Genomic DNA, 57671 nt, shown 5'->3' with positions numbered 1-57671 from the left:
GAAGCGGACCTCGCCCCGGTCGTCGTGCGCGGTGAGGTCGGTCCGTACGGCGGCCAGCACGCCGTTCTGGTCGGTGAGCTCGGCGTACCCGTCGGCCGTGGCCTCGGTGCCGTACAGCCGGGCGGTCACCTCCAGACGTCCGTCGCCGACGTGCAGTGCGCCGGCCTCGGCGTGCGGGGAGCGCTCCCAGCTGCGGATGCTGAGGTTGCCGTGCTTGGTGCCGTACGGGATGCGGACGACGATCCCCTCCGCCGAGGCGGCCGGTGCGCGGTCGACGAGGGAGCGCAGGTCGTTGACGCCCGGGGCCAGGCGCCGGGGCTCGCCCTCGGCCGCCTCCAGGTAGACGTCCCAGAAGCCCTCGGGGACGTCCACGCTGCTCGGCAGCGCGGCCCTCAGGCGGCCGTCGCCGGCCGGGGTGAGGGGCAGCCGTACCCGCTGGTCGTCGTCGCGGCGGACGAGGAGCAGCTGGGCGGGGCCGGACGCAGTGTGGTCGGGGACCTCGAAGGTCAGGCCGCCCGCGAAGTCGGCCACGCAGTCGGTGCGGCGGGTCGTGGCCCTGTCCTCCTGGTCGTCGCTGTGCGTGGGCGGCTGCGGAGCCAGCGTCATCATGCGGTGCGCCCCTTCTTGAGGGCGGCACGTCCGGCATCCCGAACGGCGTACGCCCCACCGAGCAGAGCGCCACGGGTGCGGTGCAGTGAGCCGCGCATCCGGCCCACCGAGGAGGCGCCGCCGCGGGCGACGAGGTCGCCGAAGAGCGTCTCGTAGCGCTCGGCGATACGGGACGGGTCGAAGCGCTCGGAGTCCTTGAGCGCGGCGTGCGCCATCTGCTGACGCCGGTCGTCGTCGTTGATGAGCTCCAGGAGACCGTCGGCGATGGCCTTGACGCTGCCGACCTTGACCAGGCGGCCGTCGACACCGTCGTCGATGATCTCGCCGGGGCCGTGCGGGCAGTTGGTGGAGACCACCGGGAGCCCGCAGCGCATGGCCTCGACGATCGTCATGCCGAACGACTCCAGGCTGGAGGTGACGGCGGCGACGGAGCCCTTGGCCCACTCGGGCTCGATGGGGTTGGCGGGACCCATCAGGTAGACGTGGTTGTAGAGGCCCAACTTGTCGACGAGGGCGCGTAGTTTGTCCTTCTGCTTGCCGCCGCCGTAGATCCTGAGGCGCCAGTCGGGCCGCTCCACGCGCACCTTGTCGAAGGCCTTGATCAGCAGGTCGTACCGCTTGACCGGGGCGAGCCGTCCGGCGGCGACGACCCACTTGCCGGTGCCGTCCGCCGGGTCGATGCCGGGTGCGGGCACCGGGTTGGGCACGGCCTGGACGCGGACGCCGGGCAGCCGCATCTTCGAGCCGTAGGCGCGCGCGTCGGCCTCGGTGGTCGTGGTGAGGGCGTCGAGCCTCGGGTAGACACCGCGCAGGGTGGCGCGCAGGGCCGGTGAGTGACTGTCGAGCGTGAGGTGTTCCTGGCCGACGCGGATCGGGCCGCGGCGGGCCTGCTTCGCCATGTGCACGTTCAGTCCGGGCCGGGTGCCGACCAGGACGTCGGCGTCGACCGAGGCGAGGTGCTCGGCGATGCGCCGGTCGGTCATGACGCTGTACTGCCCGTAGCGGCCCTCGGCGCGCGGGAAGGCCTTGGCGGGGCGGTCCAGGTCGGCGTGGCCCTTGTCGGCGCCGCCCTCCCGGATGTCGACGAGCCCGCGCAGCCGCACCCGCGGATCGACGTCGAACACCGGCTCGTCACGGTGGCGGAAGACGGAGACGATCTCCACGTCGTGCTGTTCGGCCAGGGTGTTCGCCAGGTTGTACGTCGTGCGGATCGTTCCCCCGATCCCGTACGCGTTGTGTATCAGGAAAGAAATGTGCATGCGCCCCCCGAACCCCCTGCTTTACCTGGTCATCCGTCAATGGTGCTGCTGGTCCAGCGCCGTACGGTTAGACCCGGCCTCCACGGGAATGGTTGGACGTCATCATCAACTTGTTTTTGAACGGTTGTCCGATCGATAGCCGGGAGAGGCAACCCGTTCGCCTCATCACGCATCAGGGGCTGTAGGGAAGTTGGGGTACGTCGAAGCAGGTCTCGTTCATGTCGCCCTGGCTCACCCACCCCTCGCCGTCCCGCCAGCGGGCCACCGACACACAGGTCCGGCGCGTCGTCGGCGGCTCGGCGAGCCGCTCGAAACGGACGGGGACGAGCAGCCCGTCGGCGCTGTAGGGCTCGTCGCGGTTCATGAACCGGTCGACGCAACGGCGGGTGACGCCCTCCGCGCTCCCCGCGCACGATCTCGCCGCGTCCGTGAACCACATCGCGGCAGCCCAGCCCTCCAACTGCCACTGGGAGTGCGGCTTCAGGTCCTTCGTCGCGTCCTGGAACTCCCGTACGGCCGGGTCGCCGACGTCCGCGTGGTTGCGGCTGGAGCCGGTGGCCCACAGGGCGTTGCGGCAGCGCGGGGCGCCCTTGTACTCCTCGGCGACCGCGGAGGTCCAGTTCTGGACGTTGGTGACCTTGGCGGTGACCTCGGCCCCCACCCCGTCCATCGCCTGGCAGAGTCGGGCGTTGCCGTGACCGTCGATGGCGTCGAAGACCAGGTCGGCGCCCCGCTCCTTGATGTCGGCGGCGGCCGCCCGGAAGTTGGGCAGCGCGAAGTCGACCTGCTCGGTGACCACTTGGTACCCCTCGGCCTTCAACCCCTGGACGATCAGACGGGCGTAGGCGGCCGACGCCGACTGGTTGTAGGAGACGACGGCGGCGGTGCGGGCGCCGTGCTCACGCTTGAAATAGCGGTAGACCTCGGTGCCGCCGTACTGCTTCCCGTCCCAGCCGGTCGTGCCGTCCCGGGGCGCGAGGCTGCCGTAGACGCTGTACAGATACGGGTACGTGTCGTACGCCGGTCCGATGGGCTGGCCCCCGATGTCCGGCACGCGCGCGCGTGCGACCCGGGCGGCGCCCGCGTAGTCGAGGGCGGTGGTGGCGACCAGCGCCACCACTCCGTCCTCCTCGACGAGCCGGTGCACGCACTCGTTGTTGCCGACACCGCTGCCCCCGTCGTCGCACTCCCGCACCTCGACGCGGCGGCCGTCGATGCCGCCGCGCGCGTTGAGCGCGGCGAACCAGGCCTTCGCGCCGTCGCGCGGCCCGGTGAACGCCGTGCCGCCGACCGGGCTGGTGACGCTGGTGATGATCCCGACGCGCAGCGGCTCACGGCTCGACGGGGCGGACGTGGCGCTCCCCCGCTCGAAGTCGCTCTCCGGGAGCCGACTGCCGCAGGCCGTGGCCAGCAGGAGCAGCAGGCCGGCGGCGGCCGTCTCAGCAGCCCGGGCCCGGTGTCGCATTGCCGCTCAGCGCGACCAGCCCGCACAGGGTCTTGACGGACACCTTCCAGGTGCCGTCCTGCTCGACGGCCGTGCCTGCCGCGTCCGGCAGCGCCGTGGCGCCCTCCAGCAGCAGGGTGTACGTCACATCGGCGCCGGTCGCGGAGGTGAACTCGACCTTCTTGACCTCCGCCTCGACCTGACCGCCGCGCTCGTCACCGCTGAACGCCGCGAGGACGGGACCCATCCTCTCGCCGTTCTCCAGAACGGCCTGCTTCTCCTCGGTCGAGGTGCCCGGGTCGAAGAACGCCTTCCAGTTCTCCTTGATCTCCTTCTCGGCCCCCGCCGTGTCCGCGGGCCCGCTCGCGCTCGTGGTCTCCTCGGCGGGTTCGCTCGCCGTCCGTTCCACCGTGGGGGTCGGCGGGGCGCTGTCGCCACCGCCACCGCTGTCGTCGCTGCACGCCGCGAGGGCCGGGGCGAGGAGGAGGACCAGGGCGGCCGCCAGGGCCGTTCCCCGTCCCGCCGCCCCGGATCCACGTCCGTTCGCCCGCCTGAGGTCGCTCCCGAGAACCATCTGGCTCACCACCGGGTGTCGGTCCGGGCGGCATGCGCCCGGTTCTTTCAGGGTCAGCTTGCAGAAGGCATAGTGCAAGTCCATCGGCAGTGATTGCTAGACCGTCAGACACACGACGTGTGGGAGCCCCGATGCCCCGTATGCGCACAGGCCGACTACGGACAGCCCGACCACGGACCGCCCACCCCGTCCTCTGGGCCGGCTGGGCCGCGCTCGCCGGCGGCGCGGTGCTGTGCGTCGTCGGCTGGTACGGCGTCTCCGGTGAACGCTTCGCCGAACGGCAGCTCCCCTATGTGGCGTCCTGCACGGTCCCCGGCGCCGCGCTGATCGTCGCGGGCGCGGTCCTCCTCGCGCACGGCGGCAACGCCCAGGCAGCCTCGCGGGTCGAGGAGTTGTACGGCCTCCTGGTCGCCGCCGAGCCCGACGACGACGTGTCCGCGCGGGCTCCGGCCGGCCCCCTCGCCACCAGCGGCACCCTGCTGATGGTGCCGGGCGGCACGCTCTGGCACCGCGCCGACTGCCCGCTGGTGGCCGGGAAGGCGGAGGCGGTCCCGGCCGACTCCCGGGTGCTGACGAGCGGCGCCCTGCGACCGTGCCCGATCTGCGAGGCACCCTCCCGGGGCGACTCCGCGGAGGGCTGATGGCGTCGCTGACGTACGACCTCACGCTGGCGGGGCTGTCGGTCGGCAGCGCGGCGGCCCTCACCGGGATCGGCCTGATCGTGACCTACCGGGCGACCGGCGTGCTCAACTTCGCGCACGGGGCGATCGCCGTGGTGTGCGCGTATCTGCTGCGCCAGTTCACCGTGGAGTGGGGATGGCCCCTGTGGCCGGCCGCGGTGGTGACCCTGCTGGTCGTGGCCCCCTCGATCGGTCTGGTCCTGGAACGCCTCGTCTTCCGTCCGCTCGCCGTGCTCGGCGGCGACCCGGCGCGCACCCTCGTCGCGTCCATCGGCGTCTTCGTCCTCCTCGTCGGCGTGACCGCGCTGCTGTGGGGGCAGGGCGCACGGGACGACGCGCCGACGCTGATCTCCGCCGACCCGTGGGGCCAGCTGGCGGCGGCCCTCGCCGTCGCGGCGGCCGTGGGCGCGCTCACCCGCTGGACGCGGTTCGGCCGGGAGCTGCGGGCCGTCGTCGACGACCGCTCCCTCGCCGTGCTCGGCGGCATCGACGCGGACCGGGTCGCCGCCGCCGGCTGGGCGTTCGGCTCCTTCACGGCGGGCCTGACGGGCGTCCTGCTGGCCCCGTACGTACGCCTCGACCCGTACGGCATGCCGCTGCTGGTGATGGAGGTGGTGGCCGTGGCGGTCGCCGCCCGGATGCGGAGCCTGCCGGTGGCCGTGCTGGTCGCGCTGGGCGTCGCGGTCGCGCAGGCCCAGCTGACCCGGTTCCATCCCTCGGGCTGGACGGAACCGTTGCTCCAGGCCGTGGGCGCCAACCTCTTCGTGGTCGCCCTCCTCGTGGCGGCCCTGGTCCTGCCGGGGGTGGGCGACCGCGACGCGCTGCCGCGAACGGCTACCGCGCGGGCCGGCCCGCCCCCCGCCGCGTGGCTCGTGGCGCTCCTGCTGTTCCTGATCCCGCTGGGCTTCGCGGGCCAGGACCTGCACACGGCCGTCCAGGTGCCGGCGCTGGGCGTGGTCCTGCTCTCCCTGGTGGTGGTGACGGGCCGAGGCGGCCAGATCTCCCTGGGCCAGGCGGCCTACGCGGGCCTGGGCGCCCTGTCACCCAGCCGTACGCGACCTCGGGCCTCACGGTCTCCCGGCCCTCGGGCTTCGAGGGAGACCGCGCCTACTACGCCTTGGAGTTGGGCCTCCTCTGCCTCGCCCTCCTCGCCGCCCACGGCCTGCGCCGGGGCCGCACGGGCAGAGCGCTCGCCGCCGTGCGGGACCACGAGCCGGGCGCGTCGGCGGCGGGCGTGCGCGTCCCGTCGCTGAAACTCACGGCGTTCGTCGCGGGCGCCGCCCTCGCCGCGCTCGGCGGCGGCATGCTCGCGATGGGGGTCCGCGCCTTCGACCCCGTCGCCTACGACCCCGTCCGCAGCCTCCTCTGGTTCGCCGCGGTCGTCGTCCTCGGGGCCGACAGTTCCCTCGGCGCACTCGCGGCGGCCGCCCTGCTGGTCGGCCTGGACGCGGGCACCGAGGGCGGCGTGGCCGTCGCGGTCATCGGCGTCCTGGCCGTCCTGGTCGGCCGCTTCCCCGGCGGCCCGTACGAGGCTGTGCGGGACGGTTTCGCACGACTGCGGCCGGGGCGACGCACGCTCACCCGACGGGCTGCGCGCTCGGGATCGGGTGCGCGTGGGGGCGGCGGCCGGGGTACGGCGGAGGGGCTGGTGGTTGGCACGCCCCCGTGGGCCGCGCGGGAGCCGTCCGGTGCCGCGGACCAGCCGCCAGGGCCGACGCAGACACCGCCGACACCACGAGAACCGGCGCAGGCACCGCCGACACCCGCACGGGCACCGGCCACACGCCCGGCGGTCGCGCGGGCGCCCCTCCCTCCCTGCTGCCCTCGGTCGGCGCGGTCCCGCCCAGGCCGCCCGCACCCCATCGGTCACGCCCGCGTCCCTGCCCTCCCCCCGCCTCCCCGCTCCTCCCTCCGAGCCCTGCCGGCTCCGGCTCCGCTACGGCGAGTTCACCGCGCTCGACGACGTCGACCTCGACGTCCTGCCGGGGCGGGTCAGCGCGGTCGTGGGTCCCAACGGTGCCGGGAAGAGCACCCTCTTCCACTGTCTCGCCGGCACGCTGCGGCCGGACAGCGGGCGGGTGAGACTCGGCGAGCGGGACATCACCCGGCTGCCCGCGCACGCCCGTACCCGCCTCGGCATCGCTCGGACGTTCCAACAGCTCGCGGTCTTCCCGTCGTTGAGCGTGGCGGACAACGTACGCGTGGGCGCCGAGCAGGGGATGGTCGCCGATCCCGGGGCCGTGGAGCGGGCGTTGCGGCTGTTCGGGCTGGACGGGGCGGTGCGGACGGCACCGGCGGCCGGGCTGCCGACCGGCACGCTGCGACGGGTCGAGCTGGCGCGTGCGCTCGCCGGCAGCCCCCGCGTGCTGCTGCTCGACGAGCCCGCCGCCGGCCTCGACTCGGCCGAGGTGGCCTCCCTCGCCCGCGTCCTGCGCGCCCTCGCCGACGACGGCACGGCCCTGCTCGTCGTCGAGCACGACGTCGACCTCGTCATGGAACTCGCGGACGTCGTCCACGTCATGGCGGCGGGCCGGATCGTCACCTCCGGCCCGGCCGACCACGTCCTCGCCCCGGAGGCCGGACGATGACCCTCGTCTCCCTCCGCCGCGCCCGCGTCCGCTACGGCCCGCTGGAGGCCCTGCACGGGCTCACCCTCGCCGCCCCGGGCCCCGGCCTCACCGTGCTGCTCGGCCGCAACGGCTCCGGTCGTACGACCGCGTTGCGGGCGCTCGCCGGGACGGTCCCGCTCTCCGCGGGTGCCGTGGTGTGGGACGGTGCCGACATCACCAGGACACCCGCGTACGAGCGGGCCCGGCGGGGCCTGGTCCTCGTACCGGAACGACGGGCCGTCTTCGGCTCGCTCACCGTGCGCGAGAACCTCGAACTCACCGCGCCCGACCTCTCCGACGCCCTGCGCGCCTACCCGGAGCTCGAAGCCCTGCTCCCCCGTCGCGTGGGCACCCTCTCCGGCGGCGAGCAGCGGATGCTCGCCCTCTCCCGGGTCCTGCCGGCCCGGGCGCGCGTGGTGCTCGTCGACGAACCCGCCCAGGGCATGTCACCCGCGGTCGCGGCCCGCACGTACGAGCTGCTGGGCGGCCTCGACGCCTGCGTGATCGTGGCCGAGCAGCGCCTGCCGCCGGGGCTGCGCGCGGTACCGGGCGTCCTCGTGTACGAACTCCGGCGCGGCGCACTGGCGTTCGGCGGGGAGGCGACCGAACTGCCCTGACGCCGCACGGCGGTCAGCCGACGGCGCTCAGCCGACAGGACTCGGCCGACAGGACTCGGCCGACAGGGCAGGCTCGGCCGACAGGGCAGCGGTCACAGATCGAGGCGCTGCCCGGGGACGATGAGGTCTGGGTCGCCGCCGATCACGTCCCTGTTGGCGGCGTAGACCTGCCGCCAGGTGGTCCCGTGCCGGGCGGCGATGCCGCTCAGGGAGTCGCCCTGCCGGACGGTGTAGTCACCGCGCGACGCGCTGCGGTCCGGGTGGCCGACGGAGCGCGACGGCGTCGTCGCGGGAGCCGACTTGGCGGACTTCCCGGCCCCGGAGGAGGCGGCCTTGCCGGACGACCCGGTGGCGGCCGACCCGGTGGAGGGGGCGGCGGGCGCGCTGCCGGAGGCCCCGGCGCGGCCGGAACAGGTGGGCCACGCTCCCCAGCCCTGGGCGCGCTGGACCTTGGTCGCGATCGCGATCTGCTGAGCCTTGGAGGCCTTGTCGGCGGTGGCCGCGTAGGCGGTGCCGCCGTAGGCACGCCACGTGGAGGCGGCGAACTGCAGACCTCCGTAGTAGCCGTTGCCGGTGTTGATGTGCCAGTTGCCGCCGCTCTCGCACGTGGCGATGCGGTCCCACACGCCGCTGTCGGCCGCCGAGGCGCTGCCGGTGACGGCCAGAAGCCCGAGCGGGGCGAGCAGTGCCGCCCCGGCGAGAACCGCCGTCGTACGGGTCTTGCGGGCGCTGCCGCGCGTGGTATCAGCACATTCGGACATGAAGATCCCTCTCCACGGACCCGGGGTCCCCCCGAGCGGGGCGCTTCCCGCGCATGGACGCGGGTGTCGCGCTCCGCCCCGTCCGCCGGAGGTGGTGCTGCGCGCTGTCTGGCTCTGCGCGGCCGGCGGACGTACCCGAGCGGTGCTCGCTGCACACGGCCGGGAATGTAGGGAGGTTGACGGGTTGTCAGCAAGGGATGACCTGTCGTGCGAGGCCAGTTCGCCGTTACCCGAAGTAGCCGCCATTTCCGGCCACCCATTTCATTCCCTGATTTCCTGACATGTCGGCCAGTGACCTCGACGAGCTGTGACCCACTTCACCGGATCAACTTGGCCGGACCCTCGGGAAGTTGGCGCGGAGTAACCGATTCCGCCCAGGGATTCACCCTGCGCTCCGGTTGGTTCGATTCCGTTCGTCCTCGGGCGTGACCCCCGCCACAGATCGCCCGTTGTCTTCTGCATGAGCCGGAACCTCCGTGCTCATGGGCCGGGCGCCACCCGGCACCGACACCGCACCGCATCCCGAGGAGCCACCGTGCCGCGCATGCTCGACGTCAGCGACGAGGTACGCGCCGAGATCGGCGACGTAGAAGCCGACCGGCTGCTCGCCGGAGAGAACGCCCCCGGCGGCTACGACTGCACGTCGTGCCGCACCCCCGGCGACTCCGAGCAGGAGCGCACCAACACCGTCCTCTTCGTCGGCGACGAGACAGCCGTGCTCGCCTTCGCCCACGCCACCTGTCTGCCCTCCCAGGTCGTCCAGGTCACCGAGGAGCAGCTGCAGGGCGCCGCCCGTTCCATCGCCGGGGACAACCCGGTCCAGGCCGCGCCCGAGCAGGCCGTGCTCGGTGTCACCAGCGGACTGATCCTGCTCAGCGGCGAGTTGCACCCGGCGCTCGTCGTCGAGCCGACCGCCCCCATCGCACGCCCGGGCACGACCGGCGCGGGCGACGACTTCCTGCCGCTGCTCATCGAGCAGGGCTTCATGCCGCTCCCCCAGATCGACTCCGTGCCCCCCGTGCTGCACGGCTGGTCCGTGCTGCTCGCCATGGGACAGCTGCACGCCATCCTGCAGCCGGGTACCGCCGGTGGTTCGCCGGTCGCGTGGTGGCAGGCCCATCAGGCGCTGCAGGTCGCCGACGCCTGGCGGGCAGCCGCGAACAAGCACCAGCAGGTGCTGATGTTCGCGGCGCCGGTGGGGTCCATCGGGCGGCAGCCGCGGGAGGACCTGCTGCGGGACGCGCTCGACAAGGCCGCGGCGAACGGGAAGTTGGTGGCCGCGACGCTGCCGCTGGCCGGTACGTGATCGCTCCGCTCGGCGAGCCGTGAGACAACCCGCCGTAGCAATGCGGCTGGTCAGTCGGCTGCGAGTCGGGGGGCCTGTCGCGCAGTTCCCCGCGCCCCTTCAGGGCGCTTCCCTGACCGGAGGCTGAATGGTTGAGGGGGCGCATCTCTTCCCCCGTGGGGTCGTTGGCACAGACGTGCACGCATACGACGTACCTCGCCGCCAGTCCTATCAGTCGATCCCGTCCATGCGGCCGACTCAGGATCCGTCGGGCGGGCCATCGGCCACGCCCATCTACGACTCGCTCTACGCGGAGTGGGTCAGGACCTACCGGACCCTGCCGGGCGACCGGCACGGGGAGGAGGAGCTGGGGTTCACGGGTTTCGGGAGCCTGACGCACGGCTCCGGCGGCCAGCGCGCCACCGGGTCGTACGCCTCCGGCTCGTACGGGGCCCGGCACTCCGCGGGCCAGCTCGCCACCCAGCGCGAGCACCAGCCCGGTCACACGACCACGACGACCGCCGTGTGGCAGCCCGTGGGGCGGATCCCCACCGGACACACCGGGATGCACCACATCCCGTCGCCGCTGCCCCCGGGCCCACGCCGAGGTCTTTGAGGCGGAGCGCAGCACACGAGGAGGCGGCCACCCGGACATCGGGGTGGCCGCCTCCTCGTGTCGTGGGACCGCTGCCCACTTCTTCGTGCCGCTGCCTACTTCCTCGGCCGCTGCCTACTTCTTCGTGCCGCTGCCTATTCCCTCGGCCGCTGCCTACTTCTTCTTGCCGCGCTTCTCGCGCACCCGCACCGAGATGTGGATCGGGGTGCCCTCGAAGCCGAACTCCTCGCGCAGGCGCCGCTCGATGAAGCGGCGGTAGCCCGCCTCGATGAACCCGGAGGCGAAGAGGACGAAGCGCGGGGGCTTGGTACCGGCCTGGGTGCCGAAGAGGATGCGGGGCTGCTTGCCGCCCCGGATCGGGTGCGGGTGGGCGGCGACCAGCTCGCCGAGGAAGGCGTTCAGCCGGCCCGTGGGGACACGGGTCTCCCAGCCGGCGAGGGCCGTCTCGATCGCGGGGACCAGCTTCTCCATGTGCCGACCGGTCCGCGCCGAGACGTTGACTCGGGGCGCCCAGGCGACCTGACCGAACTCGGTCTCGATCTCCCGCTCCAGGTAGTAGCGGCGCTCCTCGTCGAGGGTGTCCCACTTGTTGTAGGCGATGACCATCGCGCGGCCGGCCTCGACGGCCATCGTGACGATGCGCTGGTCCTGCACGGAGATGGACTCGGAGGCGTCGATGAGGATGACCGCCACCTCCGCCTTCTCCACGGCGGCCGCGGTGCGCAGCGAGGCGTAGTAGTCGGCGCCCTGCTGGAGGTGGACGCGCTTGCGGATGCCGGCGGTGTCGACGAACTTCCAGGTGACGCCGCCGAGTTCGATCAGCTCGTCGACCGGGTCACGGGTGGTGCCCGCGAGCTCGTTGACGACGACGCGCTCCTCGTTCGCCACCTTGTTGAGGAGCGAGGACTTGCCGACGTTCGGACGGCCGATCAGGGCGATACGGCGCGGACCGCCGACGGCCGTGCCGAAGCTCTGCGCGGGTGCCTCCGGCAGGGCCTCCAGGACGGCGTCCAGCATGTCGCCGGTGCCACGGCCGTGCAGCGAGGAGACCGGGTGCGGCTCGCCGATGCCGAGGGACCACAGAGCGGTCGCGTCGGCCTCGCCGCTCGGGCCGTCGACCTTGTTGGCGCAGAGGACCACGGGCTTCTTGGCCTTGCGGAGCAGCCGGACGACGGCCTCGTCGGTGTCGGTGACGCCGACCTTGGCGTCGACGACGAAGACGACCGCGTCGGCGGCCTCGATGGCGTACTCGGCCTGGGCGGCGACGGAGGCGTCGATGCCGAGGACGTCCTGCTCCCAGCCGCCGGTGTCGACGACCTTGAAGCGGCGGCCCGCCCACTCGGCCTCGTAGGTGACACGGTCGCGGGTGACGCCGGGCTTGTCCTCGACGACCGCCTCACGGCGGCCGATGATGCGGTTCACCAGGGTCGACTTGCCCACGTTCGGGCGGCCGACGACGGCGAGGACGGGCAGCGGGCCGTGGCCCGCCTCCTCGATCGCGCCCTCGACGTCCTCGACGTCGAAGCCCTCTTCCGCGGCGAGCTCCATGAACTCCGCGTACTCGGCGTCGCCAAGCTCTCCGTGCTCGTGCTCGGAGGGAAAGTGGTCGTTCATGAAGTCCGTACCTCGTAGTTCATCGTGGTGATCGGTGGAGCACCCGGCCTTCGACCGGCTGATCCACTACTCAGTGTCGCCCAGCGCCCGATCGGACGCCCGGCGTTTTACCGGCGGCCGGTGAGCCGCCGGGCGTTGTCCAGGTGCGCGCCCAGTTGCTTCTGGATGCGCACGGTCGCCTCGTCCAGTGCCTTGCGGGTCCGCCGCCCGGTGCCGTCGCCCGCCTCGAACGGGTCGCCGAAGACGACATCGACGCGCGAGCGCAGCGGGGGCAGCCCCTTGACCAACCGTCCGCGCCGCTCGGTGCTTCCCAGGACGGCTACCGGGACGACCGGCGCTCCGCTGCGCACGGCGAAGTAGGAGAGCCCGGCGCGCAGCGAGGCGAAGTCGCCCTCGCCCCGGGTGCCCTCCGGGAAGATGCCCAGCACACCGCCGCCCGCCAGGACGGCGAGCGCCTGGGTGATGGCGGTGCGGTCGGCGGTCGACCGGTCCACCTTGACCTGCCCGATGCCGAGCAGGAAGGGGTCGAGGGGACCGATGAACGCCTCCTTCTTGATCAGGAAGTGCGTCGGGCGGGGCGCCACACCCATGACCATCGGGCCGTCGATGTTGTGGGAGTGGTTGACCGCGAGGATGACCGGGCCGGCCGTGGGGACCCGCCAGGCGCCCAGCACCCGCGGCTTCCACAAGCCGTACATCAGGCCGACGCCGATGCGCCGACCGACCTCGGCACCGCGCAAGGAGGGCGCCGCGGCCGCGGGGTTCCCGGCGGAGGCAGCCCCGGCCGAGGCCCCCCGGTCCGTCGACGCCCCGCTCACTTCCCGGCCCGCTTCTCCTCGACGAGGGTCACCACGCACTCGATGACCTGCTGGAGGGTGAGGTCGGAGGTGTCCACCTCGACCGCGTCGTCGGCCTTGGCGAGCGGGGAGGTCTTGCGGCTGGAGTCGGCCGCGTCCCGCTTGAGGAGCGCCTCGCGGGTCGCCTGCACGTCGGAGCCCTTCAGCTCGCCGCTGCGGCGGGCCGCGCGGGCCTCCGGGGAAGCGGTGAGGAAGATCTTCAGGTCGGCGTCCGGCAGGACGGTCGTGCCGATGTCCCGGCCCTCGACGACGATGCCGTTCTCGGCGCCCGACGCGATGGAGCGCTGCAGCTCGGTGATCCGGGCCCGCACCTCGGGGACGGCGCTCACCGCGCTGACCTTGGAGGTGACCTCCTGGGTGCGGATCGGCCCGGCGACGTCCGTGCCGTCGACGGTGATGGTCGGCCCGGACGGGTCGGTCCCCGAGACGATCTCCGGCTTGCCCGCCACGGCGGCGATCGCCGAGGGGTCGTCTATGTCGATGCCGTTGGTGACCATCCACCACGTGATCGCCCGGTACTGGGCGCCCGTGTCCAGGTAGCTCAGCCCGAGCTGCGCGGCCACGGCCTTCGAGGTGCTCGACTTGCCCGTGCCGGAGGGGCCGTCGATGGCAACGATCACTGTGGCGCGTTCCACTGGGGAGCACCTTTCCTGGTCCGAGATGGTGGGGCGGGACGGAAAGCGCCCCGGACAAGGGTACTGGTTGCCCGTACTCCATCCGGCCGCCCCTTCGACGGCGCTCCCACCGCCCCTGCGGCCACCGTCACGCAACACCCTCTCCCACCGTCCCGCCGTCCCACCGCACTCCCGGCCCGCCCGCTGTCCCTCCAGCCCGTCCGGCGCTGGAGGACTAGGCCGTTCAGGCCGAAGCGGGGCCGGGGGCGCGGCCCCGACGGGGATCCGGGGCGCAGCCCCGGGATGGGACGGGTAGGGGCGGCGGGGGCGAAAACCGCACCAGGCCCTACTGCCGGATCGCCCAACCCCGCTCCCGCAACGCCCCCGTCAACACCACCGCCGCCTTCGGCTCCACCATGAGCTGCACCAGACCCGCCTGCTGCCCGGTCGCGTGTTCGATGCGGACGACCCTCCCCGACGCCGCCCTCACACCACTCGGCGCCAAGGCGCCTCCCGGGCATCGGGACGGCTGCGGCGGCCTCCGACCACCGACCCCACGCACCCCGCTACTGCCGGATCGCCCAACCCCGCTCCCGCAACGCCCCCGTCAGCACCACCGCCGCCTTCGGCTCCACCATGAGCTGCACCAGACCCGCCTGCTGCCCGGTCGCGTGTTCGATGCGGACGTCCTCGATGTTGACGCCGGCGGCGCCCGCGTCGGCGAAGATGCGGGCCAGCTGGCCCGGCTGGTCGTCGATCAGGACCGCCACCACCTCGTAGCGCCGCGGAGCGGACCCGTGCTTGCCGGGGACGCGGATCTGGCCGGCGTTGCCGCGGCGCAGGACGTCCTCGATGCCGGTGACGCCCTCGCGGCGCTTGGCCTCGTCGGAGGCCTGGAGGGCGCGCAGTGCCTGGACGGTCTCGTCGAGGTCGGCGGAGACATCGGCGAGGAGGTCGGCCACCGGGCCGGGGTTGGCGGAGAGGATGTCGATCCACATGCCGGGGTCCGAGGCGGCGATCCGGGTCACGTCCCGGATGCCCTGCCCGCACAGCCGTACGGCCGACTCCTCGGCGTGCTCCAGTCGCGCGGCGACCAGGCTCGACACCAGGTGCGGCATGTGCGAGACCAGGGCCACGGCCCGGTCGTGGGCGTCCGCGTCCATGACGACCGGGACGGCCCGGCAGTGCGAGACCAGCTCCAGGGCGAGGTTCAGGACCTCGGTGTCGGTGTCCCGGGTCGGGGTGAGCACCCAGGGCCGGCCCTCGAAGAGGTCACCGGTGGCGGCCAGCGGCCCCGACTTCTCCCGGCCCGACATGGGGTGGGTGCCGATGTAGCAGGAGAGGTCGAGGCCCAGCGCCTCCAGCTCCCGGCGGGGGCCGCCCTTCACGGAGGCCACGTCGAGGTAGCCGCGCGCGGCCCCTCGCCGCATGGCGTCGGCGAGGGTCGCGGCCACGTGCGCGGGCGGGGCGGCGACGATCGCGAGATCGACCGGACCGCCGGGCGCCTCGTCGCTGCCGGCGCCGAGCGCGGCGGCCGTACGGGCCTGCTCCGGGTCGTGGTCGGCGAGGTGGACGACCACCCCGCGCTGGGCGAGGGCGAGGGCGGCGGAGGTGCCGATCAGCCCGGTGCCGATGACGAGTGCGGTTCTCACTGGGCGATGTCCTTGCGGAGCGCGGCCGCGGCGCCCAGGTAGACGTGCGCGATCTCGGAGCGCGGCCGGTCGGACTCGATGTGCGCGAGGATCCGTACGACCCGGGGCATGGCGCCCTCGATGTCCAGTTCCTGTGCGCAGATGAGGGGGACGTCGACGATGCCGAGCTTGCGCGCCGCGGCGGCCGGGAAGTCGCTGTGCAGGTCGGGGGTGGCCGTGAACCAGATGCTGATCAGGTCGTCCGGACCGAGCCCGTTGCGCTCCAGGACCGCGGTGAGCAGCTCGCCCACCTGCTCGTCCATGTGCCCCGCCTCGTCCCGTTCGAGCTGGACGGCGCCCCGGACCGCTCGTACCGCCACGACTCTGCTCCTCGCTGATGTACATGCCGACTCGTTGGCCGGCTCGTTGTACGACCAGCCTAGTCAGCCCACCCCCGGCCGGTGCGCGGCGCCCGCCTGCCGAGACGCCCGCGGGGGGGGCGGCGGCGGAGCGACTGTCCCGAATGCAGTGGGCCACCGGACATGCGAATCGCACGTTTTGTGGCACTCTCTCCTCGGTTGGGTTCTTCCGCACGTTCGGAGTGACGACATGGCTATGGGTTCGACGCGGCGCACGGTGCTCACGACCGGCGCGGCAGGCACGGCGGCGCTCCTGGTGGGGTGCGGCGGCGACAGCGACGGCGGTTCCCAGGAGGAGACCTCACCCGGGGACGCCGGCACGGGCGGTGGCGGTGAGGAGCTGGCCACCACGGCCGACATCCCGGTGGGCGGTGGCAGGATCTTCAAGGATCGGAAGATCGTCGTGACGCAGCCGCAGGAGGGCGAGTTCAAGGCCTTCTCGGCGGTCTGCACGCACCAGGGCTGCATCGTCAGCAGCGTCTCGGACGGGACGATCGACTGCGCCTGCCACGGCAGCAAGTTCAAGATCACGGACGGCGCGGTGGTGCGGGGCCCTGCCACCCAGCCCCTGCCCGCTGAGGAGATCGAGGTCTCGGGAAATTCGATTCAGTCGGTCTGAGCCACCACGTACGCTCCCGGGCATGCAGCCCCCGCACCCGCACCCGCACCCGCACCCGCACAGCCTGGTCCGTGATCACACGATCTACGCCTGTGTGATGGGGTCGCGGGCCTTCGGTCTCGCGACGGACGACAGCGACACCGACCGGCGGGGCGTCTTCCTGGCCCCGACCGAGCTGTTCTGGCGCTTCGAGAAGCCGCCGACCCATGTGGAGGGTCCGGCGGAGGAGCAGTTCGGCTGGGAGCTGGAGCGCTTCTGCAATCTGGCCCTGCGCGCCAACCCGAACATCCTGGAGTGCCTGCACTCCCCTCTGGTGGAGCACGTCGACGCCACCGGCCAGGAACTGCTCGCGCTGCGCGGGGCGTTCCTGTCCCGGCAGGTTCACGAGACCTTCGCCCGCTACGCCCTCGGCCAGCGCAAGAAGCTCGACGCCGACATCCGCACGCACGGCGCCCCGCGCTGGAAGCACGCCATGCATCTCCTCCGCCTCCTGATGAGCTGCCGTGATCTGCTGCGCACGGGCACGCTCACCGTCGACGTGGGCGATCAGCGCGAGCCCCTGCTGGCGGTGAAGCACGGCGAGGTGGCGTGGACCCGGGTCGAGTCCTGGATGGCCCGGCTGGCGGCGGAGGCCGAGGAGGCGGTGCACCACAGCCCGCTGCCTGCGGAGCCGGACCGGGCCCGGGTCGAGGACTTCGTCGTACGCACCCGGCACGCGTCGGCCCTGCGCGCCCGCCCGACCTCGGCGCCGGTCAAAACCTGGGGAACGGCCCGGGCGTAGCGACCGGCCCGGCCCTGGAATCGACACAGACCCCCGGAACGGGCTCGGCCCGCGGAACCGGCCCGGACCCCGCAGCCGGCTCAGCCCTCCACACCGTCCACGCGGACCCGGACGACGAAATCGTGCAGGGCGTCGTACGCGGACGGGCTCTCCGGGAGCGCCGACAGCGCCTGCTCCTGTTCCAGCACCTCTTGGAGACGCTCCACGTCCTCCGCCACGCGCTCCCGGTCGAGGGCGGTCTTGCCGTGCTCCAGGTCCGCCTTCGCCGCGACGAGGTCCGGCAGATAGCGGGGCGCCTCGTCCACCTGCGGCACCAGGGTGGGCAGATGGGCCTGCACCTCGCCGCTGCGCATGAGGTGGATGCCGGTGAGCAGCACACGGAACGTGTAGAGCAGCGGCTTGAGTTCGCCGGTCTTCTCGAAGAGCCGCCACTGGGTGATGCCGAAACCCCGGTAGTGGTGGGCGTGGTGCCGGGTGAGGACCCCGGGGGCGAGCGCGATCAGTTCGCGGTGCGCCTCGCCGGTGTGCACGACGAGCGGGGAGAGCAGCTGCTCCAGCACATAGCCGTTGCGGCGCAGCATCAGCCGGGCGAACTTGCGCAGGTCGTGTGTGACGAGGTCCATCTCGACGCCGTCCCGGTCCCACATCCGCGACCGGGTCTCCTCCGGCTCCCGCAGCCCGACCAGTTCGGCCGTGGGCAGCAGGTGCACACCGCGCAGGTCCACGTCCGAGTCGCGCGACGGGAAGCCGTACAGGTGGGCTCCGGAGACGGTCGCGAACAGTAGGGGGTCGGGCTGTTCGGCGACCACGGGTGCCAGGTCGATGTCGAGGGCGTCGGTGAGCGCGTCGGTCATCCCTCAAGCGTCCCAGAGGGCTCCCAGCGAGACGAGGTCGCCCTGGTACTCGATCCGGTCGGCCCACTCGGCGGGCCAGACGTCCGGGCCGTGGTAGGCGCCCGCGAAGGCACCGGCGAGGCAGGCGATGGAGTCGGAGTCGCCCGAGGTGCAGGCGGCCCGGCGCAGCGCGGTGACGGGCTCGTCGACGAAGAGCAGGAAGCACAGCAGCCCGGTCGCGAGGGCCTCCTCGGCGATCCAGCCCTCGCCCGTGGCCAGGCAGGGGTCGGTCTCGGGCGACGGCAGCCGCAGGGCCGCCTGCACCCGGTCCAGGGCCTCCAGGCAGTCGTCCCAGCCCCGCGCGATGTAGTGCTCGGGCGAGGGGTCCTGGCTGTAGGTCCACAGGTCGCCGAGCCAGCGGGCGTGGTAGCGGGAGCGGTTCTCGTACGCGTACGAGCGCAGCCGACCGATCAGGCCCATCGGTTCGGCGCCCTGGGAGAGCAGCCGTATCGCGTGGGCGGTGAGGTCGGAGGCGGCGAGCGCGGTGGGGTGGCCGTGAGTGAGGGCGGCCTGCAACTGGGCGGCGCCCGCGCGCTGTTCGTCGCTGAGCGGGCCGATCAGGCCGAGCGGGGCGACCCGCATGTTGGCGCCGCAGCCCTTGGAGTGGATCTGGCTGGCGAACTGCCAGGGGTGGCGCTCGACGGCGAGGAGGTCGCAGGCGACCAGGCAGGTGTTGCCGGGGGCGCGGTTGTTCTCCGGGGAGCGGGACCAGTCCACGAACTCCTTGCGGACGGCGCGCACCAGGGCGTCGGGGCCGAGCGATCCCCGGTCCATGGCGGCCCGCAGCCCGTGTCCCAGGGCCAGTGTCATCTGGGTGTCGTCGGTGACGATCGCCGGCTTCGGCAGCCCCATCTTCCGCCAGGGGCCGCACTTGGCGAGGATCGACGGGACGTCGTTGAACTCCGTCGGGAAGCCGAGGGCGTCTCCGAGGGCGAGTCCGATCAGGGAGCCGGTGGCGGAGCGCTTCGTGCGGAGCGTCATGGTCATCAGGACCGTCCTTCCGTGGTGGGTCGCAGCAGCGGCGGGTGCAGGGCGGTGGCCCCACCCGCGCGGTACAGCGCGGCGGGCTTGCCGCGACCGCCGGTCAGGCGGGCGGCGCCGGGCACCTGTTCGACGAAGCCCGGCGTGGCCAGCACCTTGCGCCGGAAGTTGGGCCGGTCGAGCGGTGTGCCCCACACGGTCTCGTAGACCTGCCGCAGCTCGCCGAGGGTGAACTCGGGCGGGCAGAAGGAGGTGGCGAGACAGGTGTATTCGAGCTTGGCGCCGACGCGTTCGTGAGCGTCGGCGAGGATGCGGTCGTGGTCGAAGGCGAGCGGCCCGATGGCGTTGAAGCGCAGCCACTGGGCCTGTGCGGCGTCGCCTCCGCCGTGCGGGACGGGCGGGTCCGGGAGCAGCGCGGCGAACGCGACGGTGACGATCCGCATCCTGGGATCCCTGCCGGGCTCGCTGTACGTCCGCAACTGCTCCAGGTGGAGCCCGGAGTCGTCCTTGAGGCCGGTCTCCTCGGCGAGTTCCCGCCAGGCGGCCTCCTCCGCGGACTCGTCCGGCAGCACGAACCCGCCGGGCAGCGCCCAGCGGCCCGCGTACGGCTCCTGGCCGCGCTCTACGAGCAGCACCTGGAGGGTGCCCGCGCGGACGGTGAAGACGGCCAGGTCGACGGTGACGGCGAAGGGTTCGAAGGCGTATTTGTCGTAGCCCTCGGGTGAGGTCATGCCGGCCGCCCCCTTAATGGTCACTGTGACTAATAGTCATGACGACTATAAAGCCGTGCGCGCCGGGCGCACAACCCCTTTACGAGGAAAGGAACGCCAAGAACGGCGTCAAGGGCGGCGCCGGGAACGGCAAAGAGCCGGCCCCGACGGCAAACCCGGGACCGGCTCATGCTCGAACGCGCCGCGCGCACGCGGCTGAGCCCGAAGGCTCCATGACCTACAGCCCGAAGGCTCCACGACCTACAGGTCGACCTCCTGCATCAGCATCCCGACCTCGGTGTTCGACAGCCGGCGCAGCCAGCCGGACTTCTGGTCGCCGAGGGAGATCGGCCCGAAGGCGGTGCGGACGAGCTTGTCGACGGGGAAGCCGGCCTCGGCCAGCATCCGGCGCACGATGTGCTTGCGCCCCTCGTGGAGGGTGACCTCCACGAGGTAGTTCTTGCCGGTCTGCTGCACCACGCGGAAGTGGTCCGCGCGCGCGTACCCGTCCTCCAGCTGGATGCCGTCCTTGAGCTGCTTGCCCAGGTCGCGCGGGATCGGGCCCACGATGTGCGCGACGTACGTCTTCTTGACGCCGTACTTGGGGTGGGTCAGCCGGTGCGCCAGCTCGCCGTGGTTGGTGAGCAGGATGACGCCCTCGGTCTCGGTGTCGAGCCGGCCGACGTGGAACAGCCGCGTCTCACGGTTGGTCACGTAGTCGCCGAGGCACTGCCGACCCTCGGGGTCCTCCATGGTGGAGACGACTCCGGCGGGCTTGTTCAGCGCGAAGAACTGGTACGACTGCGTGGCCACGGTCAGACCGTCGACCTTGACCTCGTCCTTCTCCGGGTCGACGCGCTTGCCCTGCTCCAGGACGATCTCGCCGTTGACCTCGACCCGCGCCTGCTCGATCAGCTCCTCGCAGGCCCGCCGCGAGCCGTAGCCCGCGCGCGCGAGGACCTTCTGCAGCCGCTCGCCCTCCTGCTCGGCGCCCGGGAAGGTCTTGGGCAGCTTGACGTCCTTCTTGCCCGCGTAGCGCTCCCGGTTGCGCTCCTCGGCGCGCGCGTCGTACTCGCGCGAGGTCGCCGGGGCCCACCGCCCGCGCTGCTGCTGGGACTGCTTCGGTCCGCCCTTGGCCCCGCCGCGCGCCGAGGCGCCGCGCCCGGACTTGGGACCGTCCGGGGAGCCGCCGGGGCCCACGTCGTAACGGCGCTCCTCGGGGCGGGGCTTCTTCGGCCGGCCGCCCTGCCTGTCGTCGCGGTCGTTCCCCGCACCGCGGTAGTTGCCGCGGCCCCGCCGCCACCCCCGCTCCCGCCGCGTGCACCACCGCTTCCGCCGCGGCCGCCGCTGTTGCCACCACGGCTCCCGCCGTTGTTTCCGCTGCTGTTCCTGCCGCTGCTGCTTCGCATCAAAGTTCCGTCTTGTCGTCTGTGTCCTCGGAATCCGGAGCATCCGGATCGAACGACGGTACGGCTTCCTGGGTCTCGGCCTCGATCGCCTCCGCCTCCGGGAGGAAGGGCGCGAGCTCCGGGAGCTCGTCCAGACCGCGCAGGCCCATCCGCTCCAGGAAGTAGTTCGTCGTCCTGTACAGGATCGCACCTGTTTCGGGTTCCGCGCCCGCCTCCTCGACCAGACCCCGCTGCAGCAGGGTGCGCATGACCCCGTCGCAGTTGACCCCTCGTACGGCCGAGACCCTGCTCCGGCTCACCGGCTGCCGGTACGCGACCACGGCCAGCGTCTCCAGCGCGGCCTGGGTCAGCCGGGCCTGCTGCCCGTCGAGCACGAACCGCTCGACGGCGGCGGCGTACTCGGGCCGGGTGTAGAACCGCCAGCCCCCGGCGATCAGCCGCAGCTCGAAGCCGCGCCCCTGGAGCGCGTACTCGTCGGCCAGCTCCCGCAGCGCCTTGGAGATCTGCCGCTTCGGCCGCTCCAGGATCTTGCTCAGGTGCTCGGCCGTCGCGGGCTCGTCCACGACCATCAGGACGGCCTCCAGGGCGGGCTTGAGATCGAGGTCGGCGACGGTACGCGACTCCGCGGGCGCCCCGGTCGCCCCTGCGGGCGTCTCCTCGCTCATGCCTTGGTCTCCTCCTTCGGCGGTTCGGGCGGCCGGTCGAACTCGTCCGTGACCACGGGCTCGGCGTCCCCCTCCCCGCCGGTCCAGCGCACCATCAGGTCCCCGAGGGCGGTCTCCTGGTCCAGCGCCACGGCCTTCTCCCGGTAGAGCTCCAGCAGGGCCAGGAAGCGGGCGACGACGGTCAGGGTGTCGTCGGTGTCCTCGACGAGCGCGCGGAAGGACACCTCCCCCAGCTCGCGCAGCCGAGCGACGACGATCCCGGCCTGCTCCTGCACGCTCACCAGCGGCGCGTGGATGTGATCGACGTACACCTGAGGCTTCGGCTTCGGCTGCATCGCCTTGACCGCGAGCCTGGCGAATCCTTCCGCCCCGATGCTGATGACCACCTCGGGCAGCAGCTCGGCGTGGTGCGGCTCCAGACCGACGGTCCGGGGGTAGCGCCGGGCCTCCTCGTCCAGCCGGCGGTTGAAGATGTCCGCGATCTGTTTGTACGCGCGGTACTGGAGCAGCCGGGCGAACAGCAGGTCCCGGGCTTCGAGGAGCGCGAGGTCGGCCTCGTCCTCGACCTCGGCGGCGGGCAGCAGCCGCGCGGCCTTCAGGTCCAGCAGCGTCGCGGCGACGACGAGGAACTCGGTCGTCTCGTCGAGGTCCCAGTCCGACCCCATGGCCCGGATGTGCGCCATGAACTCGTCGGTGACCTTGGACAGCGCCACCTCGGTGACGTCCATCTTGTGCTTCGAGATCAACTGAAGCAGCAGATCGAACGGCCCCTCGAAGTTCGCGAGCCGAACCTTGAACCCCCCACCGGCACCGGCTTCGGCCTCGCCTGCGGCACCGGGCCTGGGCTCGCGCTCGGGGCGCGGCTCTGGCTCTGGAGCCTCGGGCTGCGGCTCTGGCTCGGGTTGAGGTTCGCGCTCGGGGCGCGGCTCTGGCTCTGGAGCCTCGGGCTGCGGCTCTGGCTCGGGTTGAGGTTCGCGCTCGGGGCGCGGCTCTGGCTCTGGCTCTGGCTGAGGCTGGGGCTCGGGTCGAGGTTCCGGCTCGGCCTCGGCACCGGCGCCGGTTCCGGGCTCGACTGGGGCGCCGGACTCGGCTCCGACTCCGGGCTCGGCTCCGGCCTCAGCCATGACCCCGACCACAGCTCTCGGGTCGACCTCGACCGGCACTCCGGCTTCGACCCTCGCTCCGAACGCCACATCGGCTGCGGCTTCGGCTACAGGCTCGGCCCCGTCGGCTGCGGCTTCCGAAGCGGGATCGGCCCCGGCCAGGGCGGCAGCCAACGGCTTCTCGTCACCGCCGCCCGCGGACTCACCCTCGGCCCGCGCCACCGGCTCGGCCGACGGAGCCAGCGGCCCCCTCCCCAGCGCACGGCGACGGCCCCCGGAACCACCGGAAGCCGAGCCAGAGGAGTCGTACGAGGTCATAGCCCTGGCAGGCTACCCCTACCGCCCCCGCAGCCGACGTACGAGGATGCTCGCGTCTCCACGGGACTCCAGATCCGCCAGCACCACGGCGACGGCCTCCCGCACGATCCGCCCCCGGTCGACGGCCAGCCCATGCTCCCCACGCAGCACCAGCCGCGCGTGTTCGAGGTCCATGAGCTCCTCGGCGGAGACATACACGGTGATCTTCTCGTCGTGCCGCTCCCGCCCGCTGGGCCGGCGCCCGGAGGCCCGCCCCCGCTTGCGGGGCGCCGCGGCAGAACCTTCCTGCGGCTTCGGCTGCCGCCCGGCGGCGGCCCGCTCGGCCCCCGCCGCGGCGCCACGGCTGCGCGGCTGTTCGCCGTCGGACTCGGCGTCGGCGGCCACATGCTCGGACCCCTCGCCGTCACCGCCCTGCACGGGCACGGACGTCGGCGCGTCCTCCGCGCCGGCGGCCCCGTCGCTCTCCCCGGCGGGAGCGGGCACACGGACTTCTCCGTTGGCCCCCCGCCGGGGAGTGGACGGCTGCAGCGCCATTCCCCCTGTCGTACGGAAGAGTTCGTCGGCCCCCGGCAGACTCACTCGGCGTGACACCGGGCGAGCACCTCCCTGGCGAGCTGACGGTAGGCGGCGGCGCCGACGGAGTTGGAGGCGTACGTGGTGATCGGCTCACCGGCGACCGTGGTCTCCGGGAAGCGGACCGTGCGCCCGATGACCGTGTGGTAGACGTGGTCGTCGAACGCCTCGACGACCCGCGCGAGAACCTCACGGCTGTGCACGGTGCGCGAGTCGTACATCGTGGCGAGGATGCCGTCGAGCTCCAGCTCGGGGTTGAGCCGCTCCTGGACCTTCTCGATGGTCTCCGTCAGCAGCGCGACACCACGGAGAGCGAAGAACTCACACTCCAGAGGCACTATCACCTTGTGCGCGGCGGTCAGCGCGTTGACCGTGAGCAGGCCGAGCGAGGGCTGACAGTCGATCACGATGTAGTCGTAGTCGGCCATGAGCGGCTTCAGGGCGCGCTGGAGCGTCGACTCGCGCGCGACCTCGGAGACGAGCTGGACCTCGGCCGCGGACAGGTCGATGTTGCTCGGCAGCAGGTCCATGTTGGGGACCGCCGTCTTCAGCAGCACCTCGTCGGCCGACATGCCCCGCTCCATGAGCAGGTTGTAGACCGTGAGGTCGAGCTCCATCGGGTTCACCCCGAGGCCCACCGAGAGGGCGCCCTGCGGGTCGAAGTCGACGAGCAGGACCCGGCGGCCGTACTCCGCGAGCGCGGCACCCAGGTTGATGGTCGACGTCGTCTTGCCGACGCCGCCCTTCTGGTTGCACATCGCGATGATCTTCGCGGGACCATGGTCGGTCAGCGGGCCCGGGATCGGGAAGTAGGGCAGCGGGCGACCGGTGGGACCGATCCGCTCGCGGCGCTGACGGGCCGCGTCGGGCGCGAGCGTCGCCGCGTACTCCGGATCGGGCTCGTACTCGGCGTCGGGGTCGTAGAAGTGCCCGTCGGGCAGCTCGTCGTAGTCGGCGAAGTGGTTGTGGACCCCGCCACTTCCGTCGCCGGCCATGGCGTTCACGTGTTGGCCATCCATGCTCTGGTGTGCTGGCGGAGTTAGCCCGGCTGGCTGCTGGCTCTGGTGGGCTGCGAAGGTGCGGACAGCGACGGAGCCGACAGCCGCGAACCCCGTGGGGCCCGAGACCGGCGCAGGCATTCCTGGTTGACCACCCCCGGGAGTAAATGTCGACTCATTCACAAGTCGTCTTACCTCCTTGGTGACCAGGAAACTTCTAGATAGGTCAGCGTGGCACCATGCCGACGGTTGGCGACTCTATGGCGTGTCGGCGGTCCGCAGCAACACAATCCGCCGGACCCGGCCCGATGTGTCGGCAATGAAACATGCGGCTGTCAAGGGCGTAGGGCCGTCGCACGGCAGGTTTCACCGGTGCGCGAAACATCCGAACGGTTACGTTCGAGGCGAGTTACGCGAGTGTCACAAAGTGACCATACACACATCCGGCCGGACCTTGTCGGGCAAGATCCGGCCGGGAAGGTGCTGTTGACGACCCGTGTTGACGTATCGCCTTTTACCGAAAGGTGACTTAAAAACAGCCGGTCAGCCGAGCAGTGACGCCAACTCGACGTGCTCCAGGCCGTGCGCCTCGGCCACCTCGCGGTAAACGACCCTGCCGTCATGGGTGTTGAGCCCCCGGGCCAGCGCCGGGTCGCGGCGCGAGGCCTCGGCCCAGCCGTGGTCGGCGAGTTCCACGATGTACGGCAGCGTGGCGTTGGTCAGCGCGTAGGTCGAGGTGTTGGGCACCGCGCCGGGCATGTTGGCGACGCAGTAGAAGACCGACGCGTGGACCGGGAAGGTCGGCTCCGCGTGAGTGGTGGGCCGGGAGTCCTCGAAGCAGCCGCCCTGGTCGATCGCGATGTCGACAAGAACACTTCCCGGCTTCATCCGCGACACCAGCTCGTTGGTGACCAGCTTCGGGGCCTTCGCGCCCGGGATGAGGACGGCGCCGATGACGAGGTCGGCCTCCAGGCAGGCCTTCTCCAGCTCGAAGGCGTTGGAGACGACGGTCTGGATCCTCGTGCCGAAGATCTTGTCGGCTTCCTTGAGCTTGTTGATGTCCTTGTCGAGCAGGGTCACGTGGAAGCCCATGCCGATGGCGATCTGCGCCGCGTTCCAGCCCGAGACGCCACCGCCGATGACGACGGCCCGCCCGGCCAGCACGCCCGGCACACCGCCGGGCAGAACCCCGCGCCCACCGTTGGCCCGCATCAGGTGGTACGCGCCGACCTGGGGGGCGAGCCGGCCCGCGACCTCGGACATGGGCGCGAGCAGCGGCAGCGCGCGGTTCGGCAGCTCGACGGTCTCGTACGCGATCGCGGTCGTGCCCGACTCGACGAGGGCGTCCGTGCACTCCTTGGAGGCGGCCAGGTGCAGGTAGGTGAAGAGCGTCTGGTCCTTGCGCAGGCGGTGGTACTCCTCGGCGATCGGCTCCTTGACCTTGAGCAGCAGGTCGGCCGCGGCCCACACCTCGTCGGCCGTGGCCAGGATCTCGGCGCCGGCGGCGACGTACTCGGCGTCCGGGATCGACGAGCCGACTCCGGCGCCCTGCTCGATGACGACCTGGTGGCCGTGGCGCACGAGCTCGTGCACACCGGCGGGGGTGATCGCCACCCGGAACTCGTTGTTCTTGACCTCGCGGGGGATGCCGACCTTCACGTCGATCACGGTCCTTGGCTCGGAGGGGTGTGGGGCTCGCACACACAGGCGGAACATGCCCACGCAATGCAGGACATACCCGTACGCATCTGAGCGCACTGGGAGACACCGCAGGAGAACCGGCGGCGCAGCCAGTCTAATGAAGGTATCCCCGCTGTCTAGCCTTTCAATGCATCAATCTTTCGCGGATGCACTACGGATTTCGCAGGCGTTAGCACCTTGTTCCGGCTCGATCTCGTGGGTTTGGGGGGCCGGGGCCCCGTCGTCGAGGTCGTCGAGCAGTCGCTCGGCGGCTCCCCGGTGCAGCCGGGCCGCCGCGGGGTCGCCGAGCCTCTCCAGGGTGTCGGCGATCCGCAGCTGGATCGCGGCCTGCAGCCGGACGTCGTCGGCCCGCCGCGCCCACTCCGCCGCCTCCTGGCAGGTGCGCAGCGCCTCCTCGGGCCGGCCCGCGTACTCCTGGACACGTGCCATCTCGCTCAACGCCCTTGCCTGACCGGCCACATCGCCCAGCCGGCGGTGGCCGGTGAGCGCCGAGCTCCAGTTGCGCAGCGCCTCGCCGTACCGGCCCGCGAAGGTGTGCACGGCGGCGATCCGGCCGTACAGCCGGGCGGCGTCCTCGCGCTCGTCGCGGGCGAGCCGCTGGGCGAGCGCCCTGCCGTACCAGTCCGCGGCCCGGTCGTAGTCCTCCAGCTCCTGGTGGGCGGCGCCTACGGATTCCGTCGCGCGGCCGGTCGCGTACGGGTCGTTCGCCCGGCGTCCGGCGTCGAGCGCGGCCCGGTAGCGGGCCAGTGCCGCCGTCGTACGGCCGGTCCGGGCGTCCAGGTCGCCGAGGTTCAGCAGCGCGGCCGCCTGCTCCCGAGGCAGGGCACGGCGCTCGGCGACATCGAGGACCAGTCCGTGCAGGTCGTACAGGTCGGGGGCCGCGGCCTGTGTACCGAAGTGCGCCACCAGGGCCCGCACGAGCTGGGACATCAGACGCCGGGCGAGGGTGTCCAGCTCGCCGTCGGCGACCGCGAGCCGGGCCGCGGCGAGCAGCGCGGGCCGGCGCACGCGCAGCCACTCCTCGGCGGCCCGGGGCGTCGGGAACCGCAGCGCCTTGGGCATCGCGAGGAGCTTCTCGCGGGCCAGTGGGCTGTCGGTCTCGGTGATGGCACGGCAGGACTGCAGCAGCCGTACCGTCCGCTCCAGCATCCGCGCGCGGGCCAGCTGCAGCTCGCCCGGCCGTTCCTGGCTCTCGGCGAGGGTCCGCAGCAGCGGCTGCAGACAGCCGGGGACCTCGTACTGCGGCAGCGGCGAGTCGACCTCGTGCAGGAAACCCAGGGCCACCAGATCGTCCAGGGTGCTGCGTGCCGTGTCGACCGAGCAGCCGGCGAGACCGGAGGCGACGTGCGGGTCGACCAGGCCGGCGGGGGCCAAGGCGAGGAGGGGCAGTATCCGGGCGGCGGTGGTCGGCAACGAGACGTACGACAGCTTGAAGATCCTGGTGAGCGGCGGGCCGTCGTCCTCGTCGGCGCGCAGCTGTTTGGCCAGGTCGGAGACGGCGGCGGAGGGCCGGGCGGCCAGCCAGCCCCCGGCGAGCCGCAGCGCGGCGGGCTGGGCCCCGCACACCTCGGCGAGCCCCTCGGCAGAGCGCGGGTCCACGGTGATGCGCACCGAGCCGCTGAAGCGTTCCAGCAGTTCCACGGCGGACTTGCTGTCCAGCCCGCCCAGGGTGCACGGGCGGACGTCGGAGATGCCGGTCAGCGGCCCTCCGGAGACCGCGACGACCAGGGAGTCGGGGGTGTCCGGCAGCAGCGCGTCGACCTGCTCGGCGTCGGCGGCGTCGTCGAGCAGGAGCACCACCCGGCGGTCGGCCAGCGCCTCGCGCAATGTCTCGCTGAGGTCGTCCTCGTCGGCCCCGGCCGGCGCCGGCAGCCCCAGCTCCCCGAGCAGTTCCCGCGCCGCGCGCTCGACCGGGACCCGGGTGCCGTCGGGCTCGGTGAGCCGGGTCCGCAGCACCCCGTCGGGGTAACCATCGGTAACCTGCCGTACGAGTTCCTCGGCGAGCGCGGTGCGGCCGTAGCCGGGGCGGCCGGCGACGAGCAGCACGCGCGCGTGGGGGGCCTTGCGGCCCGCGAGGGTGTTGAGCCCGGCCCGGTCGATGTCGGCCCGCAGCTCCTTCAACTCTCTTGTACGGCCCAGGAACTGACTGTCCGTGGGGGCGGCCTCGACAGCCGGGGGCCGCCCCGTTCCGGACACCCGGGCACCCCCGAGGTCCACCGCCTGATCCGCCACGGGCCACACTCCCGTCCCACCGCACGAGCAAGCCCGCCGGGACTCCGGTTCGGGCGTTTCCCGAGCCTAGTTCACGCTCTGCGACGATCTGGGCGGAGCGGGGCGGTGAGATCGCTCGATCGGATCAGCAGATCGTACGACTGGTGTCGTCAAGGTGGAGTGAAGAGGGCTCACGCTCCGTCAGAGGGCGCGACAACCGCGCCCGTAAGGGGCGCGGGGAACTGCGCGACCAGCCACCAACGGCCCGCGGCTCATCCACGTTCCTCAGGCACCCCTAGATCTCGAACGGCCGCGCAGGCCACGGCGCCTCAGCCGCACGCAGCGACTCCACCCCGTCACCACTGCGCGCGGCCACCAGCGAAAGCACCCCCACCACAAGGCAGTTGTTGTGCAGCTCCCCGGCGAGCACCCCCCGCACCAGCTCGTCCAGCGGCACCCGGGCCAACTCCATGTCGGCCTCCTCGTCCTCCACCTCGAACCGGTGCCCCTCGGCCTCGGAGAGATCCCGGGCCAGGAAGATCCGCACCGCCTCGTCGCAACCGCCGGGCGTGGTGTAGACGTCGGTGAGCACCCGCCACGCCTCCGCCTTGACGTGCGCCTCCTCGTACAGCTCGCGCTGGGCGGCGTGCAGCGGGTTCTCGCCGGGCACGTCGAGGAGGCCCGCCGGGATCTCCCAGAGCCGCTCGCGGACCGGGTGGCGGTACTGGCGGATGACCAGCACCCGGTCCTGGTCGTCGACGGCGAGGACGGCGACGGAGCCGGGGTGGACCTGGTAGTCGCGGTGGACGACCGACCCGTCGGGCATGACCACGTCGTCCGTGCGCACGGAGGTCTTCTTGCCGACGAACGGGGTCTCGCTCGCCCGGACCTCCCACTCCTCGGCGGTGTCCTTGATCGTCATGTCGACTCGTCCTCCCACACATGCCAAAAGAAACCGGGGCACACATCCCGAAAGACGCGCACCCCGGTCACCGTACAGCTCTCGTGCCGCTCGGAATTACTTGCCGGTCTTCCGCTCCACGGCGGCCTTCACCAGCCCCGCGAACAGCGGGTGCGGGCGGGTCGGACGGGAGCGCAGCTCGGGGTGCGCCTGGGTCGCGACCAGGTACGGGTGGACCTCGCGCGGGTACTCGACGTACTCGACGAGCTTGCCGTCGGGCGAGGTGCCGGTGAACTGCAGACCGGCCTTCTTCTCCAGTTCCGCGCGGTAGGCGTTGTTCACCTCATAGCGGTGACGGTGGCGCTCCTCGACGTACTCCTTGCCGTCGTACACCTCGCGCACGATCGATCCCTCGGCGAGCTTGGCCGGGTACATGCCCAGCCGCATGGTGCCGCCCATGTCGCCCTCACCGGCGACGATGTCCAGCTGCTCGGCCATGGTGGAGACGACCGGGTGCGCGGTGGCGGAGTCGAACTCCGTGGAGTTGGCGTCCGGGATGTCGGCCAGATTGCGCGCGGCCTCGATCACGATGCACTGCAGGCCCAGGCAGAGCCCGAGCAGCGGGATCCGGTTCTCGCGGGCGTACCGGATGGCGCCGACCTTGCCGGAGACGCCCCGGTCGCCGAAGCCGCCGGGGATGCAGATGGCGTCGACGTCGGCGAGCTGGGCCGCGGCGCCGGCCGGGGTCCTGCAGTCGTCGGAGGTGACCCACTTGATCTTCACCCGGGCCTTGTTGGCGAAGCCGCCCGCGCGCAGCGCCTCGGTGACCGAGAGGTAGGCGTCGGGCAGGTCGATGTACTTGCCGACGAGCGCCAGGTTGATCTCGTGGAGCGGGTTGTGGACGCGGTCGAGCAGGTCGTCCCAGGTCGTCCAGTCCACGTCACGGAACGGCAGGTCCAGCTTGCGGACCACGTAGGCGTCCAGGCCCTCGCGGTGCACGGTCTTCGGGATGTCGTAGATCGAGCGCGCGTCGGGACACGCGACCACGGCGGCCTCGTCGACGTCGCACATCAGGGAGATCTTGCGCTTGATCGCGGCGGGAACTTCACGATCACAGCGCAGAACGATCGCATCTGGCTGAATACCGATGTTGCGCAGAGCCGCAACCGAGTGCTGCGTCGGCTTCGTCTTCAGCTCCCCCGAGGGCCCGATGTACGGCAGGAGCGAGATGTGGACGACGAAGACGTTGTCGCGGCCGACCTCGTGACGGACCTGGCGGACGGTCTCCAGGAAGGGCAGCGACTCGATGTCGCCGACGGTGCCGCCGACCTCGGTGATGACGACGTCGACCTCGTCGGAGGCCATGCGCCGGATGCGGTGCTTGATCTCGTTGGTGATGTGCGGGATGACCTGGACGGTGTCGCCCAGGTACTCGCCGCGCCGCTCCTTGGCGATGACCGTGTTGTAGACCTGGCCTGTAGTGACATTGGCGGAGCCGTCCAAGTCACGGTCGAGGAAGCGCTCGTAGTGTCCGATGTCCAGGTCGGTCTCGGCTCCGTCGTTGGTGACGAACACCTCACCGTGCTGGAAGGGGTTCATCGTGCCGGGGTCGACGTTCAAGTAGGGGTCGAGCTTCTGCATCACGACGCGCAGGCCGCGGGCCTTGAGCAGCATGCCGAGGCTGGAGGCGGTCAGACCCTTGCCGAGAGAGGAGGCGACACCCCCGGTGACGAAGATGTGCTTTGTCGTCGAGTTTCGAAATGCAGCGGGCGGCATGGCCAAGAGGGGGCTCCCGTGGTCGCGGTTCGGTGTGCGGGTCGGCCGCCGCCCGAACTCATCCGTCGGGGGTGCCTTCGCTGCGGTTCGGGGGTCCCTCTTGCGAGTTTTCGACTGGGGCGCCCACCGGTCCACGGGCTACCAGGGTATCAGCGACAGGACACGATCGCTTCCGGCCACGCTCCGCGCACGGGCCGACACGGACCTCGTACGACTGTCGGCGAATCCCGCCCGACCTTCACCATTAGCTCACCCGTTCGGCCCACCCGTGTTGTCCGGAGCGGCACGCGGAGCCCTCCGGTGCGTCGTATCCTCTTCGGACACTCGCTGCCGAGCGCGGCCGGCGCGACGGCACCACCCCCGCCCGTCTCCGGTAATCATGAGAGCTCGTCAGTGCGTTGAGCAACGATCGCCTCATTTGCGTTGAGGATCGTTGAGCGACATCGCATGACACCGTCCCTTGGATCACTCTGGAAACATGGTTCCTTTGTCGATCCCTTGGGTCCCTTGACCGCACACCGCACAGCGACCGCCCCTCGGGGGGCGACGACGTGGCCGTTCGACTGGAGTTGCACGTGGCCGGGCGCATCGAAGACTACGCACTCATCGGAGACATGCAGACCGCCGCGTTGGTCTGCCGGGACGGCACGGTCGATTGGCTGTGCCTGCCCCGCTTCGACTCCCACGCCGTCTTCGCGGGACTGCTCGGCACCGAGGAACACGGGTTCTGGAGACTGGGTCCCGCGCACGCGGCGGACGCCGAGCCGCCCACGGCCTCCCGCCGCCGGTACCGCGGCGATTCGCTGATCCTGGAATCCGAGTGGGACACCCCGCGCGGCACGGTCCGTGTGACGGACTTCATGCCGCCGCGTGACGGCGCCCCGCAGCTGATCCGGATCGTGGAGGGCGTCAGCGGCCGGGTGCCGATGCGCTCGGCCCTGCGGATGCGGTTCTCGTACGGCCGGGTGGTGCCCTGGGTGCACAAGCACGAGGGGCGCACGGTGGCCGTCGCCGGGCCGGACTCGGTGTGGTTCGACACCGAGTGCGAGACCTACGGCAAGGCGCTGACCACCTACGCCGACTTCACGGTCACGCCCGGCGACCGGATCGCGTTCACGATCTCCTGGGAGCCCTCGCACAAGCAGCCCCCGGCGCTGCCGGAGCCCGAGCCCTCGCTGCGGGCCACGGAGGAGTTCTGGCACGACTGGGTGGACCAGTGCACGTACCACGGCCCCTACCGCGAGGCCGTGGTCCGCTCGCTGATCACGCTCAAGGCCCTGACGTACGCCCCGACCGGCGGCATCGTCGCCGCCCCGACGACCTCCCTCCCGGAGCACATCGGCGGCGTCCGCAACTGGGACTACCGCTACACCTGGCTCCGCGACGCGGCCATCACCCTCTCCTCGCTGCTGCGCACCGGCTACCGCGACGAGGCCCGCGCCTGGCGCGAGTGGCTGCTCCGCGCGGTCGCCGGCGACCCGGAGAACCTGCAGATCATGTACGGCATCGCCGGTGAGCGGGAGCTGGGCGAGGCCGAGCTGGAGTGGCTGCCCGGGTACGAGAACTCCGCGCCGGTCCGGGTCGGCAACGGCGCCGCGCACCAGCTCCAGCTGGACGTGTACGGCGAGGTCACCGAGGCACTGCACCTGGCCCACATGACCGGGCTGGCCCGCAACGACTACGCCTCGCTCCTCCAGCTGAAGCTGATCCGCTACCTGGAGGACCACTGGGACGAGCCGGACGAGGGCATCTGGGAGGTGCGCGGACCGCGCCGCCACTTCGTGCACTCCAAGGTCATGGCCTGGGTCGCGGTGGACCGGACGATCAAGCTCATCGAGTCCGGTGACGCGGACGGCCCGCTGGAGAAGTGGCGCGAACTGCGCGACGACATCCACCGGGACGTGTGCGAGAAGGGGTACGACAAGGAGCGCAACACCTTCACCCAGTCGTACGGCTCGAAGGAACTGGACGCATCGCTGCTGCTGATCCCGCAGATGGGCTTCCTGCCGCCGGACGACAAGCGGGTCATCGGCACCATCGAGGCGATCCAGCGCGAGCTGTCGACCCCGGACGGCTTCATCCTGCGCTACCCGACCTCCGGCGAGGAGGAGGGCGTGGACGGGCTGCCGGGCGACGAGGGCGCGTTCCTCGCCTGCTCGTTCTGGATGGCCGACGACCTGGCCATGATCGGCCGGGTCGACGAGGCCCGCAAGCTCTTCGAGAAGCTGCTCTCCCTCCGCAACGACCTGGGCCTCCTCGCCGAGGAGTGGGACCCGGTGCTCAAGCGCCAGGTCGGCAACTTCCCGCAGGCCTTCAGCCACGTCCCCCTCATCGACACGGCCCTGCGGCTGACCGCGTCGGGGGCGTACGGCGGCTGAGCGCGTCTGGGGCGTGCGGCGGCTGAGCGCGTCTGGGGCCCATGGCGGGCCGTACGCCGGGGGCGTACGGCCCGCCGTGCGCGCCCTCCGGTCCGGCGCGCACGGCGGCGGACCGGAGCGCCCGCAGGCGCACCGGCAAGCGCTTGCGCTCGCCGGTGCGGGTGCTCGCGCCGACCCACCTCCCGGCCTCCGGCCCCGCCGCCGGGTGCCGCGCGAGCCCCGAACAGGCCCCGTCCGCCGCCCCCGCCTAGCCTGGAAGGAGCCCTGTCCCCCGACCGAAAGGGGGCGGCTCACCATGGCTCCCCTCTCGAAGGCGCGAGCGGCCCTCGCCGCACTGCGCGAGGATCTGGCCGGCGAGGTGTACGCGCCGGACGACCCGGGTTATGACGACGCCCGCACGGTCTTCAACGCCATGATCGACCGACGTCCGGCCGTGATCGCCGAGTGCGCCGACGAGACCGACGTCGTCCGTTCGGTGCGCTTCGCCCGCGACCTCGACCTGCCGATCGCGGTACGCGGCGGCGGCCACAGCGTGGCCGGAATGGCACTCAACGACAACGGGCTCGTCATCGACCTCCGCCGGATGCACGAGGTCACGGTCGACCCCGCGTCCAGGACCGCACGCGTCGGGGGCGGCGCCACCATGAGCCACCTCGACCGCGCCACCGAGCCCCACCGTCTGGCGACCACCGGCGGCCGCGCCTCGACCACGGGGGTGGGCGGCTTCGTCCTCGGCGGCGGCAGCGGCTGGCTGGACCGCGCCTTCGGGCTCGCCGTCGACAACCTGCTCGGCGTCGACCTGGTGACCGCCGACGGACACACCGTCCGCGCGAACTCCGAGGAGAACCCGGACCTGTTCTGGGCGCTGCACGGCGGCGGCGGGAACTTCGGCGTGGCCACCACGCTCACCCTCCGGCTGCACGAGCTGCCCGCCTTCGCCGTCGCCCTGCTCCTCTACCGTCCCGAACACGGCCCCGAGGTGATCCGCGTGTACCGCGACGTCATCGAGACCGGTCCGCGGGAGGCGGGCGGCGGCGTCCTCTATCTCACCGCCCCGCCCGAGGAGTTCGTCCCCGACTATCTGGTCGGCGGGCTCACCTGCGCGGTCCTCCTGACGTACGCGGGCACCGAGGAGGACATGCGCAAGGTCGCCCAGCCGCTCCTGTCGATGCCGCACGAGGCCGAGATCGTCGGCGCGATGCCGTACGCCGATGTGCAGTGCATGATCGACGACCCGCCGGGGATGCGGAACTACTGGTCGGCGGAGTACCTGACCGGTCTGCCGGACGAGTTGGTGGACGTATTCGCCACCCGCGCCTGGTCGATGCCCGTGCCGACCGGCACCCAGCACGTGCTCTTCCCGCTCGGCGGCGCGATACCGGAGGGCCCCGCCCACTACCCCGTGCCCTACCGGGACTCCCCCTGGGTCGTGCATCCCTTCGGCGTCTGGGCCGACCCCGAGGACGACGAGAGGTGCGTGCGGTGGGTACGGGACGTGCGCGCCGATGCCCGGCCCTGGAGCACCGGCGACGTCTATCTCAACTTCGTCGGCGACGAGGGCGCCGACCGGGTCGTCGCCGGACTCGGCATCGACAACTACCGGCGGCTGACGGCGGTGAAGACCGCCTACGACCCCGACAACGTCTTCCGCTTCAACCACAACATCCCACCGGCCTGACGACCGGGTACCGTCCGCTCCATGGACACCCGTGGAGGCCGCGGACCAGGAGACGGCCGTGAGACGCAGGGCGGCATCACCGTCCGGCGGGCGCTGGAGCTGCCCGGACTGCGCGGTGGGCTGCCGGAGATCCTCGCGGGCGCCGACCGGCTGCACCGCACCGTGCGCTGGGTGCACGCGGGCGAGGTCCCGAACATCGCCTCGCTCCTCAAGGGCGGTGAGTTGCTGCTGACCACCGGGTACGGGCTCGGCACGCGCCCCGCCGATCAGCGCGCGTTCGTCCGGACCCTCGCCGAACGCGGTATCTCGGCCCTGGTGGTCGAACTGGGCCCGCGCTTCGCCCGGCTCCCGGCGGCCCTCGTCGAGACGGCGCGCTCGGCCGGGCTCCCGCTCGTCCAACTGCACCGCGAGGTGGCCTTCGTGACGGTCACCGAGGAGATCCACACCGAGATCGTCAACGGCCACTACGCGCTCCTCCAGCAGGCCGAGGAGGTGCACCGCCGCTGCACCGAGGCCCTGCTCGGCGGGGGCGGGGTCCCGCAGGTCCTCGGCATCCTGGCCGACTTCAGCGGCAACCCGGTCTTCCTGGAGACCCCCGACGGACAGCTCCTCTACGCCGCCGGGACCGGGCCCGCGGACACCGATCCCCTCCAGGTGTGGGAGGGGCTGCGCGGCCGGCACCAGGACGAGCCGCCGGCCGGGACGGCCCTCGTCGACGTACCGGGCGGCGGCCCCGGCACCGGCGCGGTACGGGCCCGGCTGGTCCTCCTGCCCGTCCTCGCTCCCCTGGTACCCGTCCACCGGATGGCGGCCGAACGCGCGGCCGGCATCCTCGCCGTCGTCCTGATGCAGGCCCGGCAGGAGGAGGAGCTGGCCGCGCGGGGGCGCGGTGACTTCCTCACCGACCTCGCCGAGGGCCGCGTCCAGGCCGAGGACGCCCCCGCACAGGCCCGCGTCCTCGGTTTCAAGCCGGGCTCCGGCCCCCTGCTGCCCGTCGTGATGCGGCTCGCCGACGGCCTCTCCCCCGGCGGCGGCTGGGCCGTCCTGGCCCGCGCGGTGGCCGAGGAGCTGGCCTCCGTGGGCGTACCCGCGCTGCTCGGCGTACGCCCCGTCGAGGGCCGTGTACCGCTGCTGCTGGCCCTGCGCGCGGAGTCGGAGCGCACCGCGGTGGCCGAGAAGGCAGCGGCGGCGCTGCGGGCCGGCGTGGAGCGTGCCGGGATGCGGCGGCCGGGCGGGCGGCCCCCGGTGGTGGTCGTCGGGGTGCCCGGCGGCTGGGCGGCCGCCTCGGCGGGCCTCAGGCACGCGGCGGAGGCGGCGACGGCCGCACAGGGCCTGGCCGACCGTCCCTGGTACGACGCCCGGCGCCTGGACATCGACCTGCTGCTGTGGCGGCTGCGCGACCACCCCGACCTGGCCGCCTTCGTGGAGCGCGCGATCGGCCCCCTGCGCGACCACGACGGCCGGGCCAAGCCACCGCTGCTGCCCACCCTGGAGACGTATCTCGCGCACGCGGGCCGCAAGGCGGAGACCGCCCGCGAACTGCATCTCAACCGCCAGACCCTCTACAACCGCCTCGCGCGGATCGGCGAACTGCTCGGCACCGACCTGGACGACCCCCAGGCGGTGCTGGCCCTGAGCCTGGCCCTGCGGGCACGCAGACACGTCGGCTGACACCCTGCCCCCGCGCGCGGCCCTCAGGTCAGGGGCCTGGGCCGCGTCAACTCGTCGTACACACTGAGCACCTGGGCCACCGTCTCGTCCTCGGTCGGCCAGGTGGCCGCCTGCCGGGTGCCGCGCTCCCGAAGCGCCTCGCACCTGGCGGGGTCGCCGAGGAGGCGCTCGACGGCCCCGGCCAGCGCCTCGGCGTCGCCGTACGGGACGAGTTCCGCGCCGTCGCCGACCAGATCGGGCACCGATCCGACGGCGGCGGCGACCAGCGGCACGCGTGCGTGGAGCGCCTCCTGAGCGAGGACCGAGCGGCCTTCGGCACCGCCGGGCAGCAGCGCGAGGTCGGCCGCCGCGATCAGTTCGGAGACGTCGTCGCGCGGCCCGACGAGCCGAACGGGCAGCTCCTCGTCCTCGATACGCCGCTGCAGCGTGCCCCGCAGCGGCCCCTCGCCCACGACGACGACCAGCGGCGCCGGGTCGCGACCGCGCCACCGACGGGCGGCGTCGAGCAGGGTGTCGTACCCCCGCCGACGGTCGAGCGTGCCGACGGCCATGAGCAACGGGCGTTCCGTGGCGCCCAGTTCGGCCCTGACCTTGGACGCGGGCCGGTCCGGATCCCCACCGGGGACGGCCGGGCGCGGCACCGGCAGTGCGACGGCGGCGAGCCGTGCGTCGCGCGCGCCCCGGCTGCGGGCCCGGTCGACCAGGTCGGAGGAGGTGCCGAGCACCACGGCGGCGGCCTTGGCCACCCGCCGCTCCAGCAGCCGCAGCAGATGCGCCCGCGCGCCCTCGGCGTACGACCGCGTGTGCAGGGTGACGACGAGCGGGGTGGTGCGCCGGCCGAGCGCGAGGGTGGCGCGGAAGCCGGCGTGAAGTCCGTGCGCGTGCACCAGGTCGGCGTCCGCGAAGGCGCCGCGCAGACTGGCCACCGAGGCCGGGTCGCTGCTGCGGGGCACATGGACGTGGTGGGCGCCGACGCCGGTGAAGTCGTACTGCCCGTCCGTCTCACTGGGGGCGCAGACGGTGACCCGCACGCCCCTGGCGACCAGCCCCGAGGCCAGCGACCGCACATGCGCGCTGCTCACCGCGCTGCCGCCGCCGAGCACTTGCACGGTCCGCAGCGGCGACTGGCCGTGTGGTGAGTGGCTGCTCACGTGGCTCACGTGGCCGGGGCTCCTGGTTCGGGGTCGGACGGTCACGAAGGAACGTGCAGAAGGGTCCCGCGGTGGGGGTGGACCGTACGAGGTGCTTCCGCACGGTCCACGCAGCACGTCCCGCTACGTCGTTCCTGTCCAAGGATGCCAGGCCGCAAGGGTGTTCCGGGACAGCCGGACGGGGCACGAGCCGGAGGGGCGGGCAACCCCGGACCCAGCGTCACCCACACGAGTGAACTCCCGCACGAGGTTGCCCCTCCACACGACTCGCGTCCCGCCTAGGCGTCCGCGCGGGCCGCCGCCAGCAGTTCCTCCGCGTGGGCCCGGGCCGTCTCCGAGTCCTCCTGGCCTGCGAGCATGCGCGACAGCTCGCGCACCCGCTCCTCGCCCTCCAGGACCTTCACACCCGACCGGGTCACCGAACCGTCGTTGGTCTTCTCCACCAGCAACTGCCGGTCCGCGAAGGCCGCCACCTGCGGCAGGTGCGTGACCACCACGACCTGCGCCGATCTGGCGAGACGAGCGAGCCGCCGACCGATCTCGACCGCGGCCTTGCCGCCCACACCGGCGTCGACCTCGTCGAAGAGATACGTCGGCACGGGGTCCGTCCCCGCGAACACCACCTCCACGGCCAGCATCACCCGCGACAGCTCACCACCGGACGCGCCCTTGGCGATGGGCCTCGGCGGCGCCCCCGGATGCGGCGCGAGCAGCAGCTCGACCTCGTCCGCGCCGGAGGGCCCGTACGCGACCGTACGCCCGCCCACCTCGACGCCCTCGGGGTCGTCCGTCTGCCGGATCTCGAACGACACGCGCGCGTGCGGCATGGCGAGCGAGGCCAGCTCGGCGGTGACGGCCGCGGCGAACCGCTCGGCGGCCTCGGCACGGGCGTCCGTCAACGCCTGGGCGAGGCCACCCAACTCGACCCGCAGCGCGTCCCGCTCGGCGGTCAGCTCCTCGATGCGCTCGTCGTCGCCGTCGAGTTCGGTGAGTCGCTGGGCGCCCTCCTCGGCCCACGTCAGGACCGAGGCGATGTCCTCACCGTACCGGCCGTACTTCCGCGTCAGCGCCGTCAGCGCGGCCCGCCGCTCCTCGACGGCCGCCAGCCGCAGCGGGTCGGCGTCCAGGTCGTCAGCGTATCCGGCCAGCTCCCCGGCCACGTCGCCCAGCAGGATCCCGACCTCCCCGATCCGCTCGGCGAGCACGGAGAGCGCCGGGTCGTGCGACCGCACGGCCGCCAGCGCACGGTGCGCGCCCGCGACGAGGGTGGTGGCGTCCACGCCCTCCGGGTCCTCGGGATTGCCCGCGAGAGCGACGTGCGCGGCCGTCGCCGCCGAGGCCAGCGCCTCCGCGTGCCCGAGCCGCTCGGCCTCCTCTGCCAGTTCCACGTCCTCGCCGGCCCGGGGTTCGACGCCGGCGATCTCGTCCAGGCCGTACCGCAGCATGTCGGCTTCCTGGGCCCGCTCCCGCGCGCGGGTGACGATCTCGTCGAGTTCGGTCGCCACGGCCCGCAGCCGCCGGTAGGCCTCGCCGTACTTGGTGAGCGGTACGGCCACCGCGTCGCCCGCGTACCGGTCGAGCGCCGCCCGCTGCCGGGACAGCTTCAGCAGCCCCTGCTGGTCGGTCTGCCCGTGCACGGCGACGAGTTCGTCGGCCAGCTCGGCGAGCATGCCCACGGGGACGGACCTCCCGCCCAGATGTGCCCGGGACCGTCCCTCGGCGGACACGGTACGGCTGATCAGCAGCGCCCCGTCGTCGAGTTCGGCCCCGGCCTCCTCGGCCCGGACCACCGCCGCCGCGCCCTCGGGCACGGCGATCCGGCCCTCCACGACGGCGTTCTTCGCACCGATCCGCACGAGCGCCGGGTCCGCCCGCCCGCCGAGCAGCAGGCCGAGGCTGGTGACCACCATGGTCTTGCCCGCACCCGTCTCACCCGTCACGGCGGTGAAGCCGGGCGACAACTCGACGACAGCGTCGTCGATGACTCCGAGCGACCGTATCCGCATCTCCTCCAACACGGACACGACCTTACGAGGTCGGGGCGGGAGACCGCGACGCCCCCCGGCACCTATGTCACCCCGGCGAGCTACAGCGCGCCCTCAGGGGCGCGGGGAACTGCGCGAGCAACCACGACGAACCCACAGCCACTGACGGTCCCCGCCCCCACATCGCGCTAGTGCCGAGCCCCCGCCACCCGGAAACGGGCAGCGCGAACTTGGCCACCAGCCGGTCGGTGAACGACGCGTGGTGCAACCGGGCCAGCCGCACCGGCACAGCCCCCGCCGCACCTCCACCCGCGCCCCCGGCGGCAGCTCGACGGTCCGCCGCCCGTCGCACCACAGCACGCCCGGCGGAATGTGCGGCAGCACCTCCACCGCCAGCACCGAGTTCGGCGACGTCACCAACGGCTTGGCGAACAGCGCGTGCGCGGAGATCGGTACCATCAGCAGCGCCTCGACCTCGGGCCACACCACGGGCCCGCCCGCCGAGAACGCGTACGCCGTCGACCCCGTCGGAGTCGACAGCACGATGCCGTCGCACCCGAACCCGGTCACCGGCCGCCCGTCGATCTCCAGGACGACTTCGAGCAGCTTCTCGGCGCCGGCCTTCTGCACGGCCGCCTCGTTGAGCGCCCAGTCCGTGTGGACGATGTCCCCGTTCTGGTGAACGACGACATCGACGGTCATCCTCTCCTCGACCTCGTAGGACTTGGTCACCACGCGGTCGACGACCTTGTCGAGGTCGTCCCGCTCGGCCTCCGCGAGGAAGCCGACGCTGCCGAGGTTGACGCCGAGCATCGGCACCCCGGACGCGCGGGCGAACTCTGCGCCGCGCAGCAGCGTGCCGTCACCACCGAGGACGATGAGCAGCTCGCACCCGTCGAGGCACTGCGGGGTGGCCTCCTTGACGAGCTCCACCTCCTCCGGCAGCGGGATGTCCTCGGCCTCGTACTCCAGGACGCGCACGACGATGCCGTGGTGCAGCAGCCCCTTGACGACGAGTTCGGCACTGCGGATCGCCGCCGGCCGCCCGGTGTGGGTGAGCAGGAAGACAGTTCGAGATCGGTCCTGAGTCACCGCGGCCCCTCCGCCACTGCTCGGTCGACGTCGGCCGGGTCCAGCGCGGGTGCCCCGGCACGCAGCCACAGAAAGTATTCGACATTGCCCGAGGGACCGGGCAGCGGACTGGCCGTCACACCCTTCACCCCGAGCCCCAGCTCCCCGGCCCGCCGGGCCACCTCGCGCACCGCCTCGGCGCGCAGCTCCGGACTCCGTACGACTCCCCCACTGCCCAGCCGCTCCTTCCCCACCTCGAACTGCGGCTTGACCATCATCACCAGATCGGCGTCCGGCTTCACGCACCGCACCAGGGCGGGCAGTACCAGGCCGAGCGGGATGAAGGACAGATCCCCCACGACAAGATCCACAGGCTCCCCATCGATCGCTTCGAGCGTCAACTCGCGTACGTTCGTACGGTCCTTGACGGTGACGCGTTCATCGCTCCGCAAGGTCCAGGCGAGTTGTCCGTATCCCACGTCCACGGCGACGACGTGCGCGGCCCCGGCCCGCAGCAGTACGTCGGTGAACCCGCCGGTGGAGGCTCCGGCGTCCAGCGCCCGCCGCCCCTCGACGGTGAGCCCCTGCGGGACGAAGACCTCAAGGGCGCCCGCGAGCTTGTGGCCTCCCCGGGACACGTACTCGGGGTCGCTGTCGTCGCTCACGACCACGATCGCGGCGGCGGTCTCCACCTGGGTGGCGGACTTGGTCGCGACGGTCCTGCCGACGGTGACCCGGCCGGCGGCGATCAGCTGGCTCGCGTGCTCGCGCGACCGCGCGAGCTTGCGCCGGACCAGTTCGGCGTCCAGACGACGGCGTGCGACTCCTGCCACGTTCGGTTCAGCTCCTGCTTTCGTACGGGTGATCGATAGGTGTGACCCGAAGGGTCTCATTGAGGGGCGGTGGTCGGGTGACGGGTGGGAACCGGCGGTCCCGGGCGGGCGTCGAGCGCGGTGAGCGCGTCGCGCAGCCCCCGGTGTACATCCTCGTACACCTCCACATGGCCGTCGGTGGCGAGGTGGTCGGCGTCGGCCAGCCGGTCGAGGGCCATGTCGACCTCGGGGTGGCCGGTGGCGGTACGGGGCACGTCCAACGGTGCCGGGGCGGCGGGGTCGTCCTCGGGTCCGACCTCGGTCGGCGGCGCCGGAACCGCCGCGTCCGCCTCCGCCACGACCTCGGGCAAAGAGTCGCTCATGCCCAGACGCTACCGCGAAGCTCTGGGGTACCGTCGGTCGCGATGGCAACGATCGATGAGTGCCGCGCCGCGCTCGAAAAGCTCTCGGACAACATGGCAGGCGCCGACGGACACATGAGCGAGGCGACGGCCCTCGACCGTTCGGTGAGCTGCCACATCAAGGATCTCGACGTCACCTTCGTGGGCCGGATGCGGGAAGGCCGGATCGAGGTGCACGACACCCTCCAGGGGCCGCCCGCCGAGAAGGCGCAGATCCGCCTCGCGATGACGGGCGACGACCTGGTGGCCCTGGTCGACGGGGAACTGAACTTCGCCAAGGCCTGGGGTTCGGGCCGGGTGAAGCTGGAGGCGGGCTTCCGCGACCTGCTCCAGCTCAGGAAGCTCCTCTAACAGCCGTCACCTTCTCGGCCCTCGCCTCGCCGGACCGTGCCTTGCGCGCCGCCGGTACCACCAGGGGGGTGCCCGTCTCCGGGTCGTCGATGACCTGGCAGCGCAGCCCGAACACCTCCTCGACCAGTCCGGCGGTGACGATCTCGGAGGGGGCACCCTCGGCGATCACCGAGCCGCCGCGCAGGGCGATGAGGTGGGTGGCGTAGCGGGCGGCGTGGTTGAGGTCGTGCAGTACGGCGACCAGCGTGCGCCCCTGCTCCTCGTGGAGTTCCGCGCACAGGTCGAGCACGTCGATCTGGTGCTGGATGTCGAGGAAGGTGGTCGGCTCGTCGAGCAGCAGCAGCGGGGTCTGCTGGGCGAGCGCCATGGCGATCCAGACCCGCTGGCGCTGGCCGCCGGACAGCTCGTCGACGTAGCGGTCGGCCAGCTCGGCGACCCCGGTCGACTCCATGGACTCCCGGACGATCCGCTCGTCCTCGGCCGACCACTGCCGCAGCAGCCCCTGGTGCGGGTAGCGGCCGCGGCCCACGAGATCGCCGACGGTGATCCCGTCGGGTGCGATCGACGACTGCGGCAGCAGCCCGAGCGTCCGAGCCACCTTCTTCGCGGGCATCGACTGGATGACCTGCCCGTCGAGCAGCACCCGCCCCTGGGACGGCTTCAGCATCCGGGAGAGGGCTCGCAGCAGCGTGGACTTGCCGCAGGCGTTCGGGCCGACGATCACGGTGAACGAATTGTCGGGTATCTCCACCGACAGCTGTTCGGCGATGACCCGCTGGTCGTAGGCGAGAGTGACCTTCTCGGCGGACAGGCGGTTCACGGTGCTCCTCTTGTCGTTCGCGTGCGCCGACGCGCTGTCGTTGTCGTTCATGTCCGCGCGGCCTTCATATCCGCCCGGCCTTCATATCCGTCCGGCCTTCCGCTCGGTGACCAGCAGCCACAGCAGATAGACGCCACCGAGTACGCCGGTGACCACGCCGACCGGCAGCCGGTCGGCCCCGAAGGCCCGCTGCGAGGCCAGGTCGGCGACGACCAGCAGGGTCGCGCCCATGCACATCGCGGGCACCAGGTTCGGGCCCGGGGAACGGGTCAGCCGCTTGGCGAGCTGGGGCGCGGTGAGGGCGACGAAACTGACCGGCCCGGCGGCGGCGGTGGCCCCGGCCGTGAGCAGCACGGCCGACACCATCAGCAGCAGCCGTACGCGCTCGACGCTCACCCCGAGGGCGTACGACACGTCGTCGCCCATCTCCATCATGCGCAGCCCGCGCGCGTTGCCGAGCACCAGCGGGACGAGGATCGCGCACATGATCAGCAGCGGCCCGACCTGGGCCCAGTCGCGGCCGTCGAGGGAACCGGTCATCCAGACCACCGCGCGGCCCGCGTCGACGAGGTCGGCCTTGGTGATCAGGTAGCCGTTGACCGCCGTGACGATCGCGGAGACACCGATGCCGACCAGCACCAGCCGGTAGCCGTGCACGCCCCGCTTCCAGGCCAGCACATAGATCGCGATGCCGGTGACCAGACCTCCGACGAGCGCCCCGAGGGCGACCTGGTTCGCGCTGCCGGAGAACAGCACGATCACGACCAGCGCCCCGGCGGTGGCGCCCTGGGAGAGACCCAGCACGTCCGGACTACCCAGCGGGTTGCGGGAGACGGACTGGAACAGCGCCCCGCCGAGCCCGAGCGAGGCACCGACGAGGAGTCCGACCAGAACCCTCGGCAGCCGCAGCTCGTTGACGATGAACTCCTGGCCCGCGTCCCCGTCGCCCAGCAGCGTCCTCAGGACGTCGCCGGCCGGGATCGGGAAGTCGCCGGTCCCGATCAGGACGACGCTCGCGGTCAGCGCCGCCAACAGCAGCAGGACGACGACCGTGAACGCCCGCACGTCCAGCCGGACGGACAGCCCGCCGGGCGTGCGGAGCGCGCGGTCGCGCCCGGCGGGCTCGTTCATGACGTGGGTCTCCCTCGTGGCCTGCGTCTTCACAGCTGGGCCGTCCTCCGCCGTCGTACGAGAAAGATGAAGACCGGACCGCCCAGGATCGCGGTGACGATGCCGACCTGGAGTTCCGCGGGCCGCGCCACCATGCGCCCGAGCACGTCGGCGCCGAGCAGCAGCACGGGCGACAGGACGGTCGCGTACGGCAGGATCCAGCGCAGGTCGGGCCCGGTGAAGGACCGCACGACGTGCGGGACCATCAGCCCGACGAAGACGATCGGCCCGCAGGCCGCCGTCGCGGCGCCGCACAGCACGGTGGCGGCGGCCATGGAGAGCGCGCGGGTGCGGTTGAGGTTGGCGCCGAGCGCGCGGGCGGTGTCGTCGCCCATGGCCATCGCGTTCAGCGGGCGGGCGAGCAGCAGCGCGACGACCGTACCGACGGCCAGGAACGGCAGCACCTGGGTGATGGTCTCGTCGGTCGCCGAGGCGAGCGAACCGACCATCCAGAAACGCATCTTGGAGAGCGCCGCGTCGTCCATGATCATCACGGCCTGGAGGTAGCCGTAGAGCGCTGCGCTGATGGCCGTGCCCGCGAGCGCCAGCCGCACCGGCGTCGCCCCGCGGCTGCCGCCGAGGAACCAGACCAGCGCCCCGACCAGGGCGGCGCCGGCGAACGCGAACCACACGTACCCGCTCAGCGAGGTGACGCCGAAGTAGGTGATGGCGGTGACCACGGCCGCGGACGCGCCCGCGTTGATGCCGAGCAGGCCCGGGTCGGCCAGCGGGTTGCGGGTGAGTGCCTGCAGGACGGCACCGGCCAGCCCGAGCGCGGCTCCCGCGAGCAGTCCGAGCAGCGTGCGCGAGATCCGCTCCCCGACCACGGCGTCGCCGTACGTCCCCGTGTCCTCGAACAGGCCGTGCCAGACCTGCTCCAGGGAGAGTTCTTTCGCGCCGATCGCGATACTCGCCAGGGCGACCAGGGCGAGGATCACGAGGGCCACGAGAAGCCCGACGGCTCGTACCGCCCGGCGTTTCGGTGGCGCGGGGGCGGTCTCCGCGCTCGGTTCAGGAGGACTGTCGACCAACACCAGGTTAGGTTAGCCTACCCTCCCCTTTTGCTCGATCGCGTCCACGAACACCGCACACGCCGCGAACTGCGGACTGCGGACTGCGGCGCTCACCAGCGGACTGCGGAGCGGACTGCGGAATACGGAGGACGATCCGAGCCCCTCACAGTCCCAGTCGGGCCAGCGCCTTCTCCGCGTCCAGCTCGCACGAGCCCTCGCCGGCCGCAGTCCAGGCCGCCGCACACAGCGCCCGCAGCCCGTCCAGGGCCCCACCCTCACCGTCGAGTTCCAGCCGCTCCGGTCCCGCCGTGGCCGTCCAGCCACCGCAGCGGAACCCGGTGCCCGCCTCGACTACCTCCGGCTGCCCGGTCAGCATGCCCCGCAGATCGGCGTCGACGTACGTGGGCCGGTGCTGCGGAAGCGCGGCCAGCAACTGCCCCCCGTCGGTGACACCGGTCAGCACGAGCAGCGAGTCGACAGCGCCGTTGAACGCCCCCTCGATGTCCGTGTCCAGCCGGTCCCCGACCACCAACGGCCGCTCGGCACCGGTCCGCAGGATCGTCTCGCGGTGCATCGGCGGCAGCGGCTTGCCCGCCACCTGCGGCTCGGCGCCGGTCGCGATCCGGACCACCTGCACCGCCGCCCCGTTGCCCGGCGCGAGCCCGCGTGCGCTCGGGATCGTCAGGTCGGTGTTGGACGCGAACCACGGCACCCCGCGCGCGATGGCGTAGCAGGCCTCCGCGAACCGCCCCCAGGGCAGCTCGGGTCCGCCGTACCCCTGCACCACCGCCGCCGGATCGTCGTCCGCCGACTCGACCGGCTCCAGACCCCGCTCGCGCAGCGCCACGCGCAGCCCCTCACCACCGATGACCAGCACCCGCGCCCCGGCGGGCAGCTGCTCGCTGATCAGCCGGGCCACGGCCTGCGCCGAGGTGATGACGTCACCGGCCTCGGTCGGTATCCCGAGGGCCGTCAGATGCGCGGCCACCGTGTCGGGCGTCCGCAGCGCGTTGTTGGTGACGTACGCGAGGTGCATACCACCGGCTCGCGCCGTGCTCAGGGACTCCACGGCGTACGCGATCGCGCTCCCTCCCGCGTACACCACACCGTCCAGATCGAGCAGAGCCGTGTCGTACGCCTCGCTCAGGGCCTGCCCACTGCCGTCGGGCCGCGTCCTGACTGCCTGGCTCATCGTGCTCCGCTCCTCGCTCGGTCCGACGGTCGCCCCGGCGGCCGGGTCGGACGGCCGTGGGTCGACAATCGGTCAGGTCACTTTCCCCGATCATCCCTCACGGCACCGACACCCATACGATGCATCAATGAACTACGCAGGTCCCGCGGAGGAGACCCCGGCGGGCAGCGGCCTCGAACTGACCCCGTTCCGGGGGCTTCGCTACGACCCCGACCGGGTCGGCAGCCTGGCCGCCGTGACATCACCGCCGTACGACGTCGTCGTACGGCCGGACGGTCTGCTCCACCTCGAATCCGCCGACCCCCACAACATCGTCCGCCTGATACTCCCCCAGGCCAGTACCCCCGGCGCCCGTGACGAACAGGCGGCCGACACACTGCGCCGCTGGCTCGCCGACGGTGTCCTCGCCGCCGACGCCGAACCCGGACTCTACGTCTACGAGCAGGCGGACGGCACCATCCTCCAGCGCGGTCTCATAGGCGCCCTGCGCCTCTCCGAGCCCTCCGCCGGCGTGGTCCTCCCCCACGAGGACGTCATCCCCCACGTCATCGCGGACCGCGCGGCCCTGATGCGCGCGACCGGCACCAACATGGAGCCCCTGCTGCTCACGTACCGAGGGGACGGCGCCGGGGCCGGAGCGACAGCCGTGGTCGAACGCACCACGGAACGCGCCCCGCTCCTCGCCACGACCACGGAGGACGGCTTCAGCCATCGCCTCTGGACGGTCACCGACCCCGCCGACCTCGCCGAGATCCAGTCGGATCTGGCCCGCCACCAGGCCCTGATAGCCGACGGCCACCACCGCTGGGCCACCTACCTCCGGCTCCGCACGGAGCACCCGTCCCCCAGCCCCTGGGACTACGGCCTGGTCCTCCTGGTGGACACCGCCCGCTACCCCCTGCGCGTGCGCGCGATCCACCGCCTCCTCCATCAACTCCCGCTCCCGGACGCCCTCACCGCCCTGGACGGCCTGTTCCGCGTACGCCGTCTCGACGTCCCGCTCCCCGAGGCCCTCGAAGCCCTGGCGGACGCGGCCGCCACCGGCAACGCCTTCGTCCTCGCGGGTGACGGCTCCTTCCACCTCGTCGACCGCCCGCACCCGGACCTCCTCGCCCGTACGATCCCCGCCGACCGCCCACCGGCCTGGCGCACCCTGGACGCGACGGTCCTGCACGCCACCCTCCTCGACCACGTGTGGCACATCCCCGAGGACTCCCCGGCGCATGTCGCCTACATCCACGACACGGCGGCGACCGTGGAGAAGGCCGAACGCGACGGCGGCACGGCCGTCCTCATGCACCCGGTCCGCGAGGAGGTCGTACGCGAGCTGGCCCGCCAGGGGGTCACGATGCCCCGCAAGTCCACGTCGTTCGGCCCCAAGCCGGCGTCGGGGCTGGTCCTGCGCGTGCTGGAGTTCTGAAGCGGCGGCTTCCGGGGTGGCCGGGCATCCGGGCGATCAGACACAGTGAAGGGCGGGACCCCTGCACGGGATCCCGCCCTTCACTGTGTCTTCCCAGGACGTCAGTCCTTGCCGTCGACGCCGGCGTCCGCGTCCGCGTCCTTCACGTCGGCATCCCCGTCACCCTCGTGGTCCTTGAGGTCAGCGCGGTGGTCCTCGTCGACACTCTCGGCCTCGTCGACACTCTGGGCTTCGCTGTCGTCCTCGTCCTCGACGAGGACGTCCACGAACTCGACACCGTCCATCTCCGCCAGCCGGTCAGACGCGTCCGTGCTGCCGTCCTTGTCGGCCTCGACGGCCTTGGCGAACCACTCCCGGGCCTCGTCCTCACGACCGGCCGCGAGCAACGCGTCGGCGTAGGCGTACCGCAGGCGCGCGGTCCACGGCTGTACGGAGTTGGAGGCCAGCTCGGGGCTCTGCAGCGTCACGATGGCCGCGTCGAGCTGGTCCATGTCACGCCGAGCGCCGGCCGCGACGAGCCGCATCTCGACCTGACCCGCCTTGTCCAGCTTGTGCACCTCGGGCGCCCCGGCCATGTCCAGCGCCTTCTCAGGGCGCCCGAGACCACGCTCGCAGTCCGCCATGACGGGCCACAGCTCGACGTTGCCGGTCATCCGCCGGGCCGCACGGAACTCCGCGAGCGCCTCGCTGTACTTCTGGTTCGCGTACGCGGCGAAACCGGCCGCCTCTCGCACGGCCGCCACACGCGAGGCCAGCCGCAGCGCGACCCTGGAGTAGCCGTACGCGCCCTCAGGGTCCTCGTCGATCAGCCGCGCGACCATCACCAGGTTCTTGGCGACGTCGTCCGCGAGCGTCTTCGGCAGGCTCTGGAGCTCCTGCCGTACGTCCTTGTCGATCTCCTCGCCGGTGACGTCCTCCGGGATCGGCAGCCGCTTGATCGGCTCACGGTCCCGGTCGCGCTCGTCGCGGAAACGCCCACCGCCACGCCGGTCGTCGCCGCTGCGCCGGTCATCACGGCCACGGAAGCCACCGGGCCGACCCCCACGGTCGTCCCGACGGGGACCACGGCCCCGGTCGTCCCGGCCACGATCGTCCCGGCCACGGAATCCGCCGGGTCGCTCACCTCCACGACTGTCGTCGCGTCCACGGAAGCCGCCGCCTCGCTGGTCACCGCGGCTGTCGTCACGACGGAAACCACCACGGTCGTCATCGCGACGGTACGAGGGACGATCACCCTCACGACGCTCGGGACGAGCCTGGCGGTCGTCACGACGGTCGTCACGAGAGAACGTGGGACGGTCGTCACGACGGTCGTCACGGCGCTCGTCGCGACGGAAGGCCGGACGGTCACCGCGGTCACTGTCCCGGCGGTCGTCACGGCGGAAGTCGTCGCGGCGGTCGTCACGTCGGAAAGGCGGTCGGTCACCGTCGCGACGGTCGTCACGCCGGAAGGGCGGACGCCCACCGCGGTCGTCTCCGCGGCGCTCGTCGCGGCCCCGGTCGTCCCGGCCACGGAATCCGCCGGGTCGCTCACCTCCACGACTGTCGTCGCGTCCACGGAAGCCGCCGCCTCGCTGGTCACCGCGGCTGTCGTCACGACGGAAACCACCACGGTCGTCATCGCGACGGTACGAGGGACGATCACCCTCACGACGCTCGGGACGAGCCTGGCGGTCGTCACGACGGAACCCACGGTCCCGGTCGTCACGACGGAAGCCGCCACGATCACCACGGTCCCCGCTGTCCCGCCGGTCGTCGCGAGAGAACGGGGGACGGTCGTCACGGCGGTCGTCGCGGCGGTCGTCGCGACGGAAGGCCGGCCGGTCACCGTCGCGGCGGAAGCCACGGTCTCGATCCCGATCGTCACGACGGGGCGCCCCGGGGCGGTCGTCGCGGCGGAACGCGGGGCGAGGCCCCCGGTCGCCCTCACGGCGGTCGTCCCGACGGTCGTCACGGCCACGGAACCCGCCACCACGGTTGTCGTCACGGCGGAAGCCGCCGCGATCACCACGGTCTCCGCTGTCCCTCCGGTCATCGCGCCGATCTTCGCGACGGAACCCGCCTCGGTCGTCACCCCGACGGTCATCACCACGGCGATCGTCACGCCGGCCGTAGCCACCACGGTCGTTGTCACGCCGGTCGTTGTCGCGACGCGGTCCACCGCGATAGCCGCCACGGTCACCACTGTCCCGTCGCCGCTGGTCGCGCTCCGGTCGATCGTCGGGAGAGTTGGTGGACATGGTGACTCCTGTCTTCGGTACTGCAAGCATTCTAGAAACAAAAGGACCCCTGGTCCCAGCTGAACGCTGGGACCAGGGGTCCTTTCCAAAGATTGTTCGGCGGCGTCCTACTCTCCCACAGGGTCCCCCCTGCAGTACCATCGGCGCTGTAAGGCTTAGCTTCCGGGTTCGAAATGTAACCGGGCGTTTCCCTCACGCTATGACCACCGAAACCCTAATGGTTTCGAGCGAACAAGCACACTCTTCTGTTGTGTGGTTCAGCTCTAGCCGACAACTGTTCGTTGTCTCAGAACTAACACAGTGGACGCGAGCAACTGAGGACAAGCCCTCGGCCTATTAGTACCAGTCAACTCCACCCGTTACCAGGCTTCCATATCTGGCCTATCAACCCAGTCGTCTACTGGGAGCCTTAACCCCTCATGGGGGTGGGAGTCCTCATCTCGAAGCAGGCTTCCCGCTTAGATGCTTTCAGCGGTTATCCCTCCCGAACGTAGCCAACCAGCCATGCCCTTGGCAGAACAACTGGCACACCAGAGGTTCGTCCGTCCCGGTCCTCTCGTACTAGGGACAGCCCTTCTCAAGACTCCTACGCGCACAGCGGATAGGGACCGAACTGTCTCACGACGTTCTAAACCCAGCTCGCGTACCGCTTTAATGGGCGAACAGCCCAACCCTTGGGACCGACTCCAGCCCCAGGATGCGACGAGCCGACATCGAGGTGCCAAACCATCCCGTCGATATGGACTCTTGGGGAAGATCAGCCTGTTATCCCCGGGGTACCTTTTATCCGTTGAGCGACGGCGCTTCCACAAGCCACCGCCGGATCACTAGTCCCGACTTTCGTCCCTGCTCGACCCGTCGGTCTCACAGTCAAGCTCCCTTGTGCACTTACACTCACCACCTGATTGCCAACCAGGCTGAGGGAACCTTTGGGCGCCTCCGTTACCCTTTGGGAGGCAACCGCCCCAGTTAAACTACCCATCAGACACTGTCCCCGATCCGGATCACGGACCCGGGTTAGACATCCAGCACGACCAGACTGGTATTTCAACGACGACTCCACCCGAACTGGCGTCCGAGCTTCACAGTCTCCCAGCTATCCTACACAAGCCGAACCGAACACCAATATCAAACTGTAGTAAAGGTCCCCGGGGTCTTTCCGTCCTGCTGCGCGAAACGAGCATCTTTACTCGTAGTGCAATTTCACCGGGCCTATGGTTGAGACAGTCGAGAAGTCGTTACGCCATTCGTGCAGGTCGGAACTTACCCGACAAGGAATTTCGCTACCTTAGGATGGTTATAGTTACCACCGCCGTTTACTGGCGCTTAAGTTCTCAGCTTCGCCACCCCGAAGAATGACTAACCGGTCCCCTTAACGTTCCAGCACCGGGCAGGCGTCAGTCCGTATACATCGCCTTACGGCTTCGCACGGACCTGTGTTTTTAGTAAACAGTCGCTTCTCGCTGGTCTCTGCGGCCACCCCCAGCTCACCGAGTAAATCGGATCACCAGGCGTGGCCCCCCTTCTCCCGAAGTTACGGGGGCATTTTGCCGAGTTCCTTAACCATAGTTCACCCGAACGCCTCGGTATTCTCTACCAGACCACCTGAGTCGGTTTAGGGTACGGGCCGCCATGAAACTCGCTAGAGGCTTTTCTCGACAGCATAGGATCATCCACTTCACCACAATCGGCTCGGCATCAGGTCTCAGACTTAATGATGTGCGGATTTACCTGCACACCGTCCTACACCCTTACCCCGGGACAACCACCGCCCGGGATGGACTACCTTCCTGCGTCACCCCATCACTCACCTACTGCAAGTCTGGTTCGTCGGCTCCACCACTCCCCTTCACCCGAAGGATCCGGGACGGCTTCACGGACTTAGCATCGCCTGGTTCAATGTTTGACGCTTCACAGCGGGTACCGGAATATCAACCGGTTATCCATCGACTACGCCTGTCGGCCTCGCCTTAGGTCCCGACTTACCCTGGGCAGATCAGCTTGACCCAGGAACCCTTGGTCAATCGGCGCAAACGTTTCTCACGTTTGTATCGCTACTCATGCCTGCATTCTCACTCGTGAACCGTCCACAACTCGCTTCCGCGGCTGCTTCACCCGGCACACGACGCTCCCCTACCCATCCCAGCGGGCGTTGGCCCTCATGCTGGAATGACACGACTTCGGCGGTACGCTTGAGCCCCGCTACATTGTCGGCGCGGAATCACTAGACCAGTGAGCTATTACGCACTCTTTCAAGGGTGGCTGCTTCTAAGCCAACCTCCTGGTTGTCTCTGCGACTCCACATCCTTTCCCACTTAGCGTACGCTTAGGGGCCTTAGTCGATGCTCTGGGCTGTTTCCCTCTCGACCATGGAGCTTATCCCCCACAGTCTCACTGCCGCGCTCTCACTTACCGGCATTCGGAGTTTGGCTAAGGTCAGTAACCCGGTAGGGCCCATCGCCTATCCAGTGCTCTACCTCCGGCAAGAAACACACGACGCTGCACCTAAATGCATTTCGGGGAGAACCAGCTATCACGGAGTTTGATTGGCCTTTCACCCCTAACCACAGGTCATCCCCCAGGTTTTCAACCCTGGTGGGTTCGGTCCTCCACGAAGTCTTACCTCCGCTTCAACCTGCCCATGGCTAGATCACTCCGCTTCGGGTCTTGAGCGTGCTACTGAATCGCCCTGTTCGGACTCGCTTTCGCTACGGCTACCCCACCCGGGTTAACCTCGCAACACACCGCAAACTCGCAGGCTCATTCTTCAAAAGGCACGCAGTCACGAGAACAAGGCAAACCTCGTTCCGACGCTCCCACGGCTTGTAGGCACACGGTTTCAGGTACTATTTCACTCCGCTCCCGCGGTACTTTTCACCATTCCCTCACGGTACTATCCGCTATCGGTCACCAGGGAATATTTAGGCTTAGCGGGTGGTCCCGCCAGATTCACACGGGATTTCTCGGGCCCCGTGCTACTTGGGTGTCTCTCAAACGAGCCGTACAGATTTCAGCTACGGGGGTCTTACCCTCTACGCCGGACCTTTCGCATGTCCTTCGCCTATCCATACGGTTTCTGACTCGTCCTGTTGCCGGCAGACAACAGAAGAGAGATCCCACAACCCCGTATACGCAACCCCTGCCGGGTCTCACACGCATACGGTTTGGCCTCATCCAGTTTCGCTCGCCACTACTCCCGGAATCACGGTTGTTTTCTCTTCCTGCGGGTACTGAGATGTTTCACTTCCCCGCGTTCCCTCCACACTGCCTATGTGTTCAGCAGCGGGTGACAGCCCATGACGACTGCCGGGTTTCCCCATTCGGAAACCCCCGGATCAAAGCCTGGTTGACGACTCCCCGGGGACTATCGTGGCCTCCCACGTCCTTCATCGGTTCCTGGTGCCAAGGCATCCACCGTGCGCCCTTAAAAACTTGGCCACAGATGCTCGCGTCCACTGTGCAGTTCTCAAACAACGACCAACCACCCATCACCCCGAACCAGTAGATTCGAGTGCACTGGGGCCGGCACTGAAGGCAGCCATACGGCCGTGCCCTCAGACACCCAACAGCGTGCCCGGCACCCCCGCCACTCGTGATCAGCGTTCCACGCTCCGAAGAGCAGTACTGGCAGCCCGAGATGACTGAGAGTGCCGAATAATCAACGTTCCACCCATGAGCAACCACCGTCGGACGTTCGCCGACGTTGTGGCCCTGGCTGCCTTGCGGCAGCTAGATGCTCCTTAGAAAGGAGGTGATCCAGCCGCACCTTCCGGTACGGCTACCTTGTTACGACTTCGTCCCAATCGCCAGTCCCACCTTCGACAGCTCCCTCCCTTACGGGTTGGGCCACCGGCTTCGGGTGTTACCGACTTTCGTGACGTGACGGGCGGTGTGTACAAGGCCCGGGAACGTATTCACCGCAGCACTGCTGATCTGCGATTACTAGCAACTCCGACTTCATGGGGTCGAGTTGCAGACCCCAATCCGAACTGAGACAGGCTTTTTGAGATTCGCTCCGCCTCACGGCTTCGCAGCTCATTGTACCTGCCATTGTAGCACGTGTGCAGCCCAAGACATAAGGGGCATGATGACTTGACGTCGTCCCCACCTTCCTCCGAGTTGACCCCGGCAGTCTCCTGTGAGTCCCCATCACCCCGAAGGGCATGCTGGCAACACAGAACAAGGGTTGCGCTCGTTGCGGGACTTAACCCAACATCTCACGACACGAGCTGACGACAGCCATGCACCACCTGTACACCGACCACAAGGGGGCGACCATCTCTGGCCGTTTCCGGTGTATGTCAAGCCTTGGTAAGGTTCTTCGCGTTGCGTCGAATTAAGCCACATGCTCCGCTGCTTGTGCGGGCCCCCGTCAATTCCTTTGAGTTTTAGCCTTGCGGCCGTACTCCCCAGGCGGGGAACTTAATGCGTTAGCTGCGGCACCGACGACGTGGAATGTCGCCAACACCTAGTTCCCACCGTTTACGGCGTGGACTACCAGGGTATCTAATCCTGTTCGCTCCCCACGCTTTCGCTCCTCAGCGTCAGTAATGGCCCAGAGATCCGCCTTCGCCACCGGTGTTCCTCCTGATATCTGCGCATTTCACCGCTACACCAGGAATTCCGATCTCCCCTACCACACTCTAGTCTGCCCGTATCGAATGCAGACCCGGGGGTTAAGCCCCGGGCTTTCACATCCGACGCGACAGACCGCCTACGAGCTCTTTACGCCCAATAATTCCGGACAACGCTCGCGCCCTACGTATTACCGCGGCTGCTGGCACGTAGTTAGCCGGCGCTTCTTCTGCAGGTACCGTCACTTTCGCTTCTTCCCTGCTGAAAGAGGTTTACAACCCGAAGGCCGTCATCCCTCACGCGGCGTCGCTGCATCAGGCTTTCGCCCATTGTGCAATATTCCCCACTGCTGCCTCCCGTAGGAGTCTGGGCCGTGTCTCAGTCCCAGTGTGGCCGGTCGCCCTCTCAGGCCGGCTACCCGTCGTCGCCTTGGTGAGCCGTTACCTCACCAACAAGCTGATAGGCCGCGGGCTCATCCTTCACCGCCGGAGCTTTCCACCACCAAGAGATGCCCCTAGTGGTTGTATCCGGTATTAGACCCCGTTTCCAGGGCTTGTCCCAGAGTGAAGGGCAGATTGCCCACGTGTTACTCACCCGTTCGCCACTAATCCCCACCGAAGTGGTTCATCGTTCGACTTGCATGTGTTAAGCACGCCGCCAGCGTTCGTCCTGAGCCAGGATCAAACTCTCCGTGAATGTTTACCGGTAATCCGGTGCACACACACGAGAGCGGAACCACCGGAGGAATAGTCCGATGGTTCACAGCATCCTCGCTGTGTTTGTTTCAAAGGAACCTCGCCCCAACCGGAATCGGCTGGGAACGGGGTATCAACATATCTGGCGTTGATTTTTGGCACGCTGTTGAGTTCTCAAGGAACGGACGCTTCCTTTGTACTCACCCAAGCTGTTCTCGGGCTTTCCTCCGGGCAGTTTCCCTTCGGTCTTGCTGTCTTGCGTTTCCGACTCTATCAGATCGTTTTCCGATCCGATTCCCTGTCGGCGGGATTTGTCTTTCGGCTGTCTTTTGACCTCGCGGTTTCCCTTGCGGCCTTTCGACATTCACTACGTTAGCCGATTCCCTCGGCAACTCATAATTGAGTGGTGCGGGCTGGAATCAGGGCATGCCTAATTCGCCCCCGCCGAGGGGATGTCGTAGGTAGTGGGTTGGCCGCTCTCGGCTGCTGGCTGATCGCCGTAACCGGTTCAAGCGGCTCGGGCTACGTTACGGATCGCCCAGGGGCGAGTCAAGTTGAGCGCCGGCGGGGGACGTGAGCCCGATAGGGGCTGACCGTCGGGTCGTTGGCGATCCAGAAGCGCCAGGGGTGGACACCACCGTCGCCTGAGACTCCGGTGCGGGGGCCGTTCAGTACCTGGTCAGAGCTGACCGGAGTACCCGTCAGGACGGTCAGGGGCGTGGACTCGGGGGCGCAGGCGTCCGTGCCGTCCAGGGCTCGGTCCACCTCCAGGGCCGTGGCCAGCCGGGCCGGTCCTTTGGCCAGTTCCTTGTCACTTCGGGCTGAAATTCGACGTTTGCGAGCGAGATCGGCGCCCTCGATGACCTCGCCGGCGCGCAGCAGGACCGCGCTCGCCCGGCCCTCCGGGCCGCAGACGAGGTTCATGCAGTGCCACATGCCGTAGGTGAAGTAGACGTACACGTGTCCGGGCGGGCCGAACATCACGCCGTTGCGGGCCGTGCGACCGCGATAGGCGTGGGAGCCGGGGTCGTTCGCACCGTCGTAGGCCTCGACCTCCGTGAGACGGAGTTCGATCGGACCCTCCGGGGTGATGCGGACGAGGACGCGCCCGAGGAGGTCCGGCGCCACCTCCAGTACGGGGCGGTCGAAGAACTCGCGGGCGAGGGGCGTACGGTCGGGGCTCGCGATCATGGCGTACGAGCGTAGTCCAGACGGGTGCGTGCCGACGGGTGGCGTGGGGGCGTCCTCCTTGGAAGGGTGAAGGAGCTGGAGGACGTGGAACCGGGCGTCGTCGGTTTGCGTTTGTAGGGATCAAGGCTCCGTGCCACGCAGAGCGATCCACACCACAGAGAACACAGAACCACGCAGATACGCAGGCTTTTGCCTGACGGGAGGAACAGACATGGGGTTCAAGCGGCTGCTCGCGAGCCTGGGAGCCGGTGGCGCTTCGGTCGAGACGGTGTTGACCGAGATCAACGTCGTCCCGGGCGGTGTCGTCCAGGGTGAGGTGCGGATCCAGGGCGGCTCCGTGGACCAGCAGATCGAGGCGCTGTCCGTCGGGCTGCAGGCGAAGGTCGAGGTCGAGGGTCAGGACGCGGAGTACAAGCAGGACATCGAGTTCTCCAAGCAGCGGCTCGGTGGCGCCTTCGAGCTGAAGGCCTCGGCCGTCCACGTGGTGCCGTTCGGGCTGGAGATCCCGTGGGAGACGCCGATCACCACCATCCAGGGGCAGCCGCTGCCCGGGATGCACATCGGTGTGACCACTGAGCTGGAGATCGCGCGCGCGGTCGACTCCGGTG

47 protein-coding genes, 3 rRNA genes and 2 pseudogenes (1 of these 52 running past the window's edge) are annotated in these 57671 nt (G+C 70.7%); 15 read left to right on the top strand and 37 right to left on the bottom strand.

Translation table 11 applies throughout. The features are described 5' to 3' along the window. From E4N62_RS26735 to E4N62_RS26720, 4 genes are all read right to left on the bottom strand, one after another. On the bottom strand, positions 1 to 609 hold the 5' portion of the coding sequence (locus tag E4N62_RS26735; RefSeq protein ID WP_230218792.1) for a hypothetical protein. Its footprint begins 231 nt before the window's first position; 609 of the gene's 840 nt are visible here — the first part of the coding sequence; the start codon lies at positions 607 to 609; its stop codon lies off the left edge, out of view. After that, a complete protein-coding gene (locus E4N62_RS26730) occupies positions 606 to 1868 on the bottom strand; it encodes a glycosyltransferase family 4 protein (protein WP_230218791.1) in 1263 nt (420 codons plus the stop codon). Before E4N62_RS26730 ends, E4N62_RS26735 begins: the two co-directional genes overlap by 4 nt. A gap of 172 nt (positions 1869 to 2040) precedes the next feature. Continuing rightward, entirely contained in the window at positions 2041 to 3333 is a 1293-nt protein-coding gene (locus E4N62_RS26725; protein ID WP_230218790.1) for an ABC transporter substrate-binding protein, read from the bottom strand. After that, positions 3308 to 3886: a hypothetical protein gene (locus tag E4N62_RS26720; RefSeq protein WP_230218789.1), complete on the bottom strand. Its 579-nt coding sequence runs from the start codon at positions 3884 to 3886 to the stop codon at positions 3308 to 3310. The genes E4N62_RS26725 and E4N62_RS26720 overlap by 26 nt, the downstream gene beginning before the upstream one ends. Positions 3887 to 4017: 131 nt before the next feature. On the opposite strand from E4N62_RS26720, the gene E4N62_RS26715 reads away from it, so the two are divergent. The 5 genes and pseudogenes from E4N62_RS26715 (at position 4018) to E4N62_RS26705 (ending at position 7792) form a co-directional block, all read left to right on the top strand. Then, entirely contained in the window at positions 4018 to 4527 is a 510-nt protein-coding gene (locus E4N62_RS26715) for a hypothetical protein (protein WP_374117072.1), read from the top strand. Beyond that, complete coding sequence (locus E4N62_RS49695; protein ID WP_374117071.1) at positions 4527 to 5819, top strand: branched-chain amino acid ABC transporter permease; 1293 nt, start codon at positions 4527 to 4529, stop codon at positions 5817 to 5819. The genes E4N62_RS26715 and E4N62_RS49695 overlap by 1 nt, the downstream gene beginning before the upstream one ends. Beyond that, positions 5702 to 5968: pseudogene (locus tag E4N62_RS49690) on the top strand (ABC transporter permease); the annotation flags it as partial. The gene E4N62_RS49695 and the pseudogene E4N62_RS49690, both read left to right, overlap by 118 nt. A 286-nt stretch (positions 5969 to 6254) precedes the next feature. After that, positions 6255 to 7154 (top strand): ABC transporter ATP-binding protein, encoded by a 900-nt coding sequence (locus E4N62_RS49685; RefSeq protein ID WP_374117070.1) that lies wholly within the window; start codon positions 6255 to 6257, stop codon positions 7152 to 7154. Further along, the gene (locus tag E4N62_RS26705) at positions 7151 to 7792 is read left to right on the top strand and encodes an ATP-binding cassette domain-containing protein (protein WP_230218788.1); all 642 of its coding nucleotides are present in this window, start codon (positions 7151 to 7153) and stop codon (positions 7790 to 7792) included. The genes E4N62_RS49685 and E4N62_RS26705 overlap by 4 nt, the downstream gene beginning before the upstream one ends. Positions 7793 to 7884: 92 nt before the next feature. Here E4N62_RS26705 and E4N62_RS26700 read toward each other — a convergent pair whose 3' ends face one another. Then, entirely contained in the window at positions 7885 to 8553 is a 669-nt protein-coding gene (locus E4N62_RS26700) for a transglycosylase family protein (RefSeq protein WP_230218787.1), read from the bottom strand. 535 nt (positions 8554 to 9088) lie between these two features. Here E4N62_RS26700 and E4N62_RS26695 point away from each other — a divergent pair. Further along, positions 9089 to 9859, top strand: a complete 771-nt coding sequence (locus tag E4N62_RS26695) for a hypothetical protein (RefSeq protein ID WP_230218786.1) — start codon at positions 9089 to 9091, stop codon at positions 9857 to 9859. A 226-nt stretch (positions 9860 to 10085) separates the two neighbouring features. After that, a complete protein-coding gene (locus E4N62_RS26690; RefSeq protein WP_230218785.1) occupies positions 10086 to 10454 on the top strand; it encodes a hypothetical protein in 369 nt (122 codons plus the stop codon). A gap of 153 nt (positions 10455 to 10607) precedes the next feature. On the opposite strand, the gene der is transcribed toward E4N62_RS26690, so the two are convergent. The 6 genes from der to aroH form a co-directional block, all read right to left on the bottom strand. After that, positions 10608 to 12068: a ribosome biogenesis GTPase Der gene (gene der, locus E4N62_RS26685; protein ID WP_184895888.1), complete on the bottom strand. Its 1461-nt coding sequence runs from the start codon at positions 12066 to 12068 to the stop codon at positions 10608 to 10610. Between the two features lie 107 nt (positions 12069 to 12175). Further along, positions 12176 to 12925 (bottom strand): lysophospholipid acyltransferase family protein, encoded by a 750-nt coding sequence (locus tag E4N62_RS26680; RefSeq protein WP_374117069.1) that lies wholly within the window; start codon positions 12923 to 12925, stop codon positions 12176 to 12178. After that, positions 12883 to 13560 (bottom strand): (d)CMP kinase, encoded by a 678-nt coding sequence (gene cmk / locus E4N62_RS26675; protein ID WP_230218784.1) that lies wholly within the window; start codon positions 13558 to 13560, stop codon positions 12883 to 12885. The genes E4N62_RS26680 and cmk overlap by 43 nt, the downstream gene beginning before the upstream one ends. Before the next feature lie 325 nt (positions 13561 to 13885). Further along, positions 13886 to 14044 (bottom strand): hypothetical protein, encoded by a 159-nt coding sequence (locus E4N62_RS26670; RefSeq protein WP_374117068.1) that lies wholly within the window; start codon positions 14042 to 14044, stop codon positions 13886 to 13888. Between the two features lie 61 nt (positions 14045 to 14105). Then, positions 14106 to 15191 (bottom strand): prephenate dehydrogenase, encoded by a 1086-nt coding sequence (locus E4N62_RS26665; RefSeq protein WP_230218781.1) that lies wholly within the window; start codon positions 15189 to 15191, stop codon positions 14106 to 14108. After that, on the bottom strand, positions 15188 to 15550 hold the full coding sequence (gene aroH, locus E4N62_RS26660; protein ID WP_033528887.1) for a chorismate mutase: 363 nt from the start codon (positions 15548 to 15550) through the stop codon (positions 15188 to 15190). The genes E4N62_RS26665 and aroH overlap by 4 nt, the downstream gene beginning before the upstream one ends. A 229-nt stretch (positions 15551 to 15779) precedes the next feature. On the opposite strand from aroH, the gene E4N62_RS26655 reads away from it, so the two are divergent. Together E4N62_RS26655 and E4N62_RS26650 are read left to right on the top strand one after the other, a co-directional pair. Next, a complete protein-coding gene (locus E4N62_RS26655; RefSeq protein WP_230218780.1) occupies positions 15780 to 16208 on the top strand; it encodes a Rieske (2Fe-2S) protein in 429 nt (142 codons plus the stop codon). Positions 16209 to 16230: 22 nt separating this feature from the next. After that, on the top strand, positions 16231 to 16989 hold the full coding sequence (locus E4N62_RS26650; protein WP_230218779.1) for a DNA polymerase beta superfamily protein: 759 nt from the start codon (positions 16231 to 16233) through the stop codon (positions 16987 to 16989). Positions 16990 to 17069: 80 nt separating this feature from the next. Here the strand turns inward: E4N62_RS26650 and E4N62_RS26645 are convergent, their stop codons facing one another. The 12 genes from E4N62_RS26645 to E4N62_RS26590 all read right to left on the bottom strand — a co-directional run bounded on the left by E4N62_RS26645 (position 17070) and on the right by E4N62_RS26590 (position 31228). Then, positions 17070 to 17843, bottom strand: coding sequence for a DNA polymerase beta superfamily protein (locus E4N62_RS26645; RefSeq protein ID WP_230218778.1), 774 nt, complete (start codon positions 17841 to 17843; stop codon positions 17070 to 17072). 3 nt (positions 17844 to 17846) lie between these two features. Beyond that, entirely contained in the window at positions 17847 to 18869 is a 1023-nt protein-coding gene (locus E4N62_RS26640; protein WP_184895882.1) for an ADP-ribosylglycohydrolase family protein, read from the bottom strand. Then, positions 18869 to 19594 carry an NUDIX domain-containing protein gene (locus E4N62_RS26635; protein WP_230218777.1) on the bottom strand — a complete coding sequence of 242 codons (726 nt, stop codon included), beginning with the start codon at positions 19592 to 19594 and terminating at the stop codon, positions 18869 to 18871. Before E4N62_RS26635 ends, E4N62_RS26640 begins: the two co-directional genes overlap by 1 nt. Positions 19595 to 19834: 240 nt before the next feature. Continuing rightward, positions 19835 to 20773, bottom strand: a complete 939-nt coding sequence (locus tag E4N62_RS26630; RefSeq protein ID WP_230218776.1) for a pseudouridine synthase — start codon at positions 20771 to 20773, stop codon at positions 19835 to 19837. A 208-nt stretch (positions 20774 to 20981) separates the two neighbouring features. Then, complete coding sequence (scpB, locus tag E4N62_RS26625; protein ID WP_230218775.1) at positions 20982 to 21647, bottom strand: SMC-Scp complex subunit ScpB; 666 nt, start codon at positions 21645 to 21647, stop codon at positions 20982 to 20984. Continuing rightward, the gene (locus E4N62_RS26620; RefSeq protein WP_230218773.1) at positions 21644 to 22771 is read right to left on the bottom strand and encodes a ScpA family protein; all 1128 of its coding nucleotides are present in this window, start codon (positions 22769 to 22771) and stop codon (positions 21644 to 21646) included. The genes scpB and E4N62_RS26620 overlap by 4 nt, the downstream gene beginning before the upstream one ends. Before the next feature lie 315 nt (positions 22772 to 23086). Then, on the bottom strand, positions 23087 to 23659 hold the full coding sequence (locus tag E4N62_RS26615) for a hypothetical protein (protein WP_230218772.1): 573 nt from the start codon (positions 23657 to 23659) through the stop codon (positions 23087 to 23089). Continuing rightward, positions 23644 to 24780, bottom strand: coding sequence for a ParA family protein (locus E4N62_RS26610; protein ID WP_184895873.1), 1137 nt, complete (start codon positions 24778 to 24780; stop codon positions 23644 to 23646). The genes E4N62_RS26615 and E4N62_RS26610 overlap by 16 nt, the downstream gene beginning before the upstream one ends. 402 nt (positions 24781 to 25182) lie before the next feature. Next, entirely contained in the window at positions 25183 to 26307 is a 1125-nt protein-coding gene (gene ald / locus E4N62_RS26605; protein WP_230218771.1) for an alanine dehydrogenase, read from the bottom strand. Between the two features lie 165 nt (positions 26308 to 26472). Further along, on the bottom strand, positions 26473 to 28572 hold the full coding sequence (locus E4N62_RS26600; protein ID WP_230218770.1) for a tetratricopeptide repeat protein: 2100 nt from the start codon (positions 28570 to 28572) through the stop codon (positions 26473 to 26475). A 274-nt stretch (positions 28573 to 28846) separates the two neighbouring features. After that, complete coding sequence (locus E4N62_RS26595; RefSeq protein ID WP_230218769.1) at positions 28847 to 29473, bottom strand: NUDIX hydrolase; 627 nt, start codon at positions 29471 to 29473, stop codon at positions 28847 to 28849. Positions 29474 to 29569: 96 nt separating this feature from the next. Next, on the bottom strand, positions 29570 to 31228 hold the full coding sequence (locus E4N62_RS26590) for a CTP synthase (protein ID WP_230220199.1): 1659 nt from the start codon (positions 31226 to 31228) through the stop codon (positions 29570 to 29572). 575 nt (positions 31229 to 31803) lie between these two features. Here E4N62_RS26590 and E4N62_RS26585 point away from each other — a divergent pair. The 3 genes from E4N62_RS26585 (at position 31804) to E4N62_RS26575 (ending at position 36955) form a co-directional block, all read left to right on the top strand. Further along, positions 31804 to 33606 (top strand): glycoside hydrolase family 15 protein, encoded by a 1803-nt coding sequence (locus tag E4N62_RS26585; protein ID WP_230220197.1) that lies wholly within the window; start codon positions 31804 to 31806, stop codon positions 33604 to 33606. A gap of 295 nt (positions 33607 to 33901) precedes the next feature. Next, positions 33902 to 35284 (top strand): FAD-binding oxidoreductase, encoded by a 1383-nt coding sequence (locus tag E4N62_RS26580; protein ID WP_230218768.1) that lies wholly within the window; start codon positions 33902 to 33904, stop codon positions 35282 to 35284. A 21-nt stretch (positions 35285 to 35305) separates the two neighbouring features. Beyond that, the gene (locus E4N62_RS26575; RefSeq protein ID WP_230218765.1) at positions 35306 to 36955 is read left to right on the top strand and encodes a PucR family transcriptional regulator; all 1650 of its coding nucleotides are present in this window, start codon (positions 35306 to 35308) and stop codon (positions 36953 to 36955) included. Positions 36956 to 36978: 23 nt separating this feature from the next. Here E4N62_RS26575 and E4N62_RS26570 read toward each other — a convergent pair whose 3' ends face one another. The 5 genes and pseudogenes from E4N62_RS26570 to E4N62_RS26550 form a co-directional block, all read right to left on the bottom strand. Continuing rightward, the gene (locus tag E4N62_RS26570) at positions 36979 to 38115 is read right to left on the bottom strand and encodes a glycosyltransferase family 4 protein (protein ID WP_230218764.1); all 1137 of its coding nucleotides are present in this window, start codon (positions 38113 to 38115) and stop codon (positions 36979 to 36981) included. Positions 38116 to 38384: 269 nt separating this feature from the next. After that, positions 38385 to 40112, bottom strand: a complete 1728-nt coding sequence (gene recN, locus E4N62_RS26565) for a DNA repair protein RecN (RefSeq protein WP_230220195.1) — start codon at positions 40110 to 40112, stop codon at positions 38385 to 38387. Between the two features lie 178 nt (positions 40113 to 40290). Continuing rightward, positions 40291 to 41183: pseudogene (locus E4N62_RS26560) on the bottom strand (NAD kinase); the annotation flags it as partial. Next, positions 41180 to 41995 (bottom strand): TlyA family RNA methyltransferase, encoded by an 816-nt coding sequence (locus E4N62_RS26555; protein WP_230218763.1) that lies wholly within the window; start codon positions 41993 to 41995, stop codon positions 41180 to 41182. The gene E4N62_RS26555 and the pseudogene E4N62_RS26560, both read right to left, overlap by 4 nt. A 56-nt stretch (positions 41996 to 42051) precedes the next feature. Beyond that, positions 42052 to 42357 carry a hypothetical protein gene (locus tag E4N62_RS26550; RefSeq protein WP_230218761.1) on the bottom strand — a complete coding sequence of 102 codons (306 nt, stop codon included), beginning with the start codon at positions 42355 to 42357 and terminating at the stop codon, positions 42052 to 42054. A 42-nt stretch (positions 42358 to 42399) separates the two neighbouring features. On the opposite strand from E4N62_RS26550, the gene E4N62_RS26545 reads away from it, so the two are divergent. Continuing rightward, positions 42400 to 42747: an SCP2 sterol-binding domain-containing protein gene (locus tag E4N62_RS26545; RefSeq protein ID WP_230218759.1), complete on the top strand. Its 348-nt coding sequence runs from the start codon at positions 42400 to 42402 to the stop codon at positions 42745 to 42747. On the opposite strand, the gene E4N62_RS26540 is transcribed toward E4N62_RS26545, so the two are convergent. The 4 genes from E4N62_RS26540 to E4N62_RS26525 all read right to left on the bottom strand — a co-directional run bounded on the left by E4N62_RS26540 (position 42731) and on the right by E4N62_RS26525 (position 46942). Then, on the bottom strand, positions 42731 to 43618 hold the full coding sequence (locus tag E4N62_RS26540; protein ID WP_230218758.1) for an ABC transporter ATP-binding protein: 888 nt from the start codon (positions 43616 to 43618) through the stop codon (positions 42731 to 42733). The two genes, E4N62_RS26545 and E4N62_RS26540, sit on opposite strands and share 17 nt — an antisense overlap. A 30-nt stretch (positions 43619 to 43648) precedes the next feature. Next, complete coding sequence (locus E4N62_RS26535) at positions 43649 to 44698, bottom strand: iron chelate uptake ABC transporter family permease subunit (protein WP_184895853.1); 1050 nt, start codon at positions 44696 to 44698, stop codon at positions 43649 to 43651. A 29-nt stretch (positions 44699 to 44727) separates the two neighbouring features. Further along, positions 44728 to 45771, bottom strand: coding sequence for an iron ABC transporter permease (locus E4N62_RS26530; RefSeq protein WP_230218757.1), 1044 nt, complete (start codon positions 45769 to 45771; stop codon positions 44728 to 44730). A gap of 142 nt (positions 45772 to 45913) precedes the next feature. Continuing rightward, positions 45914 to 46942 carry an HAD hydrolase-like protein gene (locus tag E4N62_RS26525; protein WP_230218756.1) on the bottom strand — a complete coding sequence of 343 codons (1029 nt, stop codon included), beginning with the start codon at positions 46940 to 46942 and terminating at the stop codon, positions 45914 to 45916. A gap of 127 nt (positions 46943 to 47069) precedes the next feature. On the opposite strand from E4N62_RS26525, the gene E4N62_RS26520 reads away from it, so the two are divergent. After that, a complete protein-coding gene (locus tag E4N62_RS26520) occupies positions 47070 to 48362 on the top strand; it encodes a DUF1015 family protein (RefSeq protein WP_230218755.1) in 1293 nt (430 codons plus the stop codon). Positions 48363 to 48463: 101 nt separating this feature from the next. Here E4N62_RS26520 and E4N62_RS26515 read toward each other — a convergent pair whose 3' ends face one another. From E4N62_RS26515 to E4N62_RS26490, 5 genes are all read right to left on the bottom strand, one after another. Further along, a complete protein-coding gene (locus E4N62_RS26515) occupies positions 48464 to 49291 on the bottom strand; it encodes a tetratricopeptide repeat protein (protein ID WP_230220193.1) in 828 nt (275 codons plus the stop codon). Positions 49292 to 50696: 1405 nt separating this feature from the next. Continuing rightward, positions 50697 to 50813 (bottom strand): 5S ribosomal RNA (rrf, locus tag E4N62_RS26505). A gap of 105 nt (positions 50814 to 50918) precedes the next feature. Then, positions 50919 to 54040: ribosomal RNA gene (locus E4N62_RS26500) — 23S ribosomal RNA — on the bottom strand. 306 nt (positions 54041 to 54346) lie between these two features. Beyond that, positions 54347 to 55873, bottom strand: a 16S ribosomal RNA gene (locus E4N62_RS26495). The 16S, 23S and 5S rRNA genes sit together here, the layout of an rRNA operon. Positions 55874 to 56421: 548 nt before the next feature. Continuing rightward, positions 56422 to 57063, bottom strand: a complete 642-nt coding sequence (locus tag E4N62_RS26490; RefSeq protein ID WP_230218754.1) for a DNA-3-methyladenine glycosylase — start codon at positions 57061 to 57063, stop codon at positions 56422 to 56424. 211 nt (positions 57064 to 57274) lie between these two features. Between E4N62_RS26490 and E4N62_RS26485 the strand changes: the two genes are divergently transcribed. Next, the coding region (locus E4N62_RS26485) for a sporulation protein (protein WP_230218751.1) at positions 57275 to 57671 on the top strand (397 nt) is incomplete at its 3' end.

This window comes from Streptomyces sp. MNU76, assembly GCF_020982545.1.
GTDB lineage: Bacteria > Actinomycetota > Actinomycetes > Streptomycetales > Streptomycetaceae > Streptomyces.
This window is presented reverse-complemented; position numbering and strand designations above follow the sequence as displayed.

Coding starts and splice junctions, on each gene's coding strand:
- E4N62_RS26730 (WP_230218791.1), bottom strand. CDS start 1,868: ATGCACATTTCTTTCCTGATACACAACGCGTACGGGATCGGGGGAACG.
- E4N62_RS26725 (WP_230218790.1), bottom strand. CDS start 3,333: ATGCGACACCGGGCCCGGGCTGCTGAGACGGCCGCCGCCGGCCTGCTG.
- E4N62_RS26720 (WP_230218789.1), bottom strand. CDS start 3,886: ATGGTTCTCGGGAGCGACCTCAGGCGGGCGAACGGACGTGGATCCGGG.
- E4N62_RS26715 (WP_374117072.1), top strand. CDS start 4,018: ATGCCCCGTATGCGCACAGGCCGACTACGGACAGCCCGACCACGGACC.
- E4N62_RS49695 (WP_374117071.1), top strand. CDS start 4,527: ATGGCGTCGCTGACGTACGACCTCACGCTGGCGGGGCTGTCGGTCGGC.
- E4N62_RS26705 (WP_230218788.1), top strand. CDS start 7,151: ATGACCCTCGTCTCCCTCCGCCGCGCCCGCGTCCGCTACGGCCCGCTG.
- E4N62_RS26700 (WP_230218787.1), bottom strand. CDS start 8,553: ATGTCCGAATGTGCTGATACCACGCGCGGCAGCGCCCGCAAGACCCGT.
- E4N62_RS26690 (WP_230218785.1), top strand. CDS start 10,086: ATGCGGCCGACTCAGGATCCGTCGGGCGGGCCATCGGCCACGCCCATC.
- der (WP_184895888.1), bottom strand. CDS start 12,068: ATGAACGACCACTTTCCCTCCGAGCACGAGCACGGAGAGCTTGGCGAC.
- E4N62_RS26655 (WP_230218780.1), top strand. CDS start 15,780: ATGGCTATGGGTTCGACGCGGCGCACGGTGCTCACGACCGGCGCGGCA.
- E4N62_RS26650 (WP_230218779.1), top strand. CDS start 16,231: ATGCAGCCCCCGCACCCGCACCCGCACCCGCACCCGCACAGCCTGGTC.
- E4N62_RS26645 (WP_230218778.1), bottom strand. CDS start 17,843: ATGACCGACGCGCTCACCGACGCCCTCGACATCGACCTGGCACCCGTG.
- E4N62_RS26640 (WP_184895882.1), bottom strand. CDS start 18,869: ATGACCATGACGCTCCGCACGAAGCGCTCCGCCACCGGCTCCCTGATC.
- E4N62_RS26635 (WP_230218777.1), bottom strand. CDS start 19,594: ATGACCTCACCCGAGGGCTACGACAAATACGCCTTCGAACCCTTCGCC.
- scpB (WP_230218775.1), bottom strand. CDS start 21,647: ATGAGCGAGGAGACGCCCGCAGGGGCGACCGGGGCGCCCGCGGAGTCG.
- E4N62_RS26620 (WP_230218773.1), bottom strand. CDS start 22,771: ATGGCTGAGGCCGGAGCCGAGCCCGGAGTCGGAGCCGAGTCCGGCGCC.
- E4N62_RS26610 (WP_184895873.1), bottom strand. CDS start 24,780: ATGCCTGCGCCGGTCTCGGGCCCCACGGGGTTCGCGGCTGTCGGCTCC.
- E4N62_RS26595 (WP_230218769.1), bottom strand. CDS start 29,473: ATGACGATCAAGGACACCGCCGAGGAGTGGGAGGTCCGGGCGAGCGAG.
- E4N62_RS26590 (WP_230220199.1), bottom strand. CDS start 31,228: ATGCCGCCCGCTGCATTTCGAAACTCGACGACAAAGCACATCTTCGTC.
- E4N62_RS26580 (WP_230218768.1), top strand. CDS start 33,902: ATGGCTCCCCTCTCGAAGGCGCGAGCGGCCCTCGCCGCACTGCGCGAG.
- E4N62_RS26575 (WP_230218765.1), top strand. CDS start 35,306: ATGGACACCCGTGGAGGCCGCGGACCAGGAGACGGCCGTGAGACGCAG.
- recN (WP_230220195.1), bottom strand. CDS start 40,112: ATGCGGATACGGTCGCTCGGAGTCATCGACGACGCTGTCGTCGAGTTG.
- E4N62_RS26550 (WP_230218761.1), bottom strand. CDS start 42,357: ATGAGCGACTCTTTGCCCGAGGTCGTGGCGGAGGCGGACGCGGCGGTT.
- E4N62_RS26545 (WP_230218759.1), top strand. CDS start 42,400: ATGGCAACGATCGATGAGTGCCGCGCCGCGCTCGAAAAGCTCTCGGAC.
- E4N62_RS26540 (WP_230218758.1), bottom strand. CDS start 43,618: ATGAACGACAACGACAGCGCGTCGGCGCACGCGAACGACAAGAGGAGC.
- E4N62_RS26535 (WP_184895853.1), bottom strand. CDS start 44,698: ATGAACGAGCCCGCCGGGCGCGACCGCGCGCTCCGCACGCCCGGCGGG.
- E4N62_RS26525 (WP_230218756.1), bottom strand. CDS start 46,942: ATGAGCCAGGCAGTCAGGACGCGGCCCGACGGCAGTGGGCAGGCCCTG.
- E4N62_RS26520 (WP_230218755.1), top strand. CDS start 47,070: ATGAACTACGCAGGTCCCGCGGAGGAGACCCCGGCGGGCAGCGGCCTC.
- E4N62_RS26490 (WP_230218754.1), bottom strand. CDS start 57,063: ATGATCGCGAGCCCCGACCGTACGCCCCTCGCCCGCGAGTTCTTCGAC.